The organism is Corallococcus aberystwythensis (genome assembly GCF_003612165.1).
Taxonomy (GTDB): domain Bacteria; phylum Myxococcota; class Myxococcia; order Myxococcales; family Myxococcaceae; genus Corallococcus; species Corallococcus aberystwythensis.
Genome location: NZ_RAWK01000019.1, coordinates 1 through 54,896, shown reverse-complemented (window position 1 = coordinate 54,896; position 54,896 = coordinate 1). Strand labels below are relative to the sequence as shown.

The following is a 54,896-nucleotide window of genomic DNA, read 5'->3' as shown; positions in this document are numbered from 1 at the left end:
GGCGTTGGGGCTTGTCGGGGAACACGGGCGTCTTTTCTAGCACGGGGCCATTGCCGGGGGCTGACGAGGACCCTTCCGCCGGGCAGCAGCGCCGCCGCGTGCTCCGTCCTTGAGACGCTTTGTCGACCGTACAGGGGGCCCGATAACCGTCTGGCGGGCAAACGGCCTTCCCTCTCGCATGGTGACGACGGTCCCTGATGAACACCGTTGAGGTCGTTTACCCGACCCCCCGGAGGGACACGATGCCTCGTCCACACAGCCTCACGCTTCAACGGCAACTCTCCATCTCCGCCGGAGAGGCATTCGATTTCTGGGTGAATCCCACGAAGGTCGCCGCCTGGTGGGGCCCCAATGCCGGTGACAGGAGTGATGTGCGGACGCTGGAACTCCGCGCGGGCGGCAAATACCGGATCCTCACCCATGCGCCGAACGGCGATACCTACGACTTCACTGGTGAATTCCGGGCGCTTGAGCCAGGCCAGAAGGTGTCTTTCACCTGGGAGGTTGAGAAGAGTGGTCCCTCACAAGTCACCGTCACCTTCGAAGAGCAAGGGAGTGGCACGAAGCTGACCCTCGTTCACGAAGGCCTGCATTCGGAACAGGACCGGGACGGCTGCATCGACGGATGGAACGGAGCGCTCGACAAGCTGGGGCGCGAGGCGCGTCAGTGGGCCGGCGGACAGGCTGAAGCGCCCGCTCCGCCTTGATGCCGCGTGCTGCTCAAGCGCTCCGCGACGCGATGATCGCGAGGTTGCGCGGAGACAGGCGCGGATCGAAGAGCTGGAGGAGCTCGACCTGGAAGCCCAGCTCCTCCAGGAGGATCGCGCGGTCGAGCACGAGCACGACCTCCAATGCCCTCGCGAAGCGGTCCCGCAGCAAATGGCAGAGCAGAAGGTCCCGCGTCTCGGTGCGAACGGACACCTCGAAGGCCTCCAGCTCGGCGTCCGTCATGCCGGGTTCGAGGCCCAGGCGCTCCAGGCGGTCGCGCGCGTAGACGGCGAAGTATCCATCATAGAGCGCCCGGGGCGCGTCCCCTGCCCTCACGAAGCCGCGCTCGGGAAAGCGCTGTCTCGTCAGGAGGTCGAACGCGAAGCGCCACGCGTACACCCGCTTCATCCGCGTGAACTCGGCCTCGGTCTTGTGATGCCGTCCCCGCGTCGTCAGCGCCAGGGCATGCGGGGTGAAGGGCAGCGGATGCGCGCCCCCGAAGCGGGAGACGGGGTAATCGCGCGGGGCCTCCAGCTTGTCGTAGCAGCAGCCGATGTTCAGGACGAAGCCCGCCCCCTGGCTCTTGCGGATCTGCGTGAGGGCGAGCGGCCCGCAGGTGTGCAGACCGATGGAGGCACGGTCCAGGCCGGAGAAGAGCGGATCAATCCCCGGTTGGATCCCGTCCTCGACAGAGGCCTGAATGAAACACAGTGTGTCCCCGCCCGGAGACGGAGTCTTCGTCAGCCACCGCCGGCCCTTGTCCTGAAGCGCGGCGTCCCGATCGATGCTGTGGAAGGTCCACCCGAACGTCCGAGCACAGAGGCGGGCGAGATGTCCCATGCCGCCGCCGATATCGACCGCCTGGTGGATGAAACGCGTTCTGGGCGCGAGCAGGGCCAGGACCCGCTCGAGCTCGTGGGTCTTTTTGGCGCTGAGTCCCTGCGTCTGCGCGACCGTCAGCGCGTGAAGGCCCTCGTGCCAGGGCAGCGCCGTCAGTTCCTGGAGCGCGCCCAGGAGCGCGGCCAGGGACGGAGGCGGGACGCCTGCGAGCGCCCCCTGGTCCAGCTGGCGCTCGCCTGCTTCATCGAGCGAGCGGGCATAGGCCAGCCAGTCCTCGGGCCAGGCGGCGCCGGACCCGGGCCAGCCCTGGAGGATGGAGCGGGACCAGAGCGGGGCCCAGGGGAGCAACTGCTGCGTGAGCGCCTCGAGTCGCGCCTGGAAGTACATGGCGCCTACAGGCCGCAATCCGTCACGGCGCGGTCCAGATGGCGGCGATGCCCTCGTTCATCGAGGCGCCGCCCGCGGTGTCGATGAAGATGGACCGGATGCGCTTGGAGGACTGGAACCCCACGAACTCGAAGGCATGGGCACCCGTATCGAGCACCGCGTCCTCGAGGACCTCCTGGGTGGCGTCCGTGAAGGTCAGGGTCACCTTGTGCTGGGCCAGACCGTTCGTGAGCAGCTCCAGGCCCACGGCGGAGACGGGACGCAAGAAGGCGATCTCGAAGTCGTCCTCGCCGTTGGCGATGATCGTGGGCTTCACGGGCAGAGGATTCGTGTTGTTGCTGTGGTTCCAGCCGGGCCCCATGAAGCAGAGCCAGGTGTTGGCACGAGGCGCCAGGACGTTGACGGTGGGCGTGCTGGAGCCCCACGGCAGGTCGATGCCCGGCGGCGTCCGGCCGCAGCTGGACCCCGCGCCCGAGGGATGGTCGGGATACGCGTCGAACGCGATCGCGGGGAACTGGATCTGGGTGGCCCCGGTGGCCGCCGTGAAGGCCGCCTGCTGGGTGAAGACCTGGGCAAGGCCCTCCTCCTGCGTGCCGAGCATCGGTGCCTCTTCGTCCTGCATCGGGGCCCCGCACGAAACCAGGACTCCACAGCCAAGAATCCACATCGACCTGAACACGTTCATCGCCGCTGCTCCCCTCGAAGTGTCTGAGCGTCCGGACTGCGTTGCTCACACTAGGAGTGAAGCGACGCCCCAACAAGATTCAGGGCTCGCGGAAGCCGCCGCGCACCCACTCGTTGGCGACGTCCCGGGTGAACTTGAAGTTCGCCTGCACGCGATGCTTCGCGACGGTCGCGCCCGCGTCGTCGATGGCCGAGAGGAACGCGTGGGGCTCGTACTCATCGGCCACGAGCTCGAGCCGGACCTCGTACCAGCGGCCCTCCCAGGCGATGGAGAGCTTCTTGGTCATGGCCTGGTCGCGCTGCCGCGCGGAGCGATCGAGGACCTCCGAGGCCGTCTTCACGAAGGTCGCGAACGACGGAGCATCGAAGGGCTTGGGGTTCTTCTTGTCGCGGCCCATCACCCACGGGCTGATGAGGACGGGCTCGGAGATGCCCTGCTTGCGGATCTCCACGGCCCAGCCGTCGTCGTCCTCGTTCTTGATGACCTTGGCCGCCCAGCCGTTCTTCCGCCAGAACGTGGGCTCCATGACTTCGGGTTCGGCCGGTGTTTGCTCGTTGCTCATGGGGGTTCCTATACCTCCCCCCGGTGACATCTGCCCAGGACACACGGTCCCGACAGGTGCCCATGAGACGCCGACAGCCCCCACTGGGAGTGCCTGCGTGCGCGGCTTGTCGTGCAGGGGGCCTGACGGCGGGCTGGCGAGCAACCGGCCATCTTTCTACCCGTCGCGCTGGTTCCTGTGAGTCGAAATGAAAGGACGTGACCATGATGCGTCTCCGAGCGTGCATCGCACTTCTGCTCTTTCTCTCGGCCTGCGCTACGCCGGCGCCGATCCGAAATGAGCGAACGGTGCGGAACCCGAGGCTCGCCAACCTCCAGCGAGCAGCGAAGCTCCCGTGGACTGACGGAGGCCAGTGCGTCGTCCGTGAGGCCTCCCAGCCTTGGCCCGTGCTGGTGGAGAGGTGCTATCGGACCCTCGACCACGACCGAATCGAGTTCCACGACACCACGGGAAGATGCTCGATCGTTTCAGCGGATGCCGCAGCCGTGGGACTCGGGTTCTGCGTGCTGGCAGCTCCTGAGATTGCCGTGGGGGCCGTCATCGTGCTTGGCGTGGTGGTGATCGGCGTCGCCATCAAGGAAGCGCTGGATGCATACGAATTCCGCCACGCCTACCCCGAGGAAGCAGGGACCTCACGAGGAACGAAGGTGGCCTCCCAGGAAGCCGAAGCCCAACGCAAGCCCAAGCCGAAGCCCGAGCCAGCAGGGCAGGACTGGCAACCCCCGGTGCCGCCCGAGTCACTGGAGCGCGAGCGCCGTCCCGAGTGCAGGCCCGTCCCGGTGCGACATCTGGGCGGCAATGATCCACACAACGAATGTGCTGATAAGATTCCCAACAACAGCTTCCCTGGCTGGGATGTGCTCATCAATGGGAAGAACTTCGACGGACTGGTACTCACCACTCGCACGCTGTGGGATGTAAAGACGGATGACTTTGAAAAGCAGCTACCACGCTCTCAAAGGTTCTTTGTCAGGATGAAGCTGCCTGAGCTGAGGCGCGAAGCCAAGATCGCAAGGGACTGCGGGTACAACTTCGTCATTGGAGTGCGAAGCGCCGCGCATAAAGCCGTACTGTTAGACGAAGACCCCACCCTGAAAGTTGTCATCATGGACTGGTGTTGAAATGACGACGGCTCATAGAACCCTCATCATTATCGCCCACGCACCTGCACTCACGGACAATGACGCCCGCCCGATCGCAGTTGTCCATGCAATGGAACGTGCGCTGCCCGGATTGCGCTTGGCGTGGACGATGTCGGAAAAGGAAGACCTCATCGCATTGCCTCAACGCGATGAGTGGGTCGCGGCCAACATGAAAAACGGAGGGTTTCCGTTCCTCTGTAACGATGATGATAGCCATCTCGTGACGGTTGCCGGATTGGAAAACCCGAACGGTCTTGCCGCAGGGAGCCCGCCGCATTTTGAAATCCATGCGGACCTGCCACTCGACGCAGTCGGCATCGCGGGGGCTGTCGATGTGCTCGCAGGTATAGCGGAGGGCGCTAGCGCGGTATGGGGGCATGCGACGCCGAGCGGTTATGGTGGGATCGTGGCACAACAGTTCCGCCATCCCGGCGGTGAGCTGCACGTTCCTCCTCATGGGCTGCCGTCGCGCAGGCTCCCATGGGACAGGTCCACGCCTGAGGTTCCGCACTTCCTCGGGTGGCTGAACTACTGGTCTGCGGCTGCCGCGCAGGCCATCGGGTTCCCGGACCCGACCCGCGACGCCGAGCTGCTTTCACGGGCGCGGCGCACGGCATCGGGCGGGTGGGTCGTGCAGCTCACCGACGCGCCGCTCGAACTGGACAACCCCGCCCACCTGCACGCGCTCTTGCGGGCCTATGAACGCTTCCCGGAGATCGGCGGACGTACAGCGCCTTGACCCGGTGCTGGGGCCCAGCCGGGGGTGGACCAGAACTTCTGGCGGGCTCGTCCGTTGAACGACGCCATGGACTCCCCTGCCCTGCCTCCCCTTCGCGCCCTCCTGCCGCTGGGGCTCACCGCCCTCCTCGTGATGCTGTCGCCCCGGGTCTTCGCGGCCCGGGCCACCACCCGGTCCCTGGGCGGCGCGAACCGCTATCTGACCCATGTCACCACCGACAAGCCGCTCTACCGCCCCGGGGAGCAGGTGCTGGTGCGCGGCCTGGTGCTGGAGGCCCTGAGCCGCAAGCCGTACGCGGGCTCACTCCAGGCGCAGCTGGAGGTGCGGGGGCCCAAGGGGGATGTCGTCACCACCAGCACGGCGTCCACCGCGGACGCTGTCTGGGGCTACGCCTGGCCCATCCCCGCCGGCCAGCCCGGCGGCGAGTACACCCTGCGCGTCACCTACCCGTGGACGGGCGCGGCCCCCGCGGAGCGGAAGTTCGACGTGCGCGCCTACCGGGCTCCCCGGCTCAAGTCCCAGATTGAGTTCCTCCGGGACGGCTACGGGCCGGGCGACACCGTCACCGCCACGCTGGACGTGAAGCGCGCGGAGGGCGGCGTGCCCGAGGGCGCGAAGGTGACCGCCAATGCGCTCGTGGATGGCACCACCGTCGCGCAGGTGCCGTGCACGGTGGACGCGAAGGGGCGCTGCACGGTGCGCTTCCCGCTTCCCGCGGCCATGGAGCGCGGCGAAGGCACGCTGGCCTTCACCATCGAGGACGGCGGCGTGGTGGAGTCCGCGGCGAAGACGATTCCCATCCTCCTCCAGACGCTGGACCTGGCCCTGTATCCAGAGGGCGGTGACCTGGTGGCGGGGCTCGCCTCGCGCGTCTACTTCGAGGCGCGCACGCCCGCACGCAAGCCCGCGGACCTCACGGGCCGGGTCGTGGAGGTGGGCAGCGGCAAGGTGGTCGCCCGCGTGCGCTCGGAGCACGAGGGCCGTGGCCGCTTCGAGCTGACCCCGCAGGCGGGAGTTCGGTACGCGCTGCGCATCGACTCGCCGTCGGGCATCCAGAAGAGCTTCCCGCTGCCGGAGGTGAAGCCGAGCGGCGCCGTCATCCGTGTGCGCGAGGACGTGGTGCCCGTGGGCCGGGGCGTGCAGCTCGCCGTGGGTCTGTCCGGCGTCGGCCGCGCGACGGTGACGCTGAGCCAGCGCGAGGTACGCGTCGCCTCGGCGGTGATGGGCGACGTGAAGGGCGGGCCGGTGACGCTGGACCCGGGCGAGGCGGACGGCGTGCTCGTCGCCACGGTGTGGGACCACGACGGACGGCCCGTCGCGGAGCGGCTGGTGTTCCGCCAGCCCTCGAAGGAGCTGTCGGTGGAGCTGAAGGCGGACCGCGAGCGCTACGTGCCCGGAGGCCCGGTGCGGCTCACGGCCCGGACGACGCGCGGCGGCCAGCCGGTCTCCGCGCTGGTGATGCTCACCGTGACGGATGACGCGGTGCTGGAGCTCCTGGAGAAGCGTGAGCAGGCGCCGCAGCTCCCGGTCATGGTGCTACTGGAGCCTGAGGTGAAGGAGCTGGCCGATGCGCAGCTCTATCTCGACGCGAAGAATCCGAAGTCGAAGCTGGCGGTGGACCTGCTCCTGGGGACGCAGGGCTGGCGGCGCTTCGCGCTGACCGACACGCAGGGCTTCCTCGCCCGGCATGGTGACGCGGCGATGCGCGTGCTCGCGGTGCGCTGGCCGCAGGAGCCCGTCCGCAAGCCCCGGCCGTCGACCGTCAGCAAGGCCGGACGCGGCGACGCTGTCGCGGGCCTGGGGCAGGCGCAGCCCCTGATGGACCGGAACGTCATCGACGAGGATGACGCCTTCGCCGGCCAGGCCGAGGGCGCGGTCATCCCGCAGCAGGCTCCGGTCGCCGCGGCGGCTCCGGCTCCCATGCTCCCGGCGGAGGAAGTCCTGGAGGAGGCTCCGGCCCCCGTGGTCCAGGCGGACAAGGAGGACGAGGCGCCCATGGCTCGGAAGGCTTCGCGCGCGAAGCGGGACATGCGCTTCGACGAAAGGCATGTCATCCAGGGGCAGCTGATCTCCCTGCGTGAGTTCGCGCACACCGCGCGGCCCAACCGCAAGGCGGGAGACCGGGTCGACTTCGCGGAGACGCTCTACTGGAACGCCGGGGTGCGCACGGATGCCCGCACCGGCGAGGCGCGGGTGTCCTTCGCGATGAGCGACTCGGTGACGACCTTCAAGGCGTTCGCGGGAGCGGTGGGCGGTGACGGCGCGCTCGGCTCGGCGGTGGCGGAGCTGGAGTCCGTGCAGCCGTTCTACGCGGAGCCCAAGCTGCCGCTCGAGGTGACGTCCGGAGACGTGGTGCGGCTGCCGGTGGCGCTGGTGAACGGGACGGGTGCGCGGCTTTCGGACGCGGGGGGGAAGGTGGAGCTGAAGGGGGACGTGAAGGTCTCCGGCGGACCCACGCTGGACCTGGCCTCGCAGGCGCGGGCCCGGCAGCTCTTCTCGCTGGAGATTGGCCAGGAGGCGCGGCCGGTGGACGTGAAGCTCACGGCGAGCGCGGGCGAGTACACGGACGTCGTCACCCGCACGCTGTCCATCAAGCCCCGGGGCTTCCCGGGCCGCGTGTCCTTCGGCGGGCTCTTGTCCGCGAAGGCAGCCGCGGCGCACCGGGTGGTGCTGCCCCAGAGCCTGGTGCCCGGCAGCGTGCGGACGTCCATCGCCGTGTACCCGGGCCCGCTGGCCAACATGACGGAGTCGCTGGCCCGCCTCATCCAGGAGCCCTCCGGCTGCTTCGAGCAGACCAGCTCCACGACGTACCCCATGACGATGGCGCAGCAGTACTTCCAGACGCACACCGGCGTGAACCCGGAGCTGGTGGCGAGCGCGAAAGAGAAGCTGGAGCGCGGCTACCAGCGGCTGGTGGGCTACGAGACGTCCGAGAAGGGCTACGAGTGGTTCGGGCAGAACCCGGGCCATGAGGCGCTGACCGCGTTCGGCCTGCTGCACTTCACGGACATGCGCCAGGTGCGCGAGGTGGACACCGCGATGATGGAGCGCACGCGCGAGTGGCTGCTCCAGCAGCGCGACGGCCAGGGTGGCTTCAACCGCAAGCGCCGCGCGCTGCACGTGTGGGTGGAGGACGCGGACACGTCGAACGCGTACATCCTCTGGACGCTGCTGGAGAGCGCGGGCCAGCCGGCCTCGCAGGCGAAGGAGCTGTCGCGCGAGGTGGCCTCGCTGAAGGCCGCCGCGGCGAAGAGCACCAACAGCTACGTGGTGGCCCTGGCGGCCAACACGCTGGCGCTCGCAGGTGACACCGCCGAGGCCCGGACGCTGATGGGCCGGCTCGCCGCCTCGCAGGGGCAGGACGGCGTGGTGGGCGGCGCGACGCAGTCCATCGTGGGCAGCTCGGGAGAGACGCTGAACATCGAAACCACCGCGCTGGCGGTGCTGGCGTGGATGCGCGCCCCCGCCTACGTGGGCAACGTGGAGCGCGCGATGAAGTTCCTCGCGGAGTCCAGCGACGGTGGCCGCTACGGCGCGACGCAGAGCACGGTGCTCGCGCTGCGAGCCATCATCGCCTACGACAAGGCGCGCGCGTCGAAGCTCACCCCGGGACTGGTGCGCGTCTACGTGGACGGCCGCGCGGTGGGCGAGCCGGTGCGCTTCGACGGCTCCTCCCAGGAAGCCCTCAAGCTGCCAGACGTGAGCGCGCTCCTGGGCACGGGCGAGCGCCGCGTGGAGCTGCGGATGGAGGGGGGCGCGGAGCTGCCGTACTCGGTGGAGGTCACCTACAACAGTGTGACGCCGGACAGCTCGAAGGACACGGCGGTGACGCTGGAGGTGGCGCTGGCGAAGACGGCCCTCACCGAGGGCGAGCCCACGGAGGCGAGGGTGGTGGTGGCCAACCGCACGGGCCAGCGGCTGCCCACGGCGGTGGCCATCTTCGGAGTGCCCGGCGGACTGGAGGTGCGGCATGACCAGCTCAAGGAACTGGTGAAGCGGCAGGTGGTGGATGCGTACGAGGTGCTCGGGCGCGACGTCGTCCTGTACTGGCGTGGCATGGAGCCCCACAAGCGCATCGACGTGCCGCTGTCCCTGGTGGCCGCGGTGCCCGGCACGTACACGGGCCCATCCAGCCGCGCGTACCTGTACTACGCGGACGAGCACAAGACGTGGAGCGGGGGCGTGAAGGTCACCATCGCACCCAAGCTGTAGCGGTGTGGGTGCAGGACGGACGGGGGAGGCCAGGCTCTGGCCTCCCCGTGCTGCCAATCCGTCCTGGCCGCGCGTCGCTCCCTGCCCCTCCCTCCAGCGGGCCCGCGAAAAACCCAGGCAATGGAGGGCCAAGGCGCGCCTGCTTGAGGTTTTCCATTGCCCTGCCCAGGCTCCGCTTCCGGCTTGTGCACCGCCAACCGGCCAGAAAGATTGGAGGCCCGGATGGCGGAGAAGGCCCAGGAAACAAATGGGGGGCCCGGTGACCTTCACGGTCAGACGCCAGGACTGGAGAAGACCGTGGAGAAGGCAGTGGAAGTGCTGATTCGGAACCACCTCGCCGAGGCGCGGCTCCGTCGCAGTTCGATCCTCTGGACGCCTGGGTCGAACAGGGTCGAGGCCGTCCGAGCGGCACTGGCCAAATGGATCCGGGGAGCGCGGTACATCTCCGCCGTTCAAGAAGAAATCCACCAGGCCGTGGACCTTCTCTTCGCGGAGGTGGAACCGGTCACCGAGGAGGAGTTGCTCGAAGCCTTCGGAACGCTTCGCGACACGCTGGACTCCGACCCGAGATATCTCTTCAAGAGCAGTTCCCAAGTCGACCTGCTGTTCCTGGCGGCGGTGCTTGCGCAGACAGGTGAATCCGGACTGCTTCCGGAGGAAGCTCTGGTCGCGCTCCTGTTGGAGGCACAGGCGCTGGAGACGCGATTCGCGCGCCTGGGTGAACGGATCTACCGGATCCGCCCGCAGGTGCTCGCGGAGCTTGGCGCGGCGTTCGGGCAGGTGTCCGACCACCTCCGGCACATGGACCTGGTCGTGAGGTTGGAGCAGGCCCGCTGCGTCGCCTTGCTCGTGGCCCAGCCCTCGACGGGTTTCGCTCTCACGCAACTTCAGGCGCTCGTGCGGGACATCCAGGCACGCCTCCAGGAGACCCACGACGGTGAGGAGGCGGGACCGTGCCCGGATGGGCAGCCGGTCCGACCCGCGCGGAAGGCCCGCCGCATATTCCAGGCGGGAGACCTGAGAAGCCTCGAGCCCTTCTGCTCCCTGCCACGGTTGCTCACTGCCGCCCGGCTCGCACTGGGCCGGGCCCTGGTGGAGAGCCCATTGGACACCCCTGCCCACAACTTCGAGCAGGCGTTCGACGCCTTCAATCAAGCGCATGAGGCTCTCGCGGCACTCGGCGAGACGGAGAGGGCGGTCCATTCGGCGGTCTGTGCGCTTGAATGCCTTGCACGACTCGCACAGTCGGACTCCGACGCGGAGCATCCCTTCCAATACCAGATGCGGGCCTACGACCTGGGCCGTGCACGCAGGGAATGGGTGCGTTCCCAGCCCCTCCCCGATCCGGTCTCCCTGCGGTTCCTCTCACTGCTCGAAGCGGCGCACATCCAGGCATCCTGTTGGGGGAGCCTCTTACGACTGGAGTCCCTCGAGAGGCCCGACCCCCCCGTGGAGGAGCGTTTGCTGTCACGGCAGCGCATCATCGAGGAGGTGCTCCAGGGCATCAGGGCCCATGCCTTCCTCGTGGGAAGCAACGCCTCCGATCATCCCTGGGAGGCACTGAGCCACGCGTGCGCCGTGTCCGTGCAGTTCACGGACTTCGTGGAAGAAGTCCTCCGGGAGGACCCGGCAGCCGCGGCCAGCCGTGAAGAGACCCGGCGCATCAAGGACCGTCGGCGTGATCTGCTTCGCGGCCTGCTGGGAGCGGACTTCATTGAGAAGCTCCTGGAGGCACTCTCCACGGCCTCCCGTTCCCTCTGGCGACAACTTGAGGTCTCCGAGGATGCGTCGCCCTGCCCGCTGCCGAACGCCCTCGCATCCCCTGTGCGCCTCTACGAGGCCGTCGTTGCCCTGATGCGAATCCTCAATGTGGCGCAACTGCCGCTCACAGGGCCTCAGCTCGAACAACTGCAATCGAGCCTGGGGAATCTGGCCTTGCCTGCCCTCCCCGTGAAGACGTTGCTCGACCTGGCCGACAATGAATTCGCGATGTTGGGTTGGACGTTGAAGGCAGGGACACCCCTTGAGGACGTCCTGGCCCATGTCGAAAAGCGGTTGGGAGTCCTCGACACCCAGCTCGCGTGGCCGGCCCTCTCCGCATCGGAACGGACGCTGCTTTCGGATTGGATGGCACGCCTCGTCCTCTCCTTGCGCCTCTCCACGAACGACCTGGCAGCCGTTGCTCCAACGCGCGCGCTGGCATTGCTCGACCTGACAGGGGCCTCTGCCTTCCGCACCGCCAGCCTCCTGCATGGCATGGGTGAGCGGCTGCAATGGATGGACTTCACCGCCAACACCGTGGATTCCATCTCCGAGGCCATCCTGAGGAATGACTCCACTGGAATGATGGAGGACACCCCGAACATCTTCGCCAACCTGTACAGCGCCCGCGACGACCTCGATGGCTGGGGCCGCTTGAAGATGATTCATGAGGCCAGTCGGGAACGCTGGGCGGTGCGCACGATGTTCGACGAGATGTTGAACGAAGGGATCTCCCGCGTGACGGTCCTCCCTCCCGATGCCTCGGCATCTGAAAAGGAATACATGGCACTGGTCACGGGGGTGCCTCCAGAGCGCTGGGAGCGGAGGGAGGATGGCGTCTATCTGGTGCACCAGGTCCCTCAGGGGCCGGAGGAGATTGGCGAATACGTGGGCCGGGCCCGTCACCGCCTGCTCGAATGTCATGGCTATCTGGCGTCGCGGGGCCTCGTGTCGGATGGACGGGCCGCCCCGCGGGCGACTCCCGAGGGACTGGAAGCCTTCCTGGCGGCGCACCCGGAAGTGGCCATCCTGGTGCCAGGGTTCTTCCCCGAGGTTGCCACTCCCATGAGTGTCTTCTTCCACCAGGGCGGCCACGCCCAACGCCAGTTCATCGGGTCACTCGACGATATTCCTGAGCGCGCTCCGGGGGGCGCCGCGCTCCTGGAGTTCCAGCCGGCGCTGGGCAAGGACCTGACCGAGCGGAGTCAACAAAGCTGGCAGGAACTGGAGCAGGTCTTCGCACGCCTGTGCTCCGGATATGAATCCTGGGCGCGGCGGCTCGCGGAGGTGCTGGATTGCCAGGGCATCACCGGGTTGCTCATCCTCCACCGGGGCCATCAGCAGGTCTTCCTGCCGTGGGAGGACCTGCGCATCTCCCCAGGGGGACCTCGCCTGGGCGAGCGCTTCCGGATGGGCCACCTCCACACCCTGGCGCCGCTTCCACGGCATCATCGAACCGACACTCCCGCTCGCGAAGGAGTGGTCCAGTTGCATGGGGAGGGTCTGTCGCACGAGCAGATGGAGGTCGCGCGCGCAATTCAACTGACGCTGGCCGACCATTGCTGCGGGCGCCCGCCCCTGTCTGGCAAGGAGGCCAGGGAAGCCCGGCGCCTGTACCACGAACTCAAGACCGCCCGCCGCGTCCGGCTCTTCCTTCACGGCCACCACGACCGCCTCAACCCGGACGTGGATCGGCTCACCCTGGTGGACGCGGAGCACCGGGACGACTGGGTCAATCTGCGCTCAAGGGATTTACGGCGCCTGCCTCTGGCGGGCGTCGAATGCGTGGAGTTGTGGGCGTGCCAGGGTTCCTCGCACGGCCGTGAGCTTTCCGAGCACGGACCCGGAGAGGAGCCGGAGGACGTGTCCGCGGCCCTGCTGCTGGCCGGCGCCAGCCGCGTGGTGGCCTCGCGCTGGCATGTGCCCGCCCTGCCGAGCGCCCTGCTCATGGAGCGCTTCGCGCTGTTCGTGGACGACGGGCTCGGTGAGGCGCAGGCGCTGGAGCACGCGCGCCGCGAATGCCAGACGCTGTTCCAACGGGGCGGACAACTGGAGCGTGCCGTGGTCGACCGGGTCGTCGTTTCGCTGCGGGAGCTGGCAGGCCGCTCCGCGGAGGTGCGCGACCTGGAGCTCCGCGGGCTGCTGGAGGAGGCCGTGGAACGGGCCCTGCGCGAACTCCGGGCACGGTGGTACCTGGGCCGCGAGGGTCCCGGGCCTCGCGCGCTGCCGCACCTGGAAGGCGCGAGGGAGCGACTCGTGAGCTTCTCGGCCCCGCGTCCGGAGCGGCTCGCGGTGAGCCTGCGCGAGGACCCCGAGGCCCAGGCCGAGGCCCTTGTCGCCGACCACCTCCGGTTCTTCCGGAGTCCCATGTGCTGGGCGGGTTGGCGGCTCATCCTCCGGACATTGGAGGATTGGCGCGGATGACTTCTGGGCTGCCGGAGTTGGACGACTTTTCGCTCGAGGGACGCGAGGCCTTCCTGGCCACGTGGGAGCCCGTCCTCTGGGCGTACTGGCGCGACGCCTACGCGGCGGCGCTCACGGACGGCGAAGCCTGGCTGCGGGCCGCGGAGGCCCGCGCGGGAGGTCGGAACAACGCCCAGGCGGGGCAGTGGATCGCCGAGCAGATTCTCAAGGCACTCCGGACCCGTCCCCGGCTCGACTTCGCCCCGGCCTGGACGAACCTTTCAGGCTGGTATGGGTGGTGGGTGGGCCGTCGCGCGATGGCCGCCCAGCAGCGTGCTTCGAACTTCACGTCGCTGGACGAGGAGCACCCTGGCGCGGCGGGCCACTCGCCAGAGGACGCGCTGGTGGACCGTCTGGACCGCAATCGTCGGATGAAGCAGCTGTTGGCCCTCATCGACGGGTGGGCGCGCATCCTCGGGCGCATCTCGGAAGGGACAGGGCTGCCGGACATCGAGGCGGACTGGTTGTGGGCCACCTGCATCGCGCGGCGTCCCCTGGCCCGGTTGCTCCTCGAGGTAGGGATGGGAGATGCGCGCTTCCAGGAGGTCGACAAGAGCATCCTCCTGGCGAAGACCTCTGTTCCGGGCGACGCGTCGAAGGAGCGCACCGCGCGGAGCCGTAAGGGTGCGGCCGCGGCGCTCCGGTTCAACCTGGAGGCGCTGCTGCCGCGGAATGCGAAGCTTGCCCCCGCGCACCACGTCTTCCTGGGGCCTGTCCGGGACCCGCGCGAGGCGCCGGCATTGCCCGCGCGTCCCGTCACCGACGAGGCGCTCTGGGGCTTCCGGGAGGTCCTGCGCCTGAGTTCCAGACCAGCGGAGTCGGTGGAGCGCGAGTCGCCCCTGGAGGCCTTGTGGACTCAGGTCTTCGAGGCGGCCTTGAAGAAAGCAGTGGCCCGACTGTTGCCGACCGCATACCGCAAGCAGCTGGAACAGGACCTGGCGGATTGGGTGGGCGCCCAGGCGCGTGAGGAGCAGGAGTGACCATGAACTGGAGCTCGCCGGATATCGACACCCTGAGGGCCTACGTCCACGGAGAGCTGTCGGGAGAGGAACGCGAAGCGGTGCGCCGCTGGCTGGTGGTCCACGCGGACGAGGAGGTCCTCCGTGTCTACGAAGGGCTCCTGGCCGAGCGCCAACGTCAGGAAGCACTCCTGGCCTCATGGGCTTCCCAGCCGATGCGCGCCCGGGTCGAGTGGTCCTGGTCAAAGCTGCGCCACGAGTTCTCGACGCACGGAATGCGCATCAGCCAGTCCCTGAGTGAGAGGCCGGCGGCCTTCGCCCCGCTGGGGGGACGCACGTCGGCCTCCGAGCCGGAACTCTCCCTCTCCGTGGATCCATCGAAGACCGTCGACGTGGTGGTGCGACTGGGGCAGGCCAGCCACATCGCGGTCTATGTGGTGGACTTCCAGGGGACACTCCAGGCCATGCCTCTGGAGGCGCGTCGCTTTGAAGCGGGGGAGGAGTTGAACCTCTCCGGGCTCGACTTCGGGCCTGGGGAGCTGGAGGTGAACCTGTTTGTCCTCTTCGATGGGGAGAAACCGCTTCCAACGCCTCCGGCGGAGGCTGGCCTCGAATGGCTCGCGGAGCGACTCCAGGAGGTCGCGACGGATGCTCACCGACTGGCGATGAGGCGCACGCTCCGGGTCCCATTCCCGCGGCCCGGGAAACAAAGCTGAGGGTCGCTCCCTTGGACCGTACCGGCGAAGGCCGGCCGGTTTTCAAGGGAGCTTCCCATGTCGCGTCAACCTCTGGTGCAGGTGGGTTCGTTCCAGATGACCCACCATGCACTTCACCGTTCCGCCGAGAGAAGCATCAGCCTCCAGGTCATCGACGTCGTCCTCCGGTATGGGCAGCCTCTCCAGGATGGGACGGGAAGCCTGTATGCGATCGCTCCCGGAACGGCCAAGCCCACCTCCGTGTCCGGCCCACTGTGGCGGAGTGCATCGAGGGTTGTCGTCGTGGTCCGCGCAGGGCGCATCCCGACAGTGTTTCGGGGGCGGCGGACACCCCGCTTGCGTCGGTGCCACCATGGGGCTGGGAATTCCTGCTTGCATTGGCGCATGACAACTCCAGCCGCATCGTCGTAATTGCGCACATGCCCTCACGAGTGGTGGTGGCCAACCGCACGGGCCAGCGACTGCCCACTACGCGGACGAGCACAAGACGTGGAGCGAGGGCGTGAGGGTCTCCATCGCTCCGAAGCCGTAGCCTCGGGGCACGTTGCCTCTCCCCTACCGCCGCGCCTTCCAGGCACCAGTGGACCACAGCGCCCAGCCCATCAGCACGGGCTGGAAGAACAGGCGCACCAATCGCTTGGTGTCCGTATCCAGGCCGAACGCGGAGAGGTGCTTGTCGTATTGATGCAGGTTGCCGGGAAAGACCGCCACGAAGAAGGCCGCCAGGCCCAGCCCGACGAGGGCCCGGTGCCGCTTGTTGAAGAGCAGCGTCAGCCCCAGTCCTATCTCCACCACACCGGAGAGCAGGACCACGGTGTCCTTGTCCATCGGGACCCAGTCCGGCACCTGCGCCTGGAAGGGCCCTCGCGCGAAGCTGAGATGCCCCGTGCCGGCCCCGACCATGAAGGAACCCAACAGCCCACGCCCCATGTCCTGCAGGGGTGTTGTCCTGGTTTCTTGCAGCACGTGTCGCCTCCGCTCCACCGAAGATGAAGAGCGGTCAGGAGGAGCGCAAGGCGGGGTTGAGCCTGCCTGGCCGCTGCCTTGAGCCTGGGAATACAGTCCCCGCGCAGGCGGGCCGCTGACACGTGCGTCAGCGGCCCCGAGCCGCTCAGCGTGTCAGGGCGTCAGGGGCACTTGCTCACCATCAGCTCGCCGCCGTCGTTGGTGGCATTGATGCGGAAGCTGAACACGTAGTTGCCGGCCTCCGGAATGGCGAGGGAGGACTCCTTGCCAGGACCCGCGGCGAGCGACATGGGCTGCTCCGAGGCAATCACCACCGGAGCCCCGCCCGACACCGCGAGCTCCTTCGACCAGTCCGCGCTGGCGAACTTGAAGGTATAGGCGGTGACGTCCGGCTCGTTGACCACCACCTGGTAGATGTTGTCGCCCTTGTAGGCGAACCGGCGGCTGGCGGGCGTCGCACCGAAGTTGTCCCCACCGACATAGCTGCCCCGGATGAAGAGCTCCTTGCCGAGCGGGCCAGCCCCATCGACCGTCGGAGCGTCGCAACGGGCCAGCGGCCCCTGACCGGAGAGCCCGCCTCCGGGGCCTGTCTGCGGCCCCTCGGCCGTCGGCGAGGCGATGTCGAAGAACCGGGCCTCGAACGGCTTCAGCGCAATCTCGTGGCGCCCGTCAGACAGGGCCGCATCGGCGCCGCCCAGCAGCCCGACGAGGGTTCCCCCGCTGCCAATGGCCGTCCCCGCCACGGTGATGACCGCGGGCGTCGCCTTCGCGTTCAACACATACAGGACGTTGTCGGTGCCCTTGTCCTTGCGATCGATGAAGACGTTGTCGTCCGCGTAGATGTGCGTCCGGCTGCCATTCGCCAGCGCCGGATGGGCGTCGCGCAGCGCCATCAGGGAAGCGACGTAGTGCTTCAGGTCCGCCTGCGCGGGCGAGAGCACCGTGGCGGGTGCCCCGACCGTGGTCGGGATTCCCTCCACGATGGCGGAGGTCCGGGAGACATGGTCGTCGCAGACGCCCCTGAGGGCACAGGTCGCGTTGTCCTCCTTCGCCGCGAAGCCCGGCAGCTCCTGCCCAATCTCATCCCCGTAGTAGAGGGTGATGGGGCCGCTGTACTCGGCCATGACGCTGAAGGCGGCCTTGTGCCGCGCCCACCAGGCGCTGTCCCCGGGCTCCGCCAGGGCTCCTCGCTGGAGGAGGTCGCCGAAGCGAACCAGGTCGTGGTTGGTCAGCATCAGGTTCGGCATGGCGTGGGCCGGATACGCCAGCTGGTTCTGATACCCGGCCTGGAGGTTGCTCGCGCCGCGGTTGCCCGTGCCGGACTCCTCGACCGCCAGGGTCTGCACCAGGCTGTAGCGCATGGGGAAGTCGAACGCGGACCGCAGCGCGGGGCTCGCGGTGGTGCCATAGCCGTTGCTGGCGATGTCCGCCGGCCCGCTCCAGATCTCCGCCACCATGTAGCCCAGCGGATGGACGCTCTGACCGGCCGCGTTCGTGTAGCTCACGTTCGCCGCGGCACCCGCGACGGCGGTCCGCAGGTCGTCCCAGTACTGCACCGGAACCTGGGCGGCCTGATCCAGACGCCATCCGTCGATCCTGTATTCGGTCACCCAGTGGGTGGCGACCTCCTTGAAGAAGTCGAGGTCGTCCGGATAGACCGCCCGCCGTCCGGTGCCACCCTGCTCCCCCGTGGTGGAGAGCGTGCGGCCCAGCGGCGAGGCGTAATCACTGGCATTGACCTTGAAGTGGCCGAACACGCCATCCAGGAAGACATACATCCCCCGGGCATGGGCGGCATCCACCAGCTCCTTGAGCCGGGCGTTGGTGCCGAACTTCGGGTCGACGTTGAAGTAGTCCGAGGCGAAGTAGCCCGTGGCATCGAGGCGGCTGGCCCAGTCGTCCTGGCCCGTCACGGGCACGCTGTGGAAGATGGGGGTCAGCCAGAGGGCGTTGACGCCCGTGGACTGGACGGCGCCGAGGCTGTTGATGACGCCCTGCAAGTCCCCCTTGTGATGGCTGGTGCCGTAGCCGGTGTTGGAATCCGCGGTGCTGTCGGCATCGACGAAGGCCTCGACCATGACCTGGTAGAGGCGAAGATTGCACTCGGGTTCGCCGTTGCCCCTGAAGCAGGCCAGGCGGCTGTCGGTCCGAGTCGCGGCGACGTCAACGGTCGCGGTGTAGGCAGCGCCCGCATCCGTCCCAGCATCCATCCCGGCGTCCACCCCGCCATCCTCCATGCCCGCATCCACCCCGCCATCCACCGGCGGCGGAGGCGGGGGCCCTGCATCGTCTCCACTGCTACTGCCCTGGCAGGCGACCAGGAGACCCGCTGTTATCAGCGTGAGAATGGACTTCCGCCAATGCATGACACGCGCTCCTCTGGGGGCAACGCCCCATGAAAACCCATGGGGCAGCATACTTGTCCGAGGCAAGGGTTCGGGACTTCACGTTGAGACCGGGCCCGCAGCGTCGAGGAGTGTTCTCACGTTAGGCTTGTGCCCATGGCAAACCGGCACCGCGTCTATCTGGTCCCCGGCTTCTTTGGCTTTACGCAGATGGGTGACAAGGAAACGGAGCGCATCGCCTACTTCCAGAACGTCCCCCGTTTGCTCGAGCAGCGCTTCAAGGAGCGCGGCATTGATGCACAGGTGCATGCCGTGGCGTCCGCCCCCACCTCCGGGCTGGAGGTGCGTGCCCTGGACGTGTTCCGGGAGATGGCACGGACCGCGAACGAGGACGACGCGCAGCTCCACCTCGTGGGGCACTCCACGGGCGGGCTGGATGCACGCAGTGTCGTCTCACCGCGCCTGGCCCAGGAGGCTCCGGCCTTCGTGAAGCGTGTGCGCTCGGTCGTGAGCATCGCCACCCCACACCATGGCACCCCGCTGGCCAGCTACTTCCATCAGGGCAGCGTGGGGAAGACGCTGCTGCGCTACCTGTGGCTCTTCACCTTCCTCACCCTGCACCGCAAGGCCATGCCCCTGCGGACCGCCGCGCTCCAGGCGTGCTACTGGCTCGTCCTGAGGAGCGAACAGGCGAAGCTCCCGCCCAACCTCTTCAATCAGATCGTCCGGCTGACGGTGGACCTCTCCGAGAACGAGCGCGAGGACCTCATCCGGTTCTTCAGCCAGGTGGGCGAGAACCAGGCGCTGATTCAAGACCTCGCGCCGTCCAGCATGCGGGCCTTCAACGCGAACACGGAGGACCGGGAGGGTGTGCGCTACGGCTGCGTCGTCACGGGCGCGCCGCCGCCCACGCTGACCCTCCGCCTGCTGCTCAGCCAGGACGCGCTCCTCCACGGCATCTTCGCCGCCCTGTATGAGAAGAGCGCGCCCCTGTCCCGGGAGCTCCAGGTTCCCGAGCGCACGGCGGCCCAGACCCAGGCCCTCCAGGATGTCCTTGGCAGGAGCTTCGAGGCCCGGAGCGACGGCATCGTCCCCAGCCGCTCACAGGTCTGGGGACAGGTCCTCCACGTCGCGAAAGCGGACCACATGGACGTGATGGGCCACTTCGACCAGCCCCCGGACTACATCAGCTGGCTGAAGTCAGGCTCCGACTTCCAGGCGCCGCAGTTCCAGGCGATGTGGGAACGGGTCATCGACTTCACGGTGGGCGGCGCCGCGACTGTTCACCCAGGCAACCGAGCGGACTGATGCATGCCCGCCGACGGGTGACGTCCAGCCCGCCTCGACGGAGAGTCACGCCATGCGCCATGGACTCGTGACCCCGCTCCTCGCCTCCCTCCTGCTCAGCGCCGCTCCCGAAGCAGAGGCCCAGACCCCCAGGCCGCCCACCCGCCAGGAGGGCAACCTCGCCCCGGGACGCGGGGGTGACAGTCAGCAGTCCGTGCCGCGGCAAGGCGACATCCCCACGGGCGCGCCCGTGGAGACCGCGCCTCCCAACGTCCCGGAGTTCAAGCCCGCGTTCCCGCAGCAGACGCGCGCCCCTGCGGTGAAGACGCGCACGCCCATCGTCGTGACGGAGGTCGCCTCGGGCTTCAACAAGCCGTGGGCCCTCGCCTTCCTGCCGGATGGCCGCTTCCTCGTCACGGAGAAGCCCACGGGCTCGCTCTACATCGTCACCGCCGCGGGCAAGAAGTCGCCCCCGGTGGCGGGCCTCCCCAAGGTCGACGGCCGGGGCCAGGGCGGGCTGCTCGACGTGGAGGTGGGGCCCGACTACGCGAAGAGCGGGCTCATCTACTGGACCTATTACGAGCCGCGCGAGGGCGGCAACGGGCTCGCGGTGGCGCGCGCACGGTTGGTGGACGGCCCGAAGCCGCGCATCGAGGGCCTCCAGGTCATCTTCCGCATGCAGCCCACGCTCGAGTCCACGCTGCACGCGGGCGGACGGCTTGTCTTCACGCCGGACGGCAAGCTCTTCGTCACGCTCGGCGAGCGCTCCATCCTCCCGGGCCGCGTCCAGGCGCAGGACCTCAAGAGCGACTTCGGGAAGGTGGTCCGCATCCTCCCGGATGGCTCCATCCCCCAGGACAATCCCTTCGTGGGCAGGAAGGACGCCCGGCCCGAAATCTGGTCCTCCGGACACCGCAACGTCCTCTCCGCGGCGCTGGACGCCCAGCAGCGGCTCTGGGTCGTGGAGATGGGACCGCGCGGCGGCGATGAGCTCAACCGCCCCGAGTCCGGCAAGGACTACGGCTGGCCCACGATTGGCTATGGCGAGGAGTACTCGGGCGAGCCCATCCACAAGACGACGCAGGCCGCCGGCATGGAGCAGCCTGTCTATTATTGGGATCCGGTCATCTCGCCCTCGGGGCTCACCATCTACTCGGGGACGCTCTTCCCGGAGTGGAAGGGGAACTTCTTCATCGGCGGCCTGTCCAGCCAGGCGCTGGTGCGGCTGGTCCTGAAGGACGACCGCGTGGTCGGCGAGGAGCGCCTGCTCACGGAGCGCAACGCGCGGATCCGCGAGGTGGTCCAGGGGCCCGACGGCGCGCTTTACCTGCTCACGGATGATTCGAACGGCCGCCTGTGGAAGCTAACCCCGGGCCGCGCCCCCTGAAGGTCTCCTGGCGGCCGCGTCTGGTATCGTCCCGGGCGCGCCGCCCCGCATCCCGGATGGAGTCCCTTCATGCGCAGCCCCCAGGTCGTGTTCAGCCAGACGAAGACGGCCTTCTGGTCCAAGTACGCCGACATCGCCCAGAAGTACCGGTTCCGGGGCATCTGTTTCATCCTGGCGCTGCAGTGGCTGGAGCTCAAGGAGGCCGGCACCAGTGATGCCGACGCCATCCTGGAGCTCAAGGACCCGGGTAGGTTCCTCCAGCTGTGGAACGACTTCGAGCTCCAGGGCAAGAACGCCGCGAAGATCAAGAAGCTCATCGAGGACGAGCTGTCCAACACCGAGACGGCGATCAGCACCTACGACACCCTGATCGAAGGCTTCGAGCAGGGCTTGACCTCGCAGGCGCCCGGCTCGGTCCGGGAGCGCATCGCGCAGCACGAGGCCCTGCGGATGGCGCGGACGCGGCGGCAGGACCAGGTCGCCATCCAGTCCGGCCAGCAGCGGCAGCTCAAGAACATGTTCGCGTCGGAGGAAGAGAGCGATCGCGTCCAGGGCGAGATCGGCACTGCGTCCGAGCAGACGCTGCGCAAGATGTTCAGCATGACCGTCCAGATGGCCGAGGTGGCGAACCTGACGGTGACGTCCAAGGGACTCTTGAGCAACTCGCTGAGCTGGCCGGCGGCCGGCAAGTCCGTGGGGGACTTCGTCGCCGCGCTGGCCACGGGGACGCCCGGCCTGTTCGAGATCGGCTTCTACGGCTCCGGCGCGCACTCGGTGGCCGCCTGGGCGGATGGCAATGGCCGCTACGCCTTCTTCGACCCCAACTACGGCGTCTTCACCGGCGACGGAAACCTCAACACGCTCGAAGCCGACGTCGCCAACCTGCTCAAGGACAAGTACTCCAAGATGAACAAGGTCGTGGTCAGCTGGATCAAGCTGGGCTGACGTCACCGGGATGTCACTTTCACGGGGGCTTCCGTCCCCCTGGAAGCAAAGGCGAACCGAGGCCTCCATGAACCTGACCTACCTGTTGTTCTCCGTGGGCGTCCCCTTCGCGATGCTGGTGTTCATCTGGCGGCGGTACGACCGCACCCAGCGCCTGCGCCAGGAGGGCATGCGGGTCCAGGGCACGGTGTTGCGCATCGACCCGGCGGACTCCGACAGCCCCGCGGTGCTGCACTACCGCTTCGAGCTGCCAGACGGCACACCGCTGACGAACAAGTACCAGCAGCACCGCGAGTCCTGGGCCCACCTGACGCCCGGCGCCCCCATCGACATTGACTACTTGCCGGGGAACCCGAAGCACAACCAGCCCGCGGGCAAGGGCACGAGCGCCGTGGAGTTCGTGCTGTGGGCCGCGGTGATCGTGCTCTTCGCCATGCTGTCGGTGGGCATGAACCTGCGGGACCCCGAGTCACCGGCGGAGGCCCCGCCGCAGGCCGCGCAGCCGGTCCCGCTGAAGGCCTACGCGCCGCCGTCTCCGTGAGCCAGACCGTTCATCCCCGGCGCCGGAGCAGGTCGTCGCGCATCGCCTCCACCGCGTCCTTGGCCTCCTTCAGGCCCCCGCCGTGATGCTCGCGGTAGAGCTTGATGGCCTGGATGAGCTGGTTGTCCCGAATGGCGCGCTCGATGGCGTCGTTCGCTTCTGGAGCGAGCACCGCACGGCGTGCGGGAGGCTCCATGGGTGCCCGGCCGTCGCGCATCGCTTCCACGGCGTCCTTCGCTTCCTTCAGGCTGCTGCCATGAAGCTGCCGGTGGAGTTTGATGGCTTCGATTGTCTGTCCGGACGCGATCAAGTCGGCGAGATACTCCTGCCCCTCTTGCGGAGACAGCGCGGTGGGGGGCTGCGATGGCTGCTCACGCTTGGAGGAGCGCCACCAGAAGCCCGCGATGGCTCCCACGAACACCGCGATCACCAACAACGCCAGGAAGGACGGAGACATCCCGCCAGCATACTGGACGGCCGCGGGCAGGGCCTCACAGGGTTGCTGGCTTCGGGAAGGATGAAGGACACTGACCGCATGCCCATGTCCTCCGCCCGTCCGGTCAGCCTTTCAACGCGCGGGGTCCAGGGTGTGTTGGGGCTGCTGGTCCTCGCGGTGGCCTATCAGGCGTATGACCGGATGCAGCTGCGCATGAGTGACGCGCCCCGGGCCGCTCTAGCGAAGCTGTCGGCGTGTGAGGAGGCTCGGCGGCTGCTGGGCGAGCCCATCGACGTGGCGTGGTGGGGCTGGTCCCACGGATACCTGAAGGTCCCCCGAGGACGTCAGACCTGGTCCGCGACCTCTGGCCGCGTGAACTGGCGGATGCCCGTGGCGGGGTCCACCGGTCGCGGGGTGTTCCATTTCCAGGGCGAGAAGATCAACGGCTTCTGGAAGATGGAGGGGATCCTGGAGGCGGATGGCGCCACGGTACGGACGCAGGAGTGCGCGGCGGGCTCGGGCCTGGAGGACTCAGAGCCCTGACAGCTTGCGGTCCTTCACCTTCAGCCATGCCTGCTTCCGGCTCAGGTAGGTGGAACGGATGCGCCGCCAGGTCCACACGTCGTCCCGGTGCCACCATTCGCCGAGCGGCTTGTCGCCAAGCAGGTCGACGCCGAGGTCCCGCAGGTTGCCGAGGTTGCGGAAGCCGACCCCGTTGAGTCCCTCATAGGCGTTGGACTCCAGCAACAGCACCTTGTCCGTCGCCACGTGGTGGTCCACGACGAGGAAGGTGTGGCCGGAGTCCCACTGCTTGCGCCAACCCTGGATGAGCGTCCACGGGTGGGGAGGCGTGTCCTCGGACGGCGGGAGGATGGCCATGCCGCTCTCGATGGCGGCGGTGACCGGGGAGAAGTAGTCCTCCGTGGAGGCGACCATCATCTGCCGGTGCCTGCGCGAGTCCCACTCGAACTCCGCGCCGTGCGCGCCGGAGAAGGCCTTCACGGTCAGCGCCTCCACGAAGGTGCAGCAGTTGTTCCGCTGCGGAGGCGCCAGCGGGACGTGGATGCCGGGGAGCGTCCACGGGTAATAGGCCCGGTCCAGATCGTAGCGATACGCGGTGAAGTCCTTCAGCAGCCCGATGAGCACCTGCTCGGACACGGCGAGGGGCTCGTCGTCGAACGTCCGCCGCTTGACGGGTGGGGGCTTCACCTCGGGGAGGACCGCGGCGTAGGACTGCGACCTCCAGCGCGTGCAGATCCACGTGTCCAGCGCGCCCAGCGTCGGCACCTCCAACCGTGCGTAGTCAGAACCCGTCTTCGGGTGGCCCTTCTTGTACTCGAGCACGAAGTAGGTGCCGGGCTCGACGTAGCCCTCGAACTGCGAGGCACTGTCTGGCAACACGAAGCCACGCAGCCGGATGGAGAGCTTCGCGACGAGTCCGGTTTCCGCCATGGTGCGTCCCCCGAGTGAGCTGAAGCAAATGCAGCGTACCACCCGGGGGCGGACTCCCGGGTGCGCTACCCGCCCTGCGTGAAGTACGGGAAGTCGAGGTGCCAGAACGACGCCTTCACTCCACCCCGGGGCGCACACAGCGCCTGGAACTGCAGGGACTGCATGAAGCAGGTCTCATTCAGCTCGTTGCAGGAGGCCGCCGTGTTGTCCATACACACGCCCGTCCAGTTGCCAGTCACGACGGGGATGGGATTTTCACCGTTGTCGCAGTCCAGGCACTGGAGCTCCGCCAGATCCAGCGTCCCCACGTACTCAGCGACCGTCCGGGTGCCAGGGGAACGGTCAAAGCGCACGAAGCCCCCATTCCCAGCGCAGGCAATGGTCCCGATGGCCGGGTCATCATCACAGTCGGTCTGATGATCCATGTCGAACAGACAGGTGATGACCGTGCCATTGCCGCAGACGTAGACCAGGAAGTCGTTCTGGCACTCGACCTTGTAGGCCCAGCTCGCGGCGGGAGCGAAGGCGAAGACGAGGGCCAGCAGGGGAATGACACGGCGGATGTCGGACATGGAGACCTCAGCGCAATCAGGGTTGGGGGGACGCATGGAGCCGGAAGCCTGCTTCTCTTGATAGTCCGGCTCAGCGGGTTTCCAAGGTATCCGGAGGGAAGCCCCTGGGACAAGCCCAGGGGAGGCTTCAGGATGGCGAGCAGGCCGGGCGTCCGTGCAGATCACGCGTTCAGGGAACCTTCCCGCGCAACTTCTGCATGCGGCCCGGGTTCATGGGGGCTTTCCTGGAGGAATCACCCCATGAAGCGATGCGGAACGACGCGGTTCATCTGGGCCTGCTCGATGTGGGCCCTGGGCAGTGTTGGCTGTGGGAGTCCAGAGGACGCCCTCGACCCAGGTGAAGGCGTGGCCTGGGAGACGTCCCGTGCGGCCCTCACCGTGTACGAACAGGCCGCGCTGGACACGGCCCAGAGCGCGGCGAGCTGCAAGCCCCTGGGGAACTTCTACTGGGAGATTGGCAATGCATCCGGACCGCTCCACGGCCTGTCGAAAGGCAGCGGCGTGACGGCCACGACGGTGATGCCCATCGCGTCCGCGAGCAAGTGGCTGTACGTGGGCGCCTACGTGCAGTCCAAGGGGTACGCGAACCTCACCCCGGACGAGAAGAAGCGGCTCAACTTCACCAGCGGCTACATCGACGAGAACAGCACCCTGTGTGACGCCGCCGGGACGACCGTCTCCGCGTGCTACGGGGCCGCCTACAAGGACGTCTCCTACCGCCCGCTCCAGAACGGCCGTTACTTCTACAACGGCGGACACATGCAGAAGCTCGCCCTGGACGACATCGGCGCGAGGAGGGGCACGGGCCTCGCGAGCGTCATGGATTGGCTCAATCCCTTGCTGGGCACCACGTTCCCGGAGTCCGACAGCGACGTCGCCGTGGCGGGAGGCTTTTCGGGCAGCGCGGCGCAGTACCGCGTCTTCCTGCTGAAGCTGCTCAACAACCAGTACGCGCTGTCCTCCAAGCTGACCGTGGACTCCGTCCCCGCCTGGCCGGGAGGCGCCAACGTGTCCTTCACGCCGTGGACCGCGGGCGAGGCCTACTACGGGCTCGGGCACTGGATTGAGGGCGAGAACGTCAACGGCACCTGGACCGTGACGGGCCACTCGTCGGCCGGGGCCTTCGGCTTCTACCCGTGGGTGAACGCGGCCAGGACCCGGTACATGGTCCTGGCCCGCAACCGGCAGATCGGCAACGAGGAGGGTGAGAAGTCACGCGCCTGTGCCCAGACCGTCCGCAAGGCCTACGAGACAGGCGTGGCGCAGCCTTGATCAGGGCCTCCGGTCCTTGCGCATGAACACCCGCCGGCTCTCGTCGAGCCCCCGGGCGAGATGCTCGGCCCGGATGGCCTCCAGGGCCGGCGTCAGCGTCTCGACCACCCGGAAGCCCAGCCGCGCGTAATAGGGCGCGTTCCACGGGACGTCGCGAAACGTGGAGAGCAACAGGGCGGGCCATGCGGGCTCGAGGGCCGCGATCAACGCGGCCCCCAGCCGACGGCCCGCGTGGTCCGGCAAGACATCCAATTGCTCGATGTAGCCGCACCCCTCCACGGGGCGCGACATCAGGAAGGCCACCGGACTCCCACCCTCCCCTTCCGCGACGGTCAGCCCGCCCGTGGCGATGCGGGCCGCGAGGGTGGCGGCGTCGGTGGGCTCGTCCTCCACCAGCGCCGCGAGGTCCGTGCCCAGGAATCGGCGCGCGGAGAGGCGCTCGATTTCGCGCACGCGCTCGATCTCATCGAGACGGGCGGGACGCAGGCGCGCGGGGGCTTGGACAATCATGGGACAGGCATTGTGCCCTTGCCCGCGGCTCCTCGGGCGAACATCCGTCCCAGCCATGCGTCACGCGTCGCGATGCAGGCCCGGGCGACGTCGGACTGCGGGGCGATGTCATAGAAGCCATGGAAGGCTCCGCCCCAGACGTGCAGCTCGCACTCACCGCCCGCCGCCAGGATTCCGCGCGCATAGGCGACGGCTTCATCCCGGAACGTCTCCCCTGCCGCGACGTCGATGAACGTCGGTGGCAGCCCGCGAAGATCCGTTGCGCGCGCGGGCGCGGAATAGGCAGACACGTCCGGGCCCCCACAGCGGTCGCCCAGCACCGCCCGCCAGGCCGTCAGGTTGCTGGTGCGATCCCAGACGCCAACGCCGTCATACCGATGGGCGGATTCCGTCTCATTGCGGTCGTCCAGCATCGGGCACTGCAGCAGCTGTCCCAACAGCCGAGGGCCGTTCCGGTCCCGCGCCAGGAGCGTGGTTCCCGCCGCGAGCCCGCCGCCGCCGCTCCCGCCGAAGATGACGAGCTGCTCCGGATCAAACCGCAGCCGTCCGGCGTTCGCCGCCATCCACACCAGCCCGGCGTAGCAGTCCTCCACCAAGGTGGGCGCGGGATGCTCGGGCGCCAGCCGGTATTCGACCGTCACGCAGACCGCGTTGTGCCGGAGCGCCCAATCCACGAGCGGCTTCGCCCCCGCGAACCGGGTCCCCATCACCATCCCGCCGCCATGGATGAAATAGACCGCGGGGCCCGGAGCCGAGTGGCCCTCCCGGGCGATGACCGAGACCGTGATCTCCGCGCCCTGATACCCGGGGATGCTGTAGTCGACGCAGCGGACCTTCGCGTCGCCAATCAGGTCCTCGCGGGTCACGCGGCTCAACGCACGGAAGTGCTCGAGCTGCTCCAGCGTCATCTTCACCGGCACATACCCCTCCAGCGCGGGCAGGAGCGCGGCCAGCTGCGGGTCGAATCCGGGGGATGCGTTCGGGTGGGTCATGGGGGGTCCTGGATGAAGGGGCGCTGACTGGCTAGCATCCCTCGCCTCCGTTTCCTGAAGGGAAGCCATGTCGAAACAGTGGGTGCTTTCCGGCGGCGGGGCCTCCTATGTCGTCGTCCTGTGGAACGACCCGGCGGCGAAGGACACGAGCCACCGCGTCGCGCCCACCGTGATGCAGCTGTCGCTCGACGGCTGGATGCGCACCCACCGGCAGGCCCTGCGGGAGATGTACGCCGCCTGCGCCTCCGCTCCCCCCGCGGGCACCCCGGCGTCGCAGCTGGATGCCTTGATGAAGCAGCGGCTGTCCGAAGCCTTCAGGACGGGGAAGCTCGTGGGGCTGACGCGCGCTTCTTCCATGGCGATCTCCCGGCCCGCCCCCGTGCTTCCCATGGGCGGAGACGGCCCGCCCGCGCATGGGGTGGGGATCGTCATGTGGAACAAGACGCCCCTGCTCCAGCTGCGCTCCAGTCCCGAGCAGGGCAACAACGCGCTCCTGGGCCTGAAGTTCAACACCCCGTTGCAGGTCATCGCGCAGATGCCCGGCGGATGGCTGTCGGTGAGCACGCGGGACGGGCACGTGGGCTTCGTCTCCGCGGACTACGTCTGGTCCGCGCCGCGCCACCCCATGCCCGAACCGAACGCCCGGCTCCACCGGGTCGCCCAGGGCTTGGAGGGAACGGCCATCGCCATCGCCGAGACCTACTACGGCGACATCGCGCACCAGTGGGGCTCCGACCTGCGCTTCTTCGTGGCCGTGCTCGCCCACGCCAACCGGCGGCCCATCCCCGACACCACCGCGGGCTGGAAGTCCCTCGCGTTCAAGGCCGACACGTTCATCTGGATTCCCAGCAAGGAGTTCGCGAAGGGGCTGCGCGGCTCGGTCAACTCGGGCTCGTACAGCTTCAACGCGGTGGATGCGATTGCCTCCGGCCTGCGGCGGGTGGAGCAGCTGCTGAGCGACATCTGGGAGGCCATCAAGCTGTCGCTCCAGTACATCCCCGAGGCGGTCGCGAAGCATGTCGAGCAGGCCCTGCGCACCGTCCTCATCGCGCTGCTCGAGATGGCCGTGGGGGCCATCCTCTTCCTCGCCATCTGCACGGCGGTGGGCGCCGCGCTGGGTGCGCTCGCGGGCGGTGCGGGCGCCGCTCCGGGGGCCGCCGCGGGGTTCGAGGTCGGACTCGCGCTGCTGGAATGGATGGGCCTGGCCTTCCTGGCCAAGTGGATCTTCGACTCGCTCAAGAAGATCGGTTCGGCGTTCGGGAAGTTCTTCGGCAAGGTGTGGGACGCGCGCGGGGACGCGCACCGGCTGGACGAAGCAGCGCGCGAGCTGGCCGAGGTCATCGGGGTGCTCGCGGGCGTGCTGGTCGAGGTGCTGGCGCTGTGGGCCACGGCCAAGGGGGCCGCCGTCGCGCTCCGGGCGCTCAAGGGCACCGCGGTGGAGAAGGCCTTCGGTTCGACGCGTCTTGCGTCGTGGCTCAAGGAACGCACGACCCGTTACTCCGAAGGCAAGTCCCCCCTGCCCGGCCCGCGTCAGACGGCCGGCATGGTGCAAGAGCGCTACATCCAGCAGCTCGCCGAGAAGGCCGCGCCCCGCTACGCGAAGGAGCTGGAGCCCGCTCGCAACCTGATTGCCCGGGTGTTCAAGGACATGGGGGCGGTGCAGGCGCGCGCGAAGGACGCTGTCTCCGCGGCCAACCGGTTGCAGCGCGCCGTCAAGCAGTTCGGGGCCAAGGTCAACACCGTCGAGGGGGCCATCGCCAACCTCTGGGATGCCATTGGCACCCGGCTCATCCTGTCGGACACCTCCCCGGCGGCGATCAGCCGGGTGGTGAGCCGGATGGCGGAGGCCATCCGCACGGGGGAGCTGGAGGTCACCTCGATCAACAACCTCCATGGGCCCGGGGGCAAACCCTACTTCACCCCCGAGCACCTGGAGGCGTTGCAGGCGGCGGCGTTCCAGGCGGGCAAGCCCCCTCTGACCGTCAACGTGTCCAAGACGATGGAGAGCGGGTACACGGTGGTGTGCGCCTACCTGAAGCACGGCAACGGGGTCCGGGGCGAGCTGCAGATCATCGGCAAGGAGGTGTTGAACATCGCCAACGCCGAGCACATCCCCTACGACGTGTTGCTGCACAAGCCGCTCATCCGCAACGTGCCGGAGGCCGCGGTCGCCGAGCTCCAGGCGCTGGTCAAGCCCGTGGAGGCCGCCATGGCCTCGCTGACCGAGGCGCAGAAAGCGCAATACCTCCAGTACCTCAACCAGAGCTACATCCACGCCCGCATGGTGGAGCTCGGTCAGGTATCCCAGCCGCCGCCGCTGCCGCCGGGGTTGAGCAAGGTCCTGAGCGTCGAACGGATCCAGGCGCTCGAGCGCTCCATCGCGGACATCAAGGCCAAATCCAAGTCTCCCTGAGGAGCCGCATGCAGATCGTCCTGAACGAACAGAAGCTGCAACAGGTGATCGCCACCGCGCTCCATGAGCTGATGGAGCACGCGAGCAAGGGGCTGCCTGACACGGGCACGTTCCCCGCGCTGAGCACCCGCTTCGCGTGCGGTGAGCTCCTCAAGGGCGTAGGCGACGTCGAACTGCGTCTGGCCCCGCTGAGCGGGGACGCGGGCAAGCAGGAGCGCTTCTTCGAGGTGCGGGCGTCCACCCCCAGCGGAGGCAGCCAGTCCTCCAGCTGGGTGTTCTACGGGAGGTCGGCCGCGCTCAAGGAGGTGCTCAAGAACGAGGCGGCCTTGAAGGGGAAGATCCGCACGGCCGTCGTGGCGGCGGCGGAGTCCCTGCTGCGCCACGAGCTGGGGTGAGCCAGCGCCTCACGCGTCCGTGAAGGTCGCCACCAGGGCGTGGTGGTCGGAGGCCGTGCCCACATCCACCACGTTGGCACCGGCAAGCCGACGGGCCAGGGAGGGCGAGGCGAAGACGAAGTCGGTACGGAAGCCGATGACCTCTCCCTCGCGTTCGCGCCGGGCGGTCACCCAGTGGGGCGAGTCCGGCTTGAGGCGCAGCGTGTCCACCCAGCCGAAGCCCTCCAGGTCGTCAACGACGTCGAAGCGGGGCGGATGGCCGTACTTGTCCACCCTCGCGCGGCGGACGCGGTCAGCCAGGTCCACGGGATAGGGATCCGCGCGCGACAGGGAGTTGAGGTCCCCGGCCAGCAGGAAGGCCCGCTCGACGAAGGCCGACGGCTCGATGAGGGAGCGCAGGTAGCGCGCCTCCACGAAGCGCAGCGCCTCATGGTGCGAGTCGAAGTGGGCCGCGAAGAGGGTCAACGGCCCCGCGCCCGTCTCCAGCTCGCACTCGAGGAGGCAGTGGCCGATGAAGTGGGCGTCAGCGTGGGCGCGGGCCGAGCGCAGGGGCAGGCGGCTCGCGACGGCGACGTGGAAGCGGCGGCCGCTGGGCCGGGGCCGGGCGGTGCCCAGCCGCACGTGGGCCTCCGTGGCGGGGAGGTTCAGCGCGGCGGCGACCTGCGAGAGCCGCTCGCCGTCCTCCCAACCCAGGCACTCCTGCAGCACGAGCACGTCCGGGTTCTCACGGGCGATGAGGGCCAGGAGCCGTGGCATCCGCTCCTCGCCCCCCATCAGGATGTTGAGCGTCATCACCTTCAGCGGCATGCGGACAGGCTACTCCTGCGGCTCCTGTGCGCAGATGAACTTCCAGGTGCTCTCGTAGCCGGACTCCTCGCCCCAGTTGATGAGGGAGGTCGCGCTCGAGCAGCCCCATTCGCGCATGCCCACCACCGTCGTGCGGGTGCTGTCGCTGTAGTAGGTCACGTGCGTCCCATACCTGAGCCCGTTGATGGGCCCCGCCTGGGTCTTGTCATCCGTGACCGGGGTGGGAGGAGTCTGCACCTCGCCCTCCTCCATTCCACCGCCACACCCCGCCAGCTGAAGGGACAGGACCGCCAGGGAAGAAACCAGCAGACGCTTCAGCATGCAGCTCTCCTGTTTTGCGTGGGCCTCGATTCTATCCAGGAGGCGCCTGGGAAAACCATGCGCACCGCGAGCGCGGACAGGGTGGTAGCCTGAGCGGGACAACCGTCCTGGCACCGAGGGGGAATCATGGGCATCACGATGTCACCGCAGGAGTACGCCACGGCCTTCCGTCTGCTCGCGGCGTCCGCAACGCATCCGGAGAACATCCATCACATCGTCACGGAGCGGCTGCTCCCGGGTTTCTCCCAGCGCCCCACCCTGCTGGACGTCGGCGCGGGAGCGGGCACGGTGGCGGAACGGCTCGCGCCGCATTTCGACTCGCTCACCCTGCTGGAACCCAACCCCGAGCAGAGCTCCCGCTTCCATCACGAGAAGGCCCGGGTCCTCCCCGTCGCCCTGGAGGGATACGACTCGCAGGACAGGCATGACCTGGTCGTCTGCTCACACGTCCTGTACCACGTGCCTGTCTCGGAATGGGGCGCCTTCATTGACAGACTGCTCCGCTTCGTGCGCCCTGGGGGAGCCTGTCTGGTGGTGATGGCCGCCGCCCGGGGGCCGACCCATGCGATGTGCCGCGAGTTCTCGGACACCCTGCACTTCAGCGAGGACGTCGCCGCGGAACTGCGGCGCAAGCAGTTGCCCCACGAGGCCCTCGCGACGATGAGCGGGTTCGCCGCGGCCACCTTCGAGGAGATGTACACGCTCTGCCGCTTCCTCGTGCTGGAAGGCTGCTACACGGCCGCGCAGCTGGCGGCCCTGAACCCGGACGAATCGCGAAGGCTGGATGCGCGAATCCGCGCGCATGCCGAGCGTTGCCAGCAGCCAGACGGAACGTACCGGCTGGCACAGGACGAGGACGTCATCCTCATCCCCCGGTAGCGCCTGACGTCCAGCCTCTTTCAAAGATGAAGACCGAGCCCTCCGAAGCGATCCACCTCCAGTTCGACGAACAGCACCAACGGATTGGAGACATGCCTCCGGTGAAGTGTGGCCTCTGCGGCACCCTCGCGAGCGCCCGGGCGATCCGCTCGGGCCAGTTGCAGGGCGACTCCTGCTGGGAGTGTCCGTGCGGGGCCCGGGGCGTCCGCGTCATGCTGGTGGACCTGGATGAGGTGTATGAGGAGGTCCTCGAGTGCTGGGGGCTCGAGGCTCGCGAGCCGGACGTGGACCCGCCCGCCCCCGTAGGTGATTCCGGCCTGATGTTCGGGACCTACGTGGACGGTCATGGCCTGCGCACCCAGTTGTTCAACGACGTCCGGGACCAGGGGGCCGAGGTCGCCGCCACCGAGGTGGTGGTGAAGATCACCAACCCCCGGACCACCCTCCCCGACTGGACCTGGGACGTGCTCTGGGCACGCCGGGCGTCAGGCGGAAGGCTGCAATGACACGGTGCCCCCGGTGTGGAGGCTGGAGCAGCAAGATGCTTCGCTGCTCGGTGTGCAGGGAGATCTTCCCCGAGTTCATCAAGAAGCCCCCGCGCCGGATGCGGCGCGGCGAAGCGGCGCTCCAGCGCAGGCTCCATCAGAAGTACGCGTGTGACTTCCACGTTCCGTTTCCGCTGAAGCGCCCGAAGGGGCTGTCCTTCCGGTCCTCGCGCAACAAGAACGCGCCCGCCCGGGTCATCTCCCTCCGGGAGCTGAAGCCGGAGGGCACCCACGCGCATACCTATACCCGCTCCGACAAGTCGAAGAACCACGGGCCGGAGTTCATTCCCTACAAGCCTTCAGACCCTCCGCTGACGTGGAACAAAACGGCCAAGCAGTTCGAGCGGCAGCGGCCCACGCCCGCGAATGTCTCCGGCTTCAAGAACTTCCTGGAGACGCTCGACGTGCCGGACGACCTCCCCCGGCAGACCCGGGAGAGCTGGTCCGCGGACAGCCTGCTTTACGACAGCATCCTCCGCCATGAGAACCGCAACGTCCGCTTCCTGGCGAAGGAGCTGAGTCATCCGTCGGTGTACGTCGCCAATGACTATCCCTGTCTTCACATCGACGTGGGCCGGCTCATCCAGGGAAAGATCCAGGATGAAACCTATATCAACCGCTTCGTCGAGTACGCCGCCTCCATCCTGAACGGCTACCTCGACTTCTTTGCCTTCAAGGCAGGGTTCTTCATGCCCTGCGTGGTGCGCTCCAGCTTCGGCTTCCTGACGCCCACCACGGCGGAGACCCGCTCCTCCATCCGGCTGTCCCTGGGGATCGCGCCCACGGGCTACCTGAACTGTGTCCTGGACGCCCTGCGGCGGTTCCTCAAGGACCTGCAGGTCTTCATCACCCAGGGGCTCAAAGAGCCGGTGGATGTGCCGTTCTTCCGCAGCACCCCCTACGTCGACTACCGCAACCTCACGCAGGCGCCCTTCAAGGCCAACAGCACCGTTCAGGACTACCTCACCCAGAAGGCCGACAAGAAGAAGGGGTTGCTGGAGGACGCGCAGCGCACGTTCAGCGGCTCCTCGCTCGCGACCCGGAAGGGCTACGAGGCCCTGGCGGAAGGAGGCAACGGCATCATCCGGGCCGTCAAGGCCGTCCTGGATGACAGCCTCTGGAGCGTGACGGGCACGGCCAAGAAGCCGACCCTGAGCTTCAACGCATCCGGGGGCCTGGAGCGCTACGCCCTTGACCTGGAAAGCCTGGAGGCCCCGTGCGAGTACGCCTCCCACGATGACTCGGACTTCCTGGAGCTGACCAACCTGTTGCTGCAGCGGACCCGGACGCTGTACGACCCCATGGAGGATGATCAGTTCTCCCGCTGGAAGGCCGCGGTCTTCGCGACGGAGAAGGCCGTGCTCGAGGGCGTGGGCACGCTGCGGATGGTGGAGGACGACGACGATGGCGCCGGTTCGGATTCCGACGAGGAGTTCGAGGTCCCCACCTCCCAACCGAACACCGTCCGGAAGATGTTGCACCAGAAGCTCATCGTCCAAAACGGCATGAATGCCATTTCCATCGCGATGCACTGCGCGCGGTTCTGGCTCCAGGATGTGTGGGCCCAGGAGATCCACGTCATCGACAAGCTGCCCCTGGACAAGCTCCAGTCCGTGACGATTGGCGGCAAGGCGTACGATGTGAAGAGCCTGGGTGCGGCGAAACACAAGTTCGTTCCCAACCCGGGCAAGCAGGTCGACTACGTCAACCCGACCAAGCGCAAGCTGACGATGGACACGGGTGACGTGCTGCTGCTGACCCAGAACGCCAGCGTGAAGCACACCGCGCTCCTGGAGTCGCGCGCGGACCTGGTGTCCGTGTACCTGGAGCAGATGTACTTCGAGGCACCCCACCTGCTGGACATCCACCGGTGGACGAAGCGCACGAAGACCCTCAGCGGTGCGCAGGTCGTGCTGATGGACGTGAACCATTGCGAGACGGGACGTCCGTCAGGCGTGGCGGACACGCTGTTCGACCTGAGGACGGTGCCCACCCGATCGCTGGACCTGGCCTCGCACCGGGTGGTGGTGCTGGACGTCACCAGCGCCACCACGGAGCAGATGAACCGGCTCATCCGGCAGTTCGTCCGGGGGGCGGACCCCAAGGCCCTGCTCATGCTGGTGGACAGCGGGCTCAAGCACCAGCAGCTCGGCTCGGACCGCAACGCCTACGGCACCGTGCGCTTCATCTCCAACCTGAACCGGCGCAAGCAGGTGGAGTCGCTCCAGGAAGAGGCGAAGAAGCTCCCGGCCTACCAGCCCCAGGGGGCGCTCAGCCACAGCGTGCGGCGCGGCTTCAAGGCCCTGGGCGCGACGCCGTCCTTCCAGTCCATCTGGCGCCCCAAGACGAACCGGGATGCGCTGTTGAAGGTCCCCTCGCCCTTCAAACCCTCGGATGCGCGGCCCACGCCGCGCGACGTGGAGGGGCTCGCGGACATCCTCGCCCTGGCGGTCAGCCTGAAGTCCACGGCCAAGGCCACGAAGCCACCGGTCATGCCCGCCCACGTGACGTCCGGCAGCTTTTCCCAGTTCGACATCCCGGGCGCGGGCAGCGCGTGCTCCCCCATCTGCATCCTGGCCATGGCCAAGCTGCTGCACGCCCCTGACGCGCTGGACATGGATGGCGTGAACGACGTGGTCATCCAGGGGGCCGCCCTCTACCAGGGCATCGTCGCGGGCATCGAGGGCGCCAGGTACTTCGCCACTCACGTCCAGAGCTTGAAGGGGGAGAAGATCCTGGAAGGCATCCACCTCAATCCCTACGAGACCCCCGACGCCATCCTGAATGACCTGGGCCTCGCCTGGGGAGGCCAGCAGACCTGCGGACGCCTGTCCCTGGCCTCCACGCTCTTCAACCTCTTCTCCAAGAGCAACGCGCCGCAGGGGCTCGCCATCGTCATTGGCGGCTACACGGTGTCGGTCACGCGGGTGGGAGGCGTCTTCTGTCTCTTCGACTCCCACGGCTTCGGGAACATCCAGGGCGCATTCCTGGAGAAGCACGCGAACCTGTCGACCCTGCTGCGCCGGCTGGGAGAGATGATTGAAGCGCGACTGCCACGGGGTGAATCCCTGTCGCTGTCGCGCTTCACCCCCACCTGAAACTACAGCCGGTCGCTGATCCGCTGTTGCAGCAGCCAGGTGTAGAGGGACAGGTCGGCGTAGGCCGTGTCCCACGTCGCGCCGTTGTGCCCGCCGTTCGGATAGACCGTCACGGGGCGCATCGCGCTCGCGCCCGCGCCGCACTTCGTGTCCAGCCAGACCTTGAGGCTGGTGGAGCGCGACGGCGTGTCCAGCGCCCCATGGAAGGCCCAGCTGGGCAGCGGCTTCAGCGCGCAGACGTTGGGGTCATTGGTGGGCGTGGAGGTGAGCGCGATGGGGACGATGGCCGCGATCCGGTCCGTCTGGGTCAGGCCCAGGTCGATGCTGGTATTGGCACCGCCGCTCAGGCCCGTGAAGTAGACCCGGTCCGCGTCCACCCGGTAGTTCTTCTTCGCGTCCTCCAGCAGCGCCATCAACGTGGCGGCGCTGAACCAGCCATTGCCACTGTTGGTGATGGGCATGCGCTGATTGGGAGAGATGACAATCGCCTGCATCGCCGCGCGGAAGGCCGCCGAGTTGAACTGCTTCGCCAGGCCCTCCGGATTGCCCAGCACCGCGGTGTGCTCGACGTTGAGCGTGGAGCCGCCAATGCCGTGGAGCGCGATGATGAGTGGCCACTGCGTGGTGCGGTCGTCGTTGTAGTGCTGGGGCAGGAACACCGCCGCGTCATAGCGGGGGCCGCGCGCCACGGTCTGCTGGCCCGCGGCGCAGGTGGTGGGCCCGGTGGGAAGGACGGCGCCCGGCGTTCCCATCAGCTTGAGCTCCCGCAGGCGGCAGTACGGCGTGTCCTTGCACACCACCCGGACCTTCGTGGTGATGACCGGACTGGTGAAGGTCAGCGTCCTCAGCGTGGTGTTGAGCGGGTTGCCCTCCACCACCGTGCCGGGAATGGTCTTCCAGCAGCCGCCGTCCCAGGCCTGGAGCTCGAAGGCCGTCATCGCGAACGACGTGGTCGCGCTGGTGGACAGGTGCAGCTCCGCGCTCTGCACTTCGTGCGGCCCCTGGAGGTCCACGTCGAAGTAGTTGTGCGGCATGAAGCTGTACGCGGACTCCCAGCGGGTGGTGAGCGAGCCGTCCACCGCGAACGCCGGCACGTAGCTGGTGCTGCTGCTGCCGGCGGAGACCGGCTTGTTGAGCGCGATGTTGGACACCACGGCCGGGGCCGTCACCGTCACGCTCACGTCGTCGGACGCCGTGGCCCCGGCGTTGTCGGTGGCGGTGAGCCGGAAGGTGGAGACGCCGGCGGAGAGGCCCGCCACGCTCAGGGTCGCGGTGGTCGCGCTGCTCAGCGCCGCGGTGGGCCCCGCAACCTGCGTCCACGCCAGCGAGGCGATGGTCCCGTCCGCGTCGGTCGCAATCCCGCTCAGGGTGAGGCTGTTCGCGGGCAGCGTGAGCGACCTGTCCGCCCCGGCATTGGCCACCGGAGGAAGGTTCGCGGTGGTGCCATGGGGCGAGCCGAACACCCACAGCTCCTTCACCCGGCAGTTGTCCGCCAGCGGATCCAGACAGGTGAGCCGCACCTTCGTCGCCGTCACCGGCTGCGTGAACGTCGTGGCCACCGCGATGCTCGTGTTGGCGCTCTGGCTGGCGCCGGGGATGGGCTTCCAGCCGGTCCCGTCGTCATAGGCGATTTCATAGTTCTGGATGGGCTTGGTGTCCCGGAAGCCGGTGTAGAGCTCCATCCGGACCAGGTCGAACGTCCCCTGGAGGTCGATGTCGAGCTGCCGCGTCTGGGTGTAGATGCCAGGGCACCAGCGCGAGTCATCGCCGGTGATGTTCCCATCCACCGCGTACGCCGGCTGGAACGGGGACTGGGAGGCGCTGGCCGTGGCCGGCTTGTTGAGGGTGACGTTGACCAACGCGGCTTCGACGCCCGCGCGCTGTCCAACGAGTTCGACCCCGTCGGGCGCGCCACATCCCACGAGCGCCACCGTCAGCAGCGCGCCTACCCGAGCCTGGAACCTTCGCATGATGCCTCCTTGCAAGCCGTGAAGGAGTCATCATGCATTGCAGGTTTTACATTTTAAACATGACAATACACTTATCTTGTTTGACGGTGCTCGCGGTATCATCGTGGGATGTCTGATCTCTACGCAGTCCGCGTCCTCGGGGTGACCCGGCACGCTGTCCGCCTGTCGGTGGCCCGCGTGCACGCTGACGCCGGGCGCCCCCCGCCACACGCGGTGTTCGCATTGATGTTGATGTACGACCCCATCGCGAAGTCAGGGGATGCTGAGTTCAGCCAGCACCGCCATCTGAAAGGCTCGGCGCTCGCGCGGGAAATGGAGGAACACCATGCCTTCGACAGCGCGTGGATGAACGCGAACGCGCAGGCGTTCGTGGCGCAGGTGAAGCGGTCCGGCCCCTTCCTGGATATCCAGCCGACGCATCCGGCGTGGATTGAGCACCTGCGCAAGAAGATGACGTGGCGGACGACCGCCTACGATGCAGGCCCGGGCCTGCCCGCCGAACCCCGGGCTCCCGTCTCCACCGGAGACGCCGCGCCCACGGCGAGCAAGCCGAGGGCGAAGACCGGGCGGAAGAGCGCCAAGAAGACGGTCCCCAAGAACGGAGCACGGAAGGCCGCGACGAAGACGGGACGTGCGCCCGGTGTGAAGGCGGCGAAGAAGGTCGCGGCGAAGAAGGTCGCGAAGACAAAACGAAAGACATGAGCCCATGGGTGTCACGGCCGGGGTGCCCCGCACCCAGATGAGGTCCCCGGCGACCACGGATTTCATGACGTCAAGACAAGGGTTGTGCGGGTGTTTACTTCTCTCTATGGTGGTCAAGACACACACTCCGTGTGTCAAACCCCATTCATGCCTGGAGAATGACCATGCACACCAAGATGCTTGCCATTGCCCTGTCCACCGTCGCGATGAGCGCTTCCGCCGCTGACTTCACGTCCTCGGAGACGGCCCGCCGTTTCGTCGCGTCGACGGTCCGTGGGCAGACGCTGGACACCAGCAGCCAGCGCCTGGGCCGCGTTCCGGAGGCCGCCCGGGTGTCCCCCGAAGGCGTGACGACGCTGGGCCCCGCCCCCGCGCTGAGCTACGTGCAGGTGTACGCGGTCGGCTCCAGCAACGTGGGCTGGGAATATGTGTCGGCGTCGCAGTTCACCACGGCCTATGACCATGGCGGCGACGTGCTGTTGGTGGCCGTCCTGGAGCTGGGCTACGGCACCTCGCGCTACGTCACGATGGCCGGCTCGCTGGTGTCGGGCTCCGCGAACTACGCGAACGACAGCATCTGTGATGATGGCTTTGGCGGCCTCGCGCTGCCGTGTTCGCCGGGCCAGACCATCGTGGGCTTCATGCGCTACTACGACGTGTCCGGGAACCAGAGCGGGTCGTTCTACTACCAGAGCACGTCCATCAACTCGCCGTTCAACACCATGTCGGACAGCATGTCGATCCTCTGAGCCTCCGCTCACCCTGGAGCGCCCACGGCTTCCCGCCGTGGACGCTCCCGGGACGACGCTCAGGGATTGCCGAAGCGCTTGCGGTACTCCGGGGACGTGATGAAGGCGGTCATCACGCCCGCGTAGTCATTCGTCCCATTCAGGTAGCTGTACCAGGTGACTCCCCCATCAGGGTCGAAGTTGCGCTGGAGGAAGCACTGGTAGATCCGGGTGACAAAGGCATCGTTGTAGTTGGGCGAGGTCGCCGGATTGAGGTCCGGGTACAGCGCCTGGCTCTCCTGCGACTGGAAGAGACCGAGCGCGATGTTGACCCGGGTGGAGGCCAGGCACGCCGGGTTGCCATTGCACGCGTTCAAGAGCCCCATGTAGAAGGCCAGGCCACCGCTGTCGGGCTTGCGCCGGAGCACGTCGAAGTAGAGCTGCTGAACGAAGAAGGTCGACTCGTCGATGCGGTTGGCCGCACCGTAGGCAATCGCGGCATTGACGGCGGCGCCAGCGTCAACAAGCCCGATGCCGCACCCCGTGCAATCACCGGGGAAGGCCCTGGACGAAGAGCGCAGCAGCGAGGTCACCGCGTCGACGGCCAGGGACGGGTTGGCGGACAACATCAGCGCCGCCACGCCCGCGACGTGCGGCGCGGACATCGAGGTGCCGGAGCTGTAGGCATACGCGTCGCCCACCGGCGTGGTGGTTCCCGTGTTGTACGTCGACAGGATTGTCTCTCCAGGAGCCGCGAGCGCCACCGTCGGGCCGTAGTTCGAGAACGACGACCGGGTGCCCGACGCGTTCACCGAGGCAACGGCGACCACTCCCGGGCAGTTGGCCGGCATGGCATTGGCGGCGTCCCCATTGCTGTTGCCCGCGGAGACAACCACGACCGCCCCCTTGCTCCGGGCAGCGCTGATGGCATTGGCGTAGGTGTAGAGGCAGGAGCCCGGGCCTCCCAATGACAGATTGATCACCCGCGCGGGGGTCACGTTGTTGGGCACCCCGGAGATGGGCAGGCCCGCGGCCCAGGAGATGCCGTCCGCGATGTCCGAGGAGTAACCACCGCACATCCCGAGCACGCGCACCGGCAGGATCCGGGCGCCATGGGCGATGCCCGCGACTCCCACGCCATTGTTCGTGACCGCGCCAATGGTGCCGGCCACATGCGTCCCGTGCCACGAGCTGGTCTGATGGTTGGGGTCACTGACGCACCAATCGCCCGGATCCCGTGCGTCGCTGTCGCGGCCATCCCCGTCATTGGGGAAGACGCTCGCGCCGAAGGGCCACAGCGAGACGAAGTCGTACCCGCCCAGGAGGTTGGCGGCCAGGTCGGCATGAGGGCGGTACCCCGTGTCCGCCACCGCGACGACCACGCCGGTCCCGCTGGTGCGGTCCCACGCGGCGGGGGCGTTGATGCCCGGCGTGATGGGGTGGAGGTCCGGCTGAAAGGGATAGTACGGGTCGTTCGGGACCAGCGTCGGCCGCATGATGAGGTCCGGCTCGGCGTACTCCACTTCCGGGTCGGCCGCGGCGATCTGCTTCGTCAGCGCCAGGGCCTCCTCGTACGTCATCTTCCGGTCCACGGCCCACACCTGGGCCCCCCGCCCGTCGGTGCGCAGGGGACTGGCGTTCAAGCCACGCTGGTGGGCCGCATCGGTGACACGGCGGCTCGCCACCCGCGCTCCGGCGGTGGTCTTCCGGGCCGCTGCCTGGTCGCGGTAGCGGACGATGATGCGATCCGTGTCCGAGGCCCCGAAGGCAATCAAGGGTGACAGCGCCAGGAGGGCAACGAGACCCCTTGCGCGAGAATGAATTGAAGAGTGCATGGTCATGGCGATCTTCCATGTAAAGCGACGCAGGGAATTCGCGGTGAACTTTCTATTGCCAGTTTCAGGCTTTCGTCAGGGATTGATAACCGGAAGATCGCAATGGGGGCGGCGAAGCCAGGGCCGCATCCCGTATGCTCCGCGCCCCATGTCCCTGAACCTGAACGCCCGAAGCGCGCTCGCCGCGGCCTCGCTCCTGCTGGCGCCCCCGGCGCTGGCACAGGCCCCGCAGGACGGCGCGCCCCCCGCGGAAGCGGCGCCGCCCGCGCAGGCCCAGCCCGTGATGACGAAGCCTCCGGAGCTGCTCCAGCAGGTGGAGGCCCCCTACCCTCCTGAAGCGCTCGCGGAGGGGCTCACCGCGTCCGTGCGCCTCATCATCACCATCGCCGCGGACGGCAGCGTGGCGGACGTGCTGCCCACGGAGCCGGCGGGCCATGGCTTCGACGAGGCGGCCATCGCGGCGGTGCGCCAGTTCCGCTTCTCCCCCGCGGAGGTGGACGGGGTGCCCGCGCCGGTGCAGGTGGAGTACGTCTACCACTTCACCCTCAACGCTCCGACGCCGGAGTCCTCGGGACCGGAGCAGCAGGCCCCACCGGCGGCGAAGGCCACGCTCACCGGTCAGCTGATCTCCCGCGGCAGCCGCTCCCGCGTGCCCGGGGCCACCGTGCGCTGCGGTGACGACCCGGCGGCGCCCGAGGCCATCTCCGACGCGGAAGGCCGCTTCACCCTCGAGGTGCCTCCCGGCGAGTGCGCCGTGCGCGTGGTGGCGTCCGGCTTCCAGCTCTACCAGACGAAGGAGCAGCTCCAGGAGAACGAGACGACGGAGGTGAACTTCTTCCTCGCGCCCACCGCCGGCGCGCTGGAGACGGTGGTGCGCTCCGAGCGGCCGAAGAAGGAGGTCGTGCGCCGGACCATCACGCGCCAGGAGGCGCAGCGGACGCCGGGCACCTTCGGAGACCCCATCCGCGTCATCCAGACCCTGCCGGGCGTGGCGCGCGCGCCCTTCATCTCCGGCGAGCTGCTGGTGCGCGGCTCCAACCCCGGCCAGACAGCGACGATGATGGACGGGGTCGGCATCCCCCTCCTCTTCCACCTGCTCGGCGGCCCCTCGGTCGTGAACGCCGAGTTCATCGACCAGCTCGACTTCTTCCCGGGCGGCTACGGCAGCCAGTACGGCCGCGCGGTGGGCGGCATCGTGGAGGTCGGCACGCGCAAGGGTGCCTCCGACACGTTCCATGGCTCGGTGAAGGTGGACCTGCTGGACGCGGGCTTCTTCCTGGAAGCCCCCGTGACGAAGGGCATCAGCGTGGCGGCCGCCGCGCGGCGCTCGTACATCGACACCATCCTGCCCGCCGTCCTCCCCAAGAGCGAAGGCAGCACCCTGTCCGTGGTCCCCCGCTACTGGGACTACCAGCTGCGCGTGGACTTCGGCGCGAAGCGGGATGCCCGCTCCGAGGAGGAGGCCCAAGCCCAGGCGGGCAGCGGGCACAGCACCGGCTACGTGATGGCCTTCGGCAGTGACGACCAGCTGCGCCTGGTGTCCGGCGGCCCGGAGACGGAGCGCGACCTGTCGGTGGACACGCACACGCTCTTCCACCGCATCAAGGGCGACTGGACGTACCGCAAGGGCGCGCTCACGTCTGTCTTCACGCCGTACGTGGGCTACGACGGCACCAGCTTCAAGTTCGGCGCCGCGAAGCAGGACGGCTCGGGCTACACGGTGGGCGCGCGCGAGGTGCTGGGCCTGGAGCTGTCCTCCGCCCTCACCGTGCGCACCGGCCTGGACCTCGTGTACGAGCACCAGTCCTTCGACGTGGAGTTCCCCGCCCCGGAGAACTTCGAGTACGTGGCCTTCCCCGGCGCCGAGTCCATCGGCGAGCTGCTGGTGGAGCACATCGGCCTGGGCTCCTTCGACGGCGCGCTCTTCGTGGAGGCGGACCTGAAGGTGGGGAAGTTCACCTTCACCCCCGGCCTGCGCGGCAACTACCAGCGCGCGGGCGACGCCCGGAACGTCGCGTTGGATCCGCGGCTGTGGGTGCGCTTCGATGCCACCGAGCGCACCCAGCTCAAGGGCTCGCTGGGCCTCTACAGCCAGCCGGCGGAGACGTTCCGCTTCATCACCCTGCCCTACGGCAACCCGGACCTCGCCTACCAGCGCGCGTTCCAGAGCAGCCTCGGCGTGGAGCACCGGCTGACCGACGTGTTCAACGTGGACGTGACGGGCTTCTTCAACCGCCGCTTCGACAACATCGCGGCGCCCGGGCAGATCCTCTCGCTCCCGGGCGGAGGCGTGGTCCAGCTGCCGTACTCCAACCAGGGCATCGGCCGCGCCCTGGGCCTGGAGGTGATGGTGAAGAAGCAGCGCGCGTCCGCGACGGACAAGTGGTCCGGCTGGATTTCGTACACCTTCAGCCAGTCGCTCGACGGGCGCACGGGCCCGGCCCCCGAGGGTGGCGGTGGCTTCGGCGGAGGCTTCGGTGGCAATGGCGACGACACGTACGGCCTGAGCCCCTTCGACCAGACGCACATCCTCACGCTGGTGAGCAACTACGTGCTGGGCAAGGGATGGGAGCTGGGCGGGCGCTTCCGCTACACCACCGGCCGCCCGACGACGCCGCTCAACCACACGTTCGACCTGTACCAGGTGGACCGAAACCGCTTCAACGGCACGTACGGCCCCTATGCCTCGTCGCGCACGGCCGGCTTCCACCAGCTGGACGTGCGGCTGGACAAGAGCTGGCAGTTCCAGAGCTGGACGCTGGGGGCGTACCTGGACGTGCAGAACCTCTACAACGCGGAGAACGTCGAGTTCACCTTCAACGACTACCGGCAGCGCCGGGAGTACGAGGTGCCCGGCATCCCCATCCTTCCCGTGGTCGGCGTGAAAGGAAGCTTCTGACATGAAGGCCCTGATCAACACCGGAAGCCTGTTGTTGCTGGCGCTCGCCGCCCTCGCCTGCGTCGAACCCGAGGACAAGCCCTCGAGCGTGCACGACCTGCGGGTGCTCGGCGTCTCCACGGAACAGCCGGAGCTCATCGCCTCCACCTGCGATCAGACCCCGGAGGCTTTTGACGAGCTCGCGGCGGAGGTGACGTACCGCGCGCTGCTGGTGGACCCCGCCGGTGGAGGACGCACCCTCCAGTACTCGCTGTGGGCCTGCGCGGATCAGGACGACCGCATCTGCGAGACCGAGGCGGACCGCGTGCTCCTCGCGGAGGGCACCACGGCCGCGGGCGAGCTGACGCTCCCCATCCGCCCCGGCGCGGCCCGGGTCGCGGAGAACAAGCTCCTGATCGAGCGCGTGCTGGAGGAGGACGCCTATCAGGGGCTGGGAGGCATCCGCATGCCGCTCGTCCTCCGGGTGTCCGCGGGTGACGAGGAGGTGTACGCGCAGAAGCTGATGGTCTTCTGGTGCCCGGTGGTGGCGGGCATGACGGCGAACGTGCAGCCGGTGCTGCCCGGCCTGCGCGTGGACGACGTGGCGTGGCCTGAGAGCGAACCCCTGGAGCTGAGCGGCCCCGGCCCCTTCGTGGTGACGGCCGACGACGTGTCGGACCGGCAGGAGGCGTACGTGGTGCCGGGCCTGCGGCTGCAGGCCGTCAACCTCAAGGAGGCGTGGGAGATCGCCTGGTACACCTCGCTGGGCACGTTCAACCTGTCGGAGACGGGCGGCGCGGACTTCGGCGGCCAGCAGGGACGACACCGCGTGGAGTGGGAACCGGAGGAAGGCGCGGGGGCCCAGGAGGTGACGTTCTGGGCCGTGGTGCGGGACGGGCGCGGCGGCAGTTCCTGGCTGGTGCGCCGCGCGCGCTGGAGCCCCTGAGCAGGCCCGTAGCGACTCCTGCGCTACGGCTTCATCACGTTCGCGGCCTTCAGGTACTGCACCGCGGAGCGCGCCTGGTTGTTTCCCTTCGCCTCCAGGGCCAGCAGCTGCTCGCCCAGCTTCGGGGTGTAGGCCTCCAGGAGGGCACGCTTCAGCGCCTCCTGGTTGAAGCCCCAGTCCTCCATGGCCTGGGGCAGGAGCTTCAAGGCCCGGGGGTCCTTCATCCGCACCAGCGCCGCGACGGCCGCGGCCTTCCCCGAGGGACACTGCCGCGCGAGCTCATACGCCCTGTCCGCCGCCGCCTTCGTCCCGACGTAGCCAAGCAGGGCCAGCTCCCGCTGGTCCACGTCGCTGCTGCAGAGGATGAGCTTCTGGATGACGGCCTTGGCCTCCGGGTTGCCCTGCCGCACCGAGGCCTCCAGCTCGATGCTCGAGGACGAGAGCCGCGTCGCATCGAAGGTCACCTTCCGGGGCACCTCGTGGCCCGCGAGCACCAGCTCCGCGGCCAGGTAATTGCGGCGGTTCTCCTGCACGTGGTCCAGGTCGCGCGCGAGCCGCTGTCCCGCGGCCTTCCTCAGCTTCAGGTCCCCGTGCATCGCCGTGGCGAGCGGCTTCAGCAACCCCTCGTCGTAGCCTCCCTTCGCCGCCGCCGCGTCATAGGCCGCCAGCGCGCACGCGGGGCTCAGCTCCACCCGCTCGCCGTTCTCGCGCCGTACGGTGAGCGTCATGACGTCATTGGAGGAGGAATACCCGGCGGACTCGGCCAGCCCCCGGGCCAACTCGTCCACGAGCACCGGCTCCAGCTCTCCGGGCTCCACGCACCGCAGGGGCGCCCGCACCTCATCGGCCAGCTCCGCCAGCTCGCGTGCCGCGCCGCTCAGGGCCTCCTCGGAGCCGTCGTTCCGTTTCTCGGCCTGGCGCGTGAAGCACTCCGCGAACGCGGTCGCCCACAGGCGCAGCTTCGGATCCGGCTCCAGCCGCATCGCCGTCAGCGCCTCCACCTGCGTCGCGGGGACCCGTGACGCGGCCGCCAACGCCAGGCCCCGCTCGAATGGCTCCTCGGACCGCTGCGCCCGCTGACGCAGCGCCGCGTCCTCCATCAGCATTCGGGCCGCCAGGTCCACCGCCTTCGTGGGCAGCGTCGAGCGATCCGGCCGCTGCGCCGTGAAGCGCGCCGCGGCGGTGATGCTGCAAGACGAGGTCGGCCCGGCCGCCGCCAGGGCCTGCTCCATGCCCCCGACCCGCGCGACCTTCACCAGGACGCCGTAGGCCGTGGCGCCGCCCTTGAGCAGCTCGGACTCCGAGCGGGTCCGGGTGGCCGGGACGGGCCGCTCCAGCGAGAAGACGGCCTTCCACATCGCGGCTTCATCCGGAACGGGAGCGGCACCCGCGAGCATGAGCGTCGCGAGCACGACAGGAGCGTGGACCATGACCCACCTTGGCGAGGAATACGGGTGGGTCCAGTTTCCCCCGAAATCGCCTGGCATTGTAGCCAGGGGCGGTCCGTGGGTTGGCCCGCGCATTGCTCTGGGTGGGCCCCGAGGCGCTTCCGCGTGGTCATTCCGCCACGGTGCGCGGCTGCCTCGCCACACACCCCCATGTCCCGCCCCCCTTCTCCCTTCATGTCCGTCCTGAGCCGCCATGGCCTGCTGCCCGCGACGGTGGGCAGCCTCCTCGCGGTGGACCTGCTGGCGGTCCGGCTCGACTGGAGCGAGCGCGCCAGCTTCGCCTTCCTCGCATGGAACCTGTTCCTGGCGTGGGCGCCCTACACCCTGGCCCTGCTCGCGCGGGTGCTCATGGTGCGGGGCCTGGACCGCCCCTGGCTCCTGGGGCCGCTGGCGTTGGGATGGCTGGCGCTCTTCCCCAACGCGCCCTACCTCGTCACCGACTTCATCCACCTGCGGCAGCGGCCCGTGGTGCCGCTCTGGTTCGACGCGGCCCTGCTGGCGCTGTTCGCCTCCATCGGGTGGATGCTGGGCCTGCTGTCGCTGGAGGTCTGGAAGCGGTGGCTGGAGGAGCGCTGGGGACGGACGGCGGCGTGGACCTTCGTCGCCGTCACGTCGCTCCTGTGTGGCTATGGCATCTACCTGGGCCGGGTGGAGCGCTGGAACAGCTGGGACGTGCTGGCGGAGCCGGGGCGCCTGCTCGCCGCCATGGCCTCGCACGTGCGCGAGCCCCTGGCCCACCCTGGCCTGTCACGGGTCACCGTCCTCTTCGCCCTGCTGCTGCCGCTGTCCTATGCAGGCTATGAGGCCCTCGTCGCCCGCCTCCGCCGTCACTGACGAGGCTTGCGGTTCTCGAGCTGGGCCATGTAGAGCCGCCGCTCCTCGGACAAGGCCTTCGCGACGCTGGGCCGCTCCTGCAGGCGCGCGAAGTACGCGCTGAGCGCGGGCCACTTCTTGAGGTCGATGGGGGTGGCCGCGCACCAGTTGAGCACCGTCGCGAGGTACGCATCCGCGACGCTGAAGCGCTCCAGCAGGAACTCGCGTCCGGTGAGGTGTTGCTCCAGGTACGCGAGCCGCGTGGTCCCCTTCTCCAGGGCGTAGCTCCTGGCGCCTTCGGGCGCCTTCGCATCGAGGAGCGGGTTGAAGGTCGACTTGTGGAGCTCCGTCCCGATGAAGGACAGCCACTGCTGGAGCCGCACGCGGCCGCGGCCCTCCTCCGGCGCGAGGCCCGCCTGGGGCAGCGCCTGTGCAAGGTATTGCAGGATGGCGGCGTTCTCCGTGAGCACGTCGCCGTCGTCGGTGCGGAGCGCGGGGACGAGCCCGAGCGGGTGCACCTCCAGGTAGTCGCGGCCGTCGTGCGTGCGCTTCGTCTTTGAATCGACCTCGATGTACGTCGCCTCCGCCCCCGCTTCGTACAGGCAGATGCGGGTCGCGGCCGAGCAGGACAGGGGGGAAAAGTAGAGCTGCATGGGGTGTCCTCCAGGACGGTGAACGTGGGGCCTTCGCGAGACAGGCGGCACTCTCCGCTTCCGGCAGGGATGCGTCCAACGCATCGTTGGCATAGGCTGGATGCATGGAAGACATTGCCCCGCCTCCCTCCCCCCGCCTCGACGTGCGCGACCTGCGAGTGGTGCTGGCCCTGGCCTCCTCCGGAACGACGGCCCGGGCCGCGGCGGTCCTGCACCTCACGCAGCCGGCGGTGAGCCGCGCGCTGCTCGCGGCGGAGGAGCGGCTGGGTGCGCGCCTCTTCGACCGGACCCCTCGCGGGTTGGTGCCCACACCCGCGGGACAGGAGCTCGTCGCGGGCGCCACGCGGCTCCTGGTGGAGCTGGGCGACCTGGAGCACCGCGTGCGCGCGCCGGTGGCGCCGTCCATCCGCCTCCGCCTCGTCTGCCAGTGCTACACGGCCTACCACTGGCTGCCGTCCGCGCTGGTGACGCTGCGCAAGAGCCTGCCGGGCCTCCACCTGTCCCTGGCGGTCGAGCACACGCAGGACCCCGTCACGGCCCTGGTGGCGGGAGAGCTCGACGTGGCGCTCCTCACGACGGCGTCCGTGCCTCGCGCCGGGCTGGAGACACGGCCGCTCTTCTCGGATGAGATCATCTTCGTGATGTCCGCGTCGCACCCGCTGGCGGCCCGCCGCGCGCTCACCCGCGAGGATCTGCGTGAGCACACGATCCTGACGGGGCAGACGCCCGCGGCGGAGTCGCAGTGGTTCATGACGCAGGTCTTCGGCCGTGAACGGCCCCGGCTTCGTCTGGAGCGGCTGCCGCTCACCGAGGCCATCCTCGACGTCGCCCGCGCGGGCCTGGGCGTCGCGGTGCTCTCCGAGTGGATCACCACCCCGCATCTGGGCAGGGGAGACCTGGTCGTGAAGCGGCTGGCGTCAGGGCCCCTGCGGCGGCCGTGGCGGATGGCCTGGCGCAAGGAGGTCGGAGACGCCGCGCTCCGGCTCCTCGCCGCGCTCGAGCCCACCGTGCCCCGGGGACTCGCCGTCGGGTAGCCCCATGACGCCGCGCCCGTCCGTGCCTAGCTTCCCGGAGTGCGCCAAGGACCTTCCATCCCTGCTCCCGAGCGCTGCTGGATTGGCTGCGCCGGCTGGAGCCTGTCGAGCGCGGTGGGCGAGCACTTCCCCACGACGGGAACCCACCTGGAGCGCTATGCGCGCGTCCTCCCCGCGGTGGAGATCAACTCGTCGTTCTACCGGCCGCACAGGCCCGCCACCTACGCCCGCTGGCGGGACAGCGTTCCGGAGACATTCCGCTTCGCGGTGAAGGTCCCCAAGGTCATCACCCATGAGCTCCGCCTGCGCGACGTGCGGGAGCCGCTCGAGCGCTTCCTGGACGAGGCGGGCCACCTGGAAACGAAGCTGGGCTGCCTGCTGGTGCAGCTGCCCCCCAGCCTCCAGCACGAGCCCGGGACGGCCCATGCCTTCTTCCAGGCCCTGCGGGAGCGGACCGATGTCGACGTGGTGTGCGAGCCCCGGCACCGGACCTGGTTCACGGACGAAGCGCGGCACGTGCTGGACGGCGCGCGCATCCGCTACGTGAAAGCGGATCCCATTGCAGTGGACGCCGCCGAGCCGCCGGATGCGGAGGTCGTCTACTACCGGCTGCACGGCTCGCCGAAGATGTATTACTCGGCCTATTCCCAGGCGTTCCTGGAGGCGCTGGCCAAGGAGATCTCCGGCCACGAGCAGGCTGGCCGGCGCGTGTGGTGCATCTTCGACAACACGGCGGAGGGAGCGGCCCTCCCGAATGCGCTGTCATTGCTGCGGCTCGACAGCGTGCCCGGGCCTGGGTGAGGCATTGGCGGGCCGTCAGGGCGTGGAGATGAGGGGCAGCGTCCGCGTCACCCGCGTGCCTTCGTCCAGCCCCTCCCCGAAGGGCACCGGCATGGTGTCCTCCGGGCGCGCGGGCAGCCCCTTCGTCACCGGCGCAGGCACCGCGTAGGCGTGCTCGCCCACCCTCACGGTGGGACTGCCGCCGGCCGTCAGCTCCAATTCCAGGTCGAAGCCCCCGGCGGACGGCACCCAGTAGCGCAGCAGCACACCCTGAGCCGCGTTGCGAGTCCGCAGCGCGTCGCCCGGAGCACTCTGGCCCGCGAGCCGCGCCGAGACCACCGCGTCCCCGGGCAGCACCTGCACGTCCACGAAGGCTGCGTCCGGGCGGGACGGGGTGATGTGAAGCGACACCTTCCGGCGGCCACCCTCCCCGGCCTCCACCCGCGCATCGACCACGGGCCCCCGCACATCGTCCCCCGGCGCTGGCGCGGGCGCGGTCCAGAACGGCCCCTTCACCTCCGGCAACGCGTCCACGGCCTCCCGCTTCGGGCCGCTGCCCAGGTAGGCCCGCGTCCAGTCGTTGATGACGGCATCCGAGGACACCCAGCGCGCGGACCTCGCGTCCGCGTCCACCAGGTACAGCAGGCCCGTGGGGCGCGGATGCCGCGCGTCGAAGCGCTGACCGACGGCGAGCGACACCAGCAGCCCCAGGCCCAGGAGCACGGCCCCGCCCGAGGCCCAGGGCAGTCCCCGGCCCGCCAGCCACAGCCAGCCGGGCGCGAGCAGGCAGATGGCGAGCATCAACAGGTCGGAGGGCACCGCGGCCCGCTCCAGCGGAAGCACCGTGAAGAACGTGGCCAGCACGTGCGGCAGCAGCACCAGGAGCGGCAGCGCGGCCAGTCCCCACAGCGGCACGCGCCATGGCGTGAGCGGATCCGTCCTCCGGCTTCCCAGCCACAGGAGCAGCAGGACCATCCCCGCCAGGGGCCAGAGGAACAACGCGCTGGCGCCCGGCAACACGACGCTCACCAGGATGGCGATGACCGCCCACGGCACGCATCCGCCCACCGCCAGCTCCATCACCGGCGCGCGCCGGCGCAGGAACAACCCGATGCCCATCACCGCCATCACCCACAGCACCACCGCGAGGATGAAGCGCGCGTTGTCCTGCGTCTCCGAGCGGCTCAGGGCGCGGAAGCCAGGCTGCAGCGCCTTCAAGAGCGGCCACGCGAGGCGCGCGAGGCTACTGGCCAGGAAGCCCACGAGCAGCAGCACCACCGACTCCCGCAGCACGGCCCACAGGCGCAGCTGCTTGCGCATGCGCGCGCGAACCACCACGAACACGAAGAGCAGTCCCCAGAAGGCCGCCAGCGGGACGGCCCAGGACCTGGGGTAGTGGACGCGCAGGGGGCCCGCGTTGAAGTAGATGAGCTCCTCGCCCTCCGGCACGGACGCCTCGCGCGAGATGCGCCGGGTGAGCGCGAGCAGCGTGTCGCCCTGCTGCTGGAGGAGCCCGTCGGAGACCTCGTCCACGGTCTCCTGGCGCGTGTGGTAGGCCTGCGTGCCCTCCACGTTGGCGAAGTTCAGCCCCTGCCATCCCCCCTGCCGCAGCGCCGTGAAGTCCGTGGCGTTCTTCATCCGCTGGTACACGGCCGTGAAGAGCGAACCGGCGCCGACGTCCGGAGCCTCCTCGGCGAGCCTGCGCACGAGCCAGCCGCCTCCCGGAGAGACCTCGAACATCAGGAGCGGCCCCGCGTTGCCGCGCGCGTCCACGTTGAGGACCACGCCTGTTTCCCGGGCCCAGGGATGGGAGGCCACGAAGGCCGTGCTGCCCAGGAGGTGCTGCTCCTCCGCGTCCGTGAACAGGAACAACACGTCGCCCGCGAGCGCCGGCCCCTGCTGGAGCGCCCGCGCCACCTCCAGGATGGACGCGACGGCGGCCCCGTTGTCGGACGCGCCCGGCCCCGTGGGCACGGAGTCGTAGTGGGCCACCAGCATCACGGTCGTGCCCTTCGCGCCATCCTTCGCGCGCAGGCGTCCGACCACGTTCTCCACGTTCGCGGCGGGCCGGGGGATGCCCTGGGCGGGCGCGAAGACGGCCTCCCGCTGGAGCTGGACCTCCGCGCCCACATCCCGCAGGCGCGCTTGCAGGTAGTCGCGCACCGCCGCGTGCCTCGGCATTCCGAGGGCGTGGGGCTCGGCGCCGATGAAGCGCAGGTGCTCACGGGCGCGCCCGGCGGAGAACCGCTCCACCGGGGCGGAGGCGGGCACTGGCTCCGGCAGCGGATTGCCGCGCAGCACCAGCAGGATGACACCCAGGCCGAGCACGGCGGTCACCGCTCGCGCGGGCCATGACGCGCGGGGGGAGGCACTCCGGTCCAGGCCCGCGGCTGCGGCGGTGTCGCTCATGGCTTCAGTCCTTCAAACGCGCCGCTGCGTTGGGGGGCACGGGGTTCGCGGATCAATCGCGGCGCGCGGCCACTGTACGTCACCGGAACCCGGTGGACACGCCCCGAACGCATCCGTGCACGCGGCCCGCCCCAGGGCTCGTCGCTCCAATACTCAACAGGACCGTCGGTTCTCCTCTCCTCCACTCAATGACTCCCTAGAGTGCTCCGACCCAGCGGCTTGGGGGGACACGTCAATTGCGAGGAGACATGATGAAAAGCGCATGGTTGAAGGGCCTGGTTGCTCCATTCCTCATGGTGGCCTGCGGAGAAGGGACAGCGATTGAATCGGAGGTCGCCAAACAGGAGCCTGCCGCGGAATCCCAGGCATCTGCTTCGGATGCGATCCCGTCACGGGAATGGACCGAGATTGCTCCGGGTGTCTGGGAGCGCGCGAAGCCGGAAGGTGGCGTCGTGCGCATGGGCCGTGGCGTCGAGGGGTTCGAGTTCGCCTTGCGGAATGCCCGGCAGCAGCAAACCCAGCTGAAGGCGATGCGCATGGAGAAGGAGCTGGCGTCCAACGCAGAGCGGATCCGATACCTGGAGGGCCACATCGCGCAGGCGCTCGCGTCAGGCGCCCACGCGCCCCTGCCCACCACCACGCCCGCACTGTCGAACGTGGGACCCTCTGGTTCGACCTCCAGCGCGTTCTGCGCGGGGACCATCACCTTCAACATCACGTTTGACTACGGCATGGTGGATGGCGCCGTCACGACCCATGCGGAATGGTCCGAGTTCGGTCCGCACGCGGAGATGACCCGGAACATCCACACGTATGCCTATGCCTGGACCCCCGACCACAGCAGCTACCAGGAGGACTCGGACAGCTCCGGCCCCATCGGCGGGACGTGCTGCTACTTTCAGGAATCCTTCGCGGCAGTGGGCGTGACCTTCAGCCCGAAGCTCTATGGCAGTGCCTACATCGTGGGCACGAGTGGCTGCAACGACATGCTCTTCTACGAGGACTCGAACTACTGAGGTTCCGCCCCCTCGTGGCCACCGAGCGATGCGTCCCAGAAGGACGCTTCAATCTTGTGACCGTCCGGGTCCCTCACGAAGCCGCCGTAGTAGGGCGCGCCGTACAGGGGACGCGGGCCGGGGGCGCCATCGTCGGTGGCGCCCGCCTTGAGCGCCGCCTGGTAGAAGGCCTGCACGGCTTCCCTGGACGTGGCGAGGAAGCAGAAGTGCGTGCCGTTGCCCACGGTCGCGGGCTTCCCGTCGATGGGCGCCTGGACCCAGAACTCCGGGAACTGGCGCCCGTAGGCGACCGCGTTCGGGAACTCCAGCACGCGGCGGCAGCCCAGGGGGGCGAGGGCCGCGTCGTAGAAGGCCACCGCGCGCGCGAAGTCGTTCGTGCCGATGGAGACGTGGGAGAGGATGCTCGGGTTCTCGTCGCTCATGACACCATCGATAGCACGCGACGGGCGGACCGGAGACCCTGCCCATGACGGTGGACCTGCGAATCGCCTCGTACAACGTCCTCGCGGACGCCTACATCAAGCCCGAGTGGTTCCCGCACACGCCCGCGGCACTGCTCCGGCCACGAAGCCGCTACGCGCCGCTGGCCTGGCGCATCCTGGGGCTGGACGCGGACATCGTCTGCCTTCAGGAGGTGGAGCCTGACAGCTTCGCCGCGCTCCAGGAGGCACTGGCGCCACGCGGGTACGTGGGCCTGATGGCGCGGAAGGAGCAAGGCCGCCCGGATGGCTGCGCGGTGTTTCACCGGCTGGGGCGGAGCCTGGGACACCGGGCGCATTACTTCAGCGACCGGTTGGAGGACGGGCGCATCTCCGGGCATCTGGCGCTGGTCGTGGACTTCGACACCGGCGGGGAGCGGCTGCGCGTGGCCTGCACGCACCTGCGCTGGGACCGGCCTGACAGGCCCGTGGAGCAACACCAGGGCATGCAGGAGGCCACCGAGCTGATCAACGAGCTCGTCCGGAAGGATCCAGAGGCCCTGTGGGTCGTCTGCGGCGACTTCAACGCCCGGCCCGGTGAGCCCCTGGTGCAGGCGTTCGAAGCAGCCGGGCTGCGTGACGCCTACGCGGACCAGCACCAGGCGACGTGCAACGCGAACGGCACGCCCAAGGCCATCGACTTCCTCTTCCATTCGAGCGCGCTGCGAGCCCGGCCAGACCGGTTGCCAGTGCTGGAGGCACGGACGCCGATGCCGTCGGAGCAAGAGCCCTCCGACCACCTGCCAATTGCCGCGCGCCTGCTGCGCGACTGAGCTCCCCACAGCAACAGAGGCCTCGTCCTCCTGCCCGCCCTGCGTCCCAGCGTCCTCCCATACTCCAGGTGCGCCCGCCCCGCTTCGTCCCCATC

The 54,896-nt window shown here is 68.6% G+C and carries 45 protein-coding genes; 27 read left to right on the top strand and 18 right to left on the bottom strand.

Annotated elements, in window-relative coordinates; genetic code table 11:
- Positions 1–242: 242 nt before the first annotated feature.
- The gene (locus tag D7W81_RS05115; RefSeq protein WP_158621442.1) at positions 243–707 is read left to right on the top strand and encodes an SRPBCC family protein; all 465 of its coding nucleotides are present in this window, start codon (positions 243–245) and stop codon (positions 705–707) included.
- 13 nt (positions 708–720) lie between these two features.
- Here D7W81_RS05115 and D7W81_RS05110 read toward each other — a convergent pair whose 3' ends face one another.
- From D7W81_RS05110 to D7W81_RS05100, 3 genes are all read right to left on the bottom strand, one after another.
- Complete coding sequence (locus tag D7W81_RS05110) at positions 721–1,935, bottom strand: methyltransferase (protein WP_120554180.1); 1,215 nt, start codon at positions 1,933–1,935, stop codon at positions 721–723.
- A 22-nt stretch (positions 1,936–1,957) separates the two neighbouring features.
- A complete protein-coding gene (locus D7W81_RS05105) occupies positions 1,958–2,536 on the bottom strand; it encodes a hypothetical protein (protein ID WP_147445346.1) in 579 nt (192 codons plus the stop codon).
- Positions 2,537–2,699: 163 nt separating this feature from the next.
- Positions 2,700–3,182, bottom strand: a complete 483-nt coding sequence (locus tag D7W81_RS05100; protein WP_120554178.1) for a hypothetical protein — start codon at positions 3,180–3,182, stop codon at positions 2,700–2,702.
- Positions 3,183–3,667: 485 nt separating this feature from the next.
- On the opposite strand from D7W81_RS05100, the gene D7W81_RS05095 reads away from it, so the two are divergent.
- The 6 genes from D7W81_RS05095 to D7W81_RS05070 all read left to right on the top strand — a co-directional run bounded on the left by D7W81_RS05095 (position 3,668) and on the right by D7W81_RS05070 (position 15,174).
- Entirely contained in the window at positions 3,668–4,303 is a 636-nt protein-coding gene (locus D7W81_RS05095; protein ID WP_306440870.1) for a DUF6310 domain-containing protein, read from the top strand.
- Position 4,304: 1 nt separating this feature from the next.
- Positions 4,305–5,063, top strand: a complete 759-nt coding sequence (locus tag D7W81_RS05090) for a DUF5953 family protein (protein WP_120554177.1) — start codon at positions 4,305–4,307, stop codon at positions 5,061–5,063.
- Positions 5,064–5,129: 66 nt separating this feature from the next.
- Positions 5,130–9,275: an MG2 domain-containing protein gene (locus tag D7W81_RS05085; protein ID WP_120554176.1), complete on the top strand. Its 4,146-nt coding sequence runs from the start codon at positions 5,130–5,132 to the stop codon at positions 9,273–9,275.
- A gap of 222 nt (positions 9,276–9,497) precedes the next feature.
- Positions 9,498–13,460 (top strand): CHAT domain-containing protein, encoded by a 3,963-nt coding sequence (locus tag D7W81_RS05080; protein ID WP_120554175.1) that lies wholly within the window; start codon positions 9,498–9,500, stop codon positions 13,458–13,460.
- Complete coding sequence (locus D7W81_RS05075) at positions 13,457–14,479, top strand: hypothetical protein (protein WP_120554174.1); 1,023 nt, start codon at positions 13,457–13,459, stop codon at positions 14,477–14,479. The genes D7W81_RS05080 and D7W81_RS05075 overlap by 4 nt, the downstream gene beginning before the upstream one ends.
- A 2-nt stretch (positions 14,480–14,481) precedes the next feature.
- A complete protein-coding gene (locus D7W81_RS05070; RefSeq protein WP_120554173.1) occupies positions 14,482–15,174 on the top strand; it encodes a hypothetical protein in 693 nt (230 codons plus the stop codon).
- A gap of 555 nt (positions 15,175–15,729) precedes the next feature.
- Here the strand turns inward: D7W81_RS05070 and D7W81_RS05065 are convergent.
- Both D7W81_RS05065 and D7W81_RS05060 read right to left on the bottom strand, forming a co-directional pair.
- Positions 15,730–16,077: a DoxX family protein gene (locus tag D7W81_RS05065; RefSeq protein ID WP_244226974.1), complete on the bottom strand. Its 348-nt coding sequence runs from the start codon at positions 16,075–16,077 to the stop codon at positions 15,730–15,732.
- A gap of 224 nt (positions 16,078–16,301) precedes the next feature.
- Complete coding sequence (locus D7W81_RS05060) at positions 16,302–18,377, bottom strand: alpha-amylase family glycosyl hydrolase (protein ID WP_244226973.1); 2,076 nt, start codon at positions 18,375–18,377, stop codon at positions 16,302–16,304.
- A gap of 264 nt (positions 18,378–18,641) precedes the next feature.
- Here D7W81_RS05060 and D7W81_RS05055 point away from each other — a divergent pair, with 264 nt between their 5' ends.
- From D7W81_RS05055 to D7W81_RS05040, 4 genes are all read left to right on the top strand, one after another.
- Complete coding sequence (locus D7W81_RS05055; RefSeq protein WP_120554170.1) at positions 18,642–19,793, top strand: esterase/lipase family protein; 1,152 nt, start codon at positions 18,642–18,644, stop codon at positions 19,791–19,793.
- A gap of 52 nt (positions 19,794–19,845) precedes the next feature.
- Positions 19,846–21,159 (top strand): PQQ-dependent sugar dehydrogenase, encoded by a 1,314-nt coding sequence (locus D7W81_RS05050; RefSeq protein ID WP_120554169.1) that lies wholly within the window; start codon positions 19,846–19,848, stop codon positions 21,157–21,159.
- Positions 21,160–21,228: 69 nt separating this feature from the next.
- Entirely contained in the window at positions 21,229–22,104 is an 876-nt protein-coding gene (locus tag D7W81_RS05045; protein WP_120554168.1) for a YopT-type cysteine protease domain-containing protein, read from the top strand.
- A gap of 67 nt (positions 22,105–22,171) precedes the next feature.
- Complete coding sequence (locus D7W81_RS05040; RefSeq protein WP_158621440.1) at positions 22,172–22,645, top strand: DUF3592 domain-containing protein; 474 nt, start codon at positions 22,172–22,174, stop codon at positions 22,643–22,645.
- A 10-nt stretch (positions 22,646–22,655) separates the two neighbouring features.
- Here the strand turns inward: D7W81_RS05040 and D7W81_RS42240 are convergent, their stop codons facing one another.
- Entirely contained in the window at positions 22,656–23,102 is a 447-nt protein-coding gene (locus tag D7W81_RS42240; RefSeq protein WP_158621438.1) for a hypothetical protein, read from the bottom strand.
- Positions 23,103–23,180: 78 nt separating this feature from the next.
- Between D7W81_RS42240 and D7W81_RS42235 the strand changes: the two genes are divergently transcribed.
- Positions 23,181–23,624 carry a cytochrome c oxidase assembly factor Coa1 family protein gene (locus tag D7W81_RS42235; protein ID WP_158621436.1) on the top strand — a complete coding sequence of 148 codons (444 nt, stop codon included), beginning with the start codon at positions 23,181–23,183 and terminating at the stop codon, positions 23,622–23,624.
- Here the strand turns inward: D7W81_RS42235 and D7W81_RS05030 are convergent.
- Together D7W81_RS05030 and D7W81_RS05025 are read right to left on the bottom strand one after the other, a co-directional pair.
- On the bottom strand, positions 23,613–24,533 hold the full coding sequence (locus tag D7W81_RS05030; RefSeq protein WP_120554166.1) for a hypothetical protein: 921 nt from the start codon (positions 24,531–24,533) through the stop codon (positions 23,613–23,615). The genes D7W81_RS42235 and D7W81_RS05030 overlap by 12 nt on opposite strands.
- A gap of 65 nt (positions 24,534–24,598) precedes the next feature.
- Complete coding sequence (locus D7W81_RS05025; protein WP_120554165.1) at positions 24,599–25,105, bottom strand: hypothetical protein; 507 nt, start codon at positions 25,103–25,105, stop codon at positions 24,599–24,601.
- 240 nt (positions 25,106–25,345) lie between these two features.
- On the opposite strand from D7W81_RS05025, the gene D7W81_RS05020 reads away from it, so the two are divergent.
- Entirely contained in the window at positions 25,346–26,377 is a 1,032-nt protein-coding gene (locus D7W81_RS05020; protein WP_120554164.1) for a hypothetical protein, read from the top strand.
- On the opposite strand, the gene D7W81_RS05015 is transcribed toward D7W81_RS05020, so the two are convergent.
- On the bottom strand, positions 26,378–26,887 hold the full coding sequence (locus tag D7W81_RS05015; protein ID WP_120554163.1) for a GNAT family N-acetyltransferase: 510 nt from the start codon (positions 26,885–26,887) through the stop codon (positions 26,378–26,380).
- The gene (locus D7W81_RS05010) at positions 26,884–27,879 is read right to left on the bottom strand and encodes an alpha/beta hydrolase fold domain-containing protein (RefSeq protein ID WP_120554162.1); all 996 of its coding nucleotides are present in this window, start codon (positions 27,877–27,879) and stop codon (positions 26,884–26,886) included. The genes D7W81_RS05015 and D7W81_RS05010 overlap by 4 nt, the downstream gene beginning before the upstream one ends.
- Before the next feature lie 67 nt (positions 27,880–27,946).
- Here D7W81_RS05010 and D7W81_RS05005 point away from each other — a divergent pair, with 67 nt between their 5' ends.
- Positions 27,947–30,292: an SH3 domain-containing protein gene (locus D7W81_RS05005; protein WP_120554161.1), complete on the top strand. Its 2,346-nt coding sequence runs from the start codon at positions 27,947–27,949 to the stop codon at positions 30,290–30,292.
- Between the two features lie 8 nt (positions 30,293–30,300).
- Positions 30,301–30,687, top strand: a complete 387-nt coding sequence (locus D7W81_RS05000) for a hypothetical protein (RefSeq protein WP_120554160.1) — start codon at positions 30,301–30,303, stop codon at positions 30,685–30,687.
- A 9-nt stretch (positions 30,688–30,696) separates the two neighbouring features.
- On the opposite strand, the gene D7W81_RS04995 is transcribed toward D7W81_RS05000, so the two are convergent.
- Positions 30,697–31,494, bottom strand: a complete 798-nt coding sequence (locus D7W81_RS04995; protein WP_120554159.1) for an endonuclease/exonuclease/phosphatase family protein — start codon at positions 31,492–31,494, stop codon at positions 30,697–30,699.
- 9 nt (positions 31,495–31,503) lie between these two features.
- Positions 31,504–31,815, bottom strand: coding sequence for a DUF6289 family protein (locus tag D7W81_RS04990; RefSeq protein ID WP_120554158.1), 312 nt, complete (start codon positions 31,813–31,815; stop codon positions 31,504–31,506).
- Positions 31,816–31,941: 126 nt separating this feature from the next.
- Between D7W81_RS04990 and D7W81_RS04985 the strand changes: the two genes are divergently transcribed.
- Genes D7W81_RS04985 through D7W81_RS04975 form a run of 3 tightly spaced genes read left to right on the top strand, consistent with a single transcriptional unit; the run spans position 31,942 to position 36,337 of the window.
- Positions 31,942–32,694: a class I SAM-dependent methyltransferase gene (locus D7W81_RS04985; protein ID WP_120554157.1), complete on the top strand. Its 753-nt coding sequence runs from the start codon at positions 31,942–31,944 to the stop codon at positions 32,692–32,694.
- 26 nt (positions 32,695–32,720) lie between these two features.
- The gene (locus D7W81_RS04980) at positions 32,721–33,200 is read left to right on the top strand and encodes a hypothetical protein (RefSeq protein ID WP_120554156.1); all 480 of its coding nucleotides are present in this window, start codon (positions 32,721–32,723) and stop codon (positions 33,198–33,200) included.
- 35 nt (positions 33,201–33,235) lie between these two features.
- Complete coding sequence (locus D7W81_RS04975; protein ID WP_120554155.1) at positions 33,236–36,337, top strand: hypothetical protein; 3,102 nt, start codon at positions 33,236–33,238, stop codon at positions 36,335–36,337.
- A gap of 2 nt (positions 36,338–36,339) precedes the next feature.
- Here D7W81_RS04975 and D7W81_RS04970 read toward each other — a convergent pair whose 3' ends face one another.
- On the bottom strand, positions 36,340–38,307 hold the full coding sequence (locus D7W81_RS04970; RefSeq protein WP_120554154.1) for a discoidin domain-containing protein: 1,968 nt from the start codon (positions 38,305–38,307) through the stop codon (positions 36,340–36,342).
- A gap of 225 nt (positions 38,308–38,532) precedes the next feature.
- Here D7W81_RS04970 and D7W81_RS04965 point away from each other — a divergent pair, with 225 nt between their 5' ends.
- Both D7W81_RS04965 and D7W81_RS04960 read left to right on the top strand, forming a co-directional pair.
- Positions 38,533–39,009, top strand: a complete 477-nt coding sequence (locus D7W81_RS04965) for a hypothetical protein (RefSeq protein WP_147445345.1) — start codon at positions 38,533–38,535, stop codon at positions 39,007–39,009.
- A 164-nt stretch (positions 39,010–39,173) separates the two neighbouring features.
- On the top strand, positions 39,174–39,758 hold the full coding sequence (locus tag D7W81_RS04960) for a DUF4879 domain-containing protein (protein WP_158621434.1): 585 nt from the start codon (positions 39,174–39,176) through the stop codon (positions 39,756–39,758).
- Positions 39,759–39,817: 59 nt separating this feature from the next.
- On the opposite strand, the gene D7W81_RS04955 is transcribed toward D7W81_RS04960, so the two are convergent.
- The gene (locus D7W81_RS04955) at positions 39,818–41,512 is read right to left on the bottom strand and encodes a S8 family serine peptidase (RefSeq protein WP_208721168.1); all 1,695 of its coding nucleotides are present in this window, start codon (positions 41,510–41,512) and stop codon (positions 39,818–39,820) included.
- A gap of 208 nt (positions 41,513–41,720) precedes the next feature.
- On the opposite strand from D7W81_RS04955, the gene D7W81_RS04950 reads away from it, so the two are divergent.
- Both D7W81_RS04950 and D7W81_RS04945 read left to right on the top strand, forming a co-directional pair.
- Positions 41,721–44,471 (top strand): TonB-dependent receptor, encoded by a 2,751-nt coding sequence (locus tag D7W81_RS04950; protein WP_120554150.1) that lies wholly within the window; start codon positions 41,721–41,723, stop codon positions 44,469–44,471.
- Position 44,472: 1 nt separating this feature from the next.
- Positions 44,473–45,396, top strand: a complete 924-nt coding sequence (locus tag D7W81_RS04945; RefSeq protein WP_120554149.1) for a hypothetical protein — start codon at positions 44,473–44,475, stop codon at positions 45,394–45,396.
- Between the two features lie 23 nt (positions 45,397–45,419).
- Here the strand turns inward: D7W81_RS04945 and D7W81_RS04940 are convergent, their stop codons facing one another.
- Positions 45,420–46,826 carry a hypothetical protein gene (locus D7W81_RS04940; RefSeq protein WP_120554148.1) on the bottom strand — a complete coding sequence of 469 codons (1,407 nt, stop codon included), beginning with the start codon at positions 46,824–46,826 and terminating at the stop codon, positions 45,420–45,422.
- Positions 46,827–46,994: 168 nt separating this feature from the next.
- Here D7W81_RS04940 and D7W81_RS04935 point away from each other — a divergent pair, with 168 nt between their 5' ends.
- Positions 46,995–47,678: a DUF1361 domain-containing protein gene (locus D7W81_RS04935; RefSeq protein WP_120554147.1), complete on the top strand. Its 684-nt coding sequence runs from the start codon at positions 46,995–46,997 to the stop codon at positions 47,676–47,678.
- Here D7W81_RS04935 and D7W81_RS04930 read toward each other — a convergent pair.
- Positions 47,672–48,310 (bottom strand): glutathione S-transferase N-terminal domain-containing protein, encoded by a 639-nt coding sequence (locus D7W81_RS04930; protein WP_120554146.1) that lies wholly within the window; start codon positions 48,308–48,310, stop codon positions 47,672–47,674. The two genes, D7W81_RS04935 and D7W81_RS04930, sit on opposite strands and share 7 nt — an antisense overlap.
- A gap of 104 nt (positions 48,311–48,414) precedes the next feature.
- Here D7W81_RS04930 and D7W81_RS04925 point away from each other — a divergent pair, with 104 nt between their 5' ends.
- Both D7W81_RS04925 and D7W81_RS04920 read left to right on the top strand, forming a co-directional pair.
- A complete protein-coding gene (locus D7W81_RS04925) occupies positions 48,415–49,344 on the top strand; it encodes a LysR family transcriptional regulator (protein WP_120554145.1) in 930 nt (309 codons plus the stop codon).
- Between the two features lie 39 nt (positions 49,345–49,383).
- A complete protein-coding gene (locus tag D7W81_RS04920; protein WP_167508033.1) occupies positions 49,384–50,145 on the top strand; it encodes a DUF72 domain-containing protein in 762 nt (253 codons plus the stop codon).
- A 15-nt stretch (positions 50,146–50,160) separates the two neighbouring features.
- On the opposite strand, the gene D7W81_RS04915 is transcribed toward D7W81_RS04920, so the two are convergent.
- A complete protein-coding gene (locus tag D7W81_RS04915; protein ID WP_120554143.1) occupies positions 50,161–52,533 on the bottom strand; it encodes a M20/M25/M40 family metallo-hydrolase in 2,373 nt (790 codons plus the stop codon).
- A gap of 458 nt (positions 52,534–52,991) precedes the next feature.
- On the opposite strand from D7W81_RS04915, the gene D7W81_RS04910 reads away from it, so the two are divergent.
- Positions 52,992–53,549, top strand: a complete 558-nt coding sequence (locus D7W81_RS04910) for a hypothetical protein (RefSeq protein ID WP_147445344.1) — start codon at positions 52,992–52,994, stop codon at positions 53,547–53,549.
- On the opposite strand, the gene D7W81_RS04905 is transcribed toward D7W81_RS04910, so the two are convergent.
- Positions 53,543–53,971, bottom strand: a complete 429-nt coding sequence (locus D7W81_RS04905; RefSeq protein ID WP_120554141.1) for a VOC family protein — start codon at positions 53,969–53,971, stop codon at positions 53,543–53,545. The genes D7W81_RS04910 and D7W81_RS04905 overlap by 7 nt on opposite strands.
- Positions 53,972–54,015: 44 nt before the next feature.
- Here D7W81_RS04905 and D7W81_RS04900 point away from each other — a divergent pair, with 44 nt between their 5' ends.
- Complete coding sequence (locus tag D7W81_RS04900; RefSeq protein ID WP_120554140.1) at positions 54,016–54,801, top strand: endonuclease/exonuclease/phosphatase family protein; 786 nt, start codon at positions 54,016–54,018, stop codon at positions 54,799–54,801.
- The last annotated feature ends 95 nt before the right edge of the window (positions 54,802–54,896 follow it).

Bases quoted from the DNA above. Each gene is read 5' to 3' on its own strand.
- D7W81_RS04925 (WP_120554145.1), top strand. From the start codon at position 48,415: ATGGAAGACATTGCCCCGCCTCCCTCCCCCCGCCTCGACGTGCGCGAC.
- D7W81_RS05055 (WP_120554170.1), top strand. From the start codon at position 18,642: ATGGCAAACCGGCACCGCGTCTATCTGGTCCCCGGCTTCTTTGGCTTT.
- D7W81_RS05090 (WP_120554177.1), top strand. From the start codon at position 4,305: ATGACGACGGCTCATAGAACCCTCATCATTATCGCCCACGCACCTGCA.
- D7W81_RS04910 (WP_147445344.1), top strand. From the start codon at position 52,992: ATGGGCCGTGGCGTCGAGGGGTTCGAGTTCGCCTTGCGGAATGCCCGG.
- D7W81_RS04935 (WP_120554147.1), top strand. From the start codon at position 46,995: ATGTCCCGCCCCCCTTCTCCCTTCATGTCCGTCCTGAGCCGCCATGGC.
- D7W81_RS04915 (WP_120554143.1), bottom strand. From the start codon at position 52,533: ATGAGCGACACCGCCGCAGCCGCGGGCCTGGACCGGAGTGCCTCCCCC.
- D7W81_RS42240 (WP_158621438.1), bottom strand. From the start codon at position 23,102: ATGTCTCCGTCCTTCCTGGCGTTGTTGGTGATCGCGGTGTTCGTGGGA.
- D7W81_RS05115 (WP_158621442.1), top strand. From the start codon at position 243: ATGCCTCGTCCACACAGCCTCACGCTTCAACGGCAACTCTCCATCTCC.
- D7W81_RS04970 (WP_120554154.1), bottom strand. From the start codon at position 38,307: ATGCGAAGGTTCCAGGCTCGGGTAGGCGCGCTGCTGACGGTGGCGCTC.
- D7W81_RS04950 (WP_120554150.1), top strand. From the start codon at position 41,721: ATGTCCCTGAACCTGAACGCCCGAAGCGCGCTCGCCGCGGCCTCGCTC.
- D7W81_RS05030 (WP_120554166.1), bottom strand. From the start codon at position 24,533: ATGGCGGAAACCGGACTCGTCGCGAAGCTCTCCATCCGGCTGCGTGGC.
- D7W81_RS04975 (WP_120554155.1), top strand. From the start codon at position 33,236: ATGCTTCGCTGCTCGGTGTGCAGGGAGATCTTCCCCGAGTTCATCAAG.
- D7W81_RS05025 (WP_120554165.1), bottom strand. From the start codon at position 25,105: ATGTCCGACATCCGCCGTGTCATTCCCCTGCTGGCCCTCGTCTTCGCC.
- D7W81_RS04980 (WP_120554156.1), top strand. From the start codon at position 32,721: ATGAAGACCGAGCCCTCCGAAGCGATCCACCTCCAGTTCGACGAACAG.
- D7W81_RS04940 (WP_120554148.1), bottom strand. From the start codon at position 46,826: ATGGTCCACGCTCCTGTCGTGCTCGCGACGCTCATGCTCGCGGGTGCC.
- D7W81_RS05100 (WP_120554178.1), bottom strand. From the start codon at position 3,182: ATGAGCAACGAGCAAACACCGGCCGAACCCGAAGTCATGGAGCCCACG.
- D7W81_RS04960 (WP_158621434.1), top strand. From the start codon at position 39,174: ATGCACACCAAGATGCTTGCCATTGCCCTGTCCACCGTCGCGATGAGC.
- D7W81_RS05040 (WP_158621440.1), top strand. From the start codon at position 22,172: ATGAACCTGACCTACCTGTTGTTCTCCGTGGGCGTCCCCTTCGCGATG.
- D7W81_RS05065 (WP_244226974.1), bottom strand. From the start codon at position 16,077: ATGGTCGGGGCCGGCACGGGGCATCTCAGCTTCGCGCGAGGGCCCTTC.
- D7W81_RS42235 (WP_158621436.1), top strand. From the start codon at position 23,181: ATGCCCATGTCCTCCGCCCGTCCGGTCAGCCTTTCAACGCGCGGGGTC.
- D7W81_RS04930 (WP_120554146.1), bottom strand. From the start codon at position 48,310: ATGCAGCTCTACTTTTCCCCCCTGTCCTGCTCGGCCGCGACCCGCATC.
- D7W81_RS04900 (WP_120554140.1), top strand. From the start codon at position 54,016: ATGACGGTGGACCTGCGAATCGCCTCGTACAACGTCCTCGCGGACGCC.
- D7W81_RS05085 (WP_120554176.1), top strand. From the start codon at position 5,130: ATGGACTCCCCTGCCCTGCCTCCCCTTCGCGCCCTCCTGCCGCTGGGG.
- D7W81_RS05000 (WP_120554160.1), top strand. From the start codon at position 30,301: ATGCAGATCGTCCTGAACGAACAGAAGCTGCAACAGGTGATCGCCACC.
- D7W81_RS05060 (WP_244226973.1), bottom strand. From the start codon at position 18,377: ATGGAGGATGGCGGGGTGGACGCCGGGATGGATGCTGGGACGGATGCG.
- D7W81_RS05005 (WP_120554161.1), top strand. From the start codon at position 27,947: ATGTCGAAACAGTGGGTGCTTTCCGGCGGCGGGGCCTCCTATGTCGTC.
- D7W81_RS04905 (WP_120554141.1), bottom strand. From the start codon at position 53,971: ATGAGCGACGAGAACCCGAGCATCCTCTCCCACGTCTCCATCGGCACG.
- D7W81_RS04990 (WP_120554158.1), bottom strand. From the start codon at position 31,815: ATGCTGAAGCGTCTGCTGGTTTCTTCCCTGGCGGTCCTGTCCCTTCAG.
- D7W81_RS05075 (WP_120554174.1), top strand. From the start codon at position 13,457: ATGACTTCTGGGCTGCCGGAGTTGGACGACTTTTCGCTCGAGGGACGC.
- D7W81_RS05020 (WP_120554164.1), top strand. From the start codon at position 25,346: ATGAAGCGATGCGGAACGACGCGGTTCATCTGGGCCTGCTCGATGTGG.
- D7W81_RS04945 (WP_120554149.1), top strand. From the start codon at position 44,473: ATGAAGGCCCTGATCAACACCGGAAGCCTGTTGTTGCTGGCGCTCGCC.
- D7W81_RS04995 (WP_120554159.1), bottom strand. From the start codon at position 31,494: ATGCCGCTGAAGGTGATGACGCTCAACATCCTGATGGGGGGCGAGGAG.
- D7W81_RS05110 (WP_120554180.1), bottom strand. From the start codon at position 1,935: ATGTACTTCCAGGCGCGACTCGAGGCGCTCACGCAGCAGTTGCTCCCC.
- D7W81_RS05105 (WP_147445346.1), bottom strand. From the start codon at position 2,536: ATGCTCGGCACGCAGGAGGAGGGCCTTGCCCAGGTCTTCACCCAGCAG.
- D7W81_RS04965 (WP_147445345.1), top strand. From the start codon at position 38,533: ATGTTGATGTACGACCCCATCGCGAAGTCAGGGGATGCTGAGTTCAGC.
- D7W81_RS05015 (WP_120554163.1), bottom strand. From the start codon at position 26,887: ATGATTGTCCAAGCCCCCGCGCGCCTGCGTCCCGCCCGTCTCGATGAG.
- D7W81_RS05010 (WP_120554162.1), bottom strand. From the start codon at position 27,879: ATGACCCACCCGAACGCATCCCCCGGATTCGACCCGCAGCTGGCCGCG.
- D7W81_RS05050 (WP_120554169.1), top strand. From the start codon at position 19,846: ATGCGCCATGGACTCGTGACCCCGCTCCTCGCCTCCCTCCTGCTCAGC.
- D7W81_RS05070 (WP_120554173.1), top strand. From the start codon at position 14,482: ATGAACTGGAGCTCGCCGGATATCGACACCCTGAGGGCCTACGTCCAC.
- D7W81_RS04985 (WP_120554157.1), top strand. From the start codon at position 31,942: ATGGGCATCACGATGTCACCGCAGGAGTACGCCACGGCCTTCCGTCTG.
- D7W81_RS05045 (WP_120554168.1), top strand. From the start codon at position 21,229: ATGCGCAGCCCCCAGGTCGTGTTCAGCCAGACGAAGACGGCCTTCTGG.
- D7W81_RS05080 (WP_120554175.1), top strand. From the start codon at position 9,498: ATGGCGGAGAAGGCCCAGGAAACAAATGGGGGGCCCGGTGACCTTCAC.